27 protein-coding genes are annotated in these 47,636 nt (G+C 37.2%); 5 read left to right on the plus strand and 22 right to left on the minus strand.

Annotated elements, in window-relative coordinates; genetic code table 11:
* Positions 1 to 265: 265 nt before the first annotated feature.
* The 16 genes from OM074_RS17010 to OM074_RS17085 all read right to left on the minus strand — a co-directional run bounded on the left by OM074_RS17010 (position 266) and on the right by OM074_RS17085 (position 26,522).
* Entirely contained in the window at positions 266 to 658 is a 393-nt protein-coding gene (locus OM074_RS17010) for a hypothetical protein (protein WP_301201656.1), read from the minus strand.
* Between the two features lie 100 nt (positions 659 to 758).
* Positions 759 to 2,462: a GH35 family beta-galactosidase gene (locus tag OM074_RS17015; protein ID WP_301201658.1), complete on the minus strand. Its 1,704-nt coding sequence runs from the start codon at positions 2,460 to 2,462 to the stop codon at positions 759 to 761.
* A 21-nt stretch (positions 2,463 to 2,483) separates the two neighbouring features.
* A complete protein-coding gene (locus OM074_RS17020) occupies positions 2,484 to 3,047 on the minus strand; it encodes a sugar O-acetyltransferase (RefSeq protein ID WP_301201660.1) in 564 nt (187 codons plus the stop codon).
* 141 nt (positions 3,048 to 3,188) lie between these two features.
* Positions 3,189 to 4,901, minus strand: coding sequence for a family 43 glycosylhydrolase (locus OM074_RS17025; RefSeq protein ID WP_301201663.1), 1,713 nt, complete (start codon positions 4,899 to 4,901; stop codon positions 3,189 to 3,191).
* Between the two features lie 132 nt (positions 4,902 to 5,033).
* Entirely contained in the window at positions 5,034 to 6,020 is a 987-nt protein-coding gene (locus tag OM074_RS17030) for a substrate-binding domain-containing protein (protein WP_301201665.1), read from the minus strand.
* Between the two features lie 30 nt (positions 6,021 to 6,050).
* A complete protein-coding gene (locus tag OM074_RS17035) occupies positions 6,051 to 6,854 on the minus strand; it encodes an SDR family NAD(P)-dependent oxidoreductase (RefSeq protein ID WP_301201668.1) in 804 nt (267 codons plus the stop codon).
* A gap of 28 nt (positions 6,855 to 6,882) precedes the next feature.
* Positions 6,883 to 9,345, minus strand: coding sequence for a glycoside hydrolase family 2 TIM barrel-domain containing protein (locus OM074_RS17040; protein WP_301201670.1), 2,463 nt, complete (start codon positions 9,343 to 9,345; stop codon positions 6,883 to 6,885).
* Between the two features lie 182 nt (positions 9,346 to 9,527).
* A complete protein-coding gene (locus tag OM074_RS17045) occupies positions 9,528 to 10,556 on the minus strand; it encodes a sugar phosphate isomerase/epimerase family protein (RefSeq protein WP_301201673.1) in 1,029 nt (342 codons plus the stop codon).
* A 1-nt stretch (position 10,557) separates the two neighbouring features.
* The gene (locus OM074_RS17050) at positions 10,558 to 13,728 is read right to left on the minus strand and encodes an alpha-L-rhamnosidase (protein WP_301201675.1); all 3,171 of its coding nucleotides are present in this window, start codon (positions 13,726 to 13,728) and stop codon (positions 10,558 to 10,560) included.
* Between the two features lie 96 nt (positions 13,729 to 13,824).
* Positions 13,825 to 16,077, minus strand: coding sequence for a beta-glucosidase BglX (gene bglX / locus OM074_RS17055; protein WP_301201677.1), 2,253 nt, complete (start codon positions 16,075 to 16,077; stop codon positions 13,825 to 13,827).
* A gap of 34 nt (positions 16,078 to 16,111) precedes the next feature.
* Positions 16,112 to 17,965, minus strand: a complete 1,854-nt coding sequence (locus OM074_RS17060) for a glycoside hydrolase family 2 TIM barrel-domain containing protein (protein WP_301201679.1) — start codon at positions 17,963 to 17,965, stop codon at positions 16,112 to 16,114.
* 7 nt (positions 17,966 to 17,972) lie between these two features.
* Positions 17,973 to 19,853: a beta-glucuronidase gene (gene uidA / locus OM074_RS17065; RefSeq protein ID WP_301201681.1), complete on the minus strand. Its 1,881-nt coding sequence runs from the start codon at positions 19,851 to 19,853 to the stop codon at positions 17,973 to 17,975.
* A 49-nt stretch (positions 19,854 to 19,902) separates the two neighbouring features.
* Positions 19,903 to 21,621, minus strand: a complete 1,719-nt coding sequence (locus OM074_RS17070) for a family 43 glycosylhydrolase (RefSeq protein ID WP_301201683.1) — start codon at positions 21,619 to 21,621, stop codon at positions 19,903 to 19,905.
* A gap of 246 nt (positions 21,622 to 21,867) precedes the next feature.
* Positions 21,868 to 22,251 carry a hypothetical protein gene (locus OM074_RS17075; RefSeq protein WP_301201685.1) on the minus strand — a complete coding sequence of 128 codons (384 nt, stop codon included), beginning with the start codon at positions 22,249 to 22,251 and terminating at the stop codon, positions 21,868 to 21,870.
* 79 nt (positions 22,252 to 22,330) lie between these two features.
* The gene (locus tag OM074_RS17080; RefSeq protein ID WP_301201687.1) at positions 22,331 to 24,703 is read right to left on the minus strand and encodes a TonB-dependent receptor; all 2,373 of its coding nucleotides are present in this window, start codon (positions 24,701 to 24,703) and stop codon (positions 22,331 to 22,333) included.
* 697 nt (positions 24,704 to 25,400) lie between these two features.
* Positions 25,401 to 26,522 (minus strand): helix-turn-helix domain-containing protein, encoded by a 1,122-nt coding sequence (locus tag OM074_RS17085; protein WP_301201689.1) that lies wholly within the window; start codon positions 26,520 to 26,522, stop codon positions 25,401 to 25,403.
* A 472-nt stretch (positions 26,523 to 26,994) separates the two neighbouring features.
* Here OM074_RS17085 and OM074_RS17090 point away from each other — a divergent pair, with 472 nt between their 5' ends.
* From OM074_RS17090 to OM074_RS17110, 5 genes are all read left to right on the plus strand, one after another.
* Complete coding sequence (locus tag OM074_RS17090) at positions 26,995 to 28,326, plus strand: TolC family protein (protein WP_301201691.1); 1,332 nt, start codon at positions 26,995 to 26,997, stop codon at positions 28,324 to 28,326.
* Between the two features lie 57 nt (positions 28,327 to 28,383).
* Positions 28,384 to 29,451 (plus strand): efflux RND transporter periplasmic adaptor subunit, encoded by a 1,068-nt coding sequence (locus tag OM074_RS17095; RefSeq protein WP_301201693.1) that lies wholly within the window; start codon positions 28,384 to 28,386, stop codon positions 29,449 to 29,451.
* A 164-nt stretch (positions 29,452 to 29,615) separates the two neighbouring features.
* On the plus strand, positions 29,616 to 32,726 hold the full coding sequence (locus tag OM074_RS17100; protein WP_301201695.1) for an efflux RND transporter permease subunit: 3,111 nt from the start codon (positions 29,616 to 29,618) through the stop codon (positions 32,724 to 32,726).
* 206 nt (positions 32,727 to 32,932) lie between these two features.
* Positions 32,933 to 33,442 (plus strand): Xre family toxin-antitoxin system antitoxin, encoded by a 510-nt coding sequence (locus tag OM074_RS17105; RefSeq protein WP_301201698.1) that lies wholly within the window; start codon positions 32,933 to 32,935, stop codon positions 33,440 to 33,442.
* The gene (locus OM074_RS17110) at positions 33,442 to 33,912 is read left to right on the plus strand and encodes an RES family NAD+ phosphorylase (protein WP_301201700.1); all 471 of its coding nucleotides are present in this window, start codon (positions 33,442 to 33,444) and stop codon (positions 33,910 to 33,912) included. Before OM074_RS17105 ends, OM074_RS17110 begins: the two co-directional genes overlap by 1 nt.
* 60 nt (positions 33,913 to 33,972) lie before the next feature.
* Here OM074_RS17110 and OM074_RS17115 read toward each other — a convergent pair whose 3' ends face one another.
* From OM074_RS17115 to OM074_RS17140, 6 genes are all read right to left on the minus strand, one after another.
* Positions 33,973 to 35,157: an MFS transporter gene (locus OM074_RS17115; protein ID WP_301201702.1), complete on the minus strand. Its 1,185-nt coding sequence runs from the start codon at positions 35,155 to 35,157 to the stop codon at positions 33,973 to 33,975.
* A gap of 105 nt (positions 35,158 to 35,262) precedes the next feature.
* Complete coding sequence (locus tag OM074_RS17120; protein ID WP_301201705.1) at positions 35,263 to 38,145, minus strand: glycoside hydrolase family 97 N-terminal domain-containing protein; 2,883 nt, start codon at positions 38,143 to 38,145, stop codon at positions 35,263 to 35,265.
* Positions 38,146 to 38,197: 52 nt separating this feature from the next.
* Positions 38,198 to 39,289, minus strand: coding sequence for a glycoside hydrolase family protein (locus tag OM074_RS17125; protein WP_301201707.1), 1,092 nt, complete (start codon positions 39,287 to 39,289; stop codon positions 38,198 to 38,200).
* Between the two features lie 66 nt (positions 39,290 to 39,355).
* Complete coding sequence (locus tag OM074_RS17130) at positions 39,356 to 41,179, minus strand: alpha-L-rhamnosidase-related protein (RefSeq protein ID WP_301201709.1); 1,824 nt, start codon at positions 41,177 to 41,179, stop codon at positions 39,356 to 39,358.
* Positions 41,180 to 41,319: 140 nt separating this feature from the next.
* The gene (locus tag OM074_RS17135) at positions 41,320 to 43,389 is read right to left on the minus strand and encodes a RagB/SusD family nutrient uptake outer membrane protein (protein ID WP_301201711.1); all 2,070 of its coding nucleotides are present in this window, start codon (positions 43,387 to 43,389) and stop codon (positions 41,320 to 41,322) included.
* A 28-nt stretch (positions 43,390 to 43,417) separates the two neighbouring features.
* Positions 43,418 to 46,564 (minus strand): SusC/RagA family TonB-linked outer membrane protein, encoded by a 3,147-nt coding sequence (locus tag OM074_RS17140; RefSeq protein WP_301201713.1) that lies wholly within the window; start codon positions 46,562 to 46,564, stop codon positions 43,418 to 43,420.
* Positions 46,565 to 47,636 lie beyond the last annotated feature (1,072 nt).

Raw genomic sequence — 47,636 nt, forward strand, 5'->3', positions numbered from 1 at the left:
ATTAGTAGCTAACATTTAAGCTAAAGCGCAGCGTCCTAAAGGCGTAGCCGTCCTATTAGCTAATAGCTATTTCTAAGGATCCGATCTTATTTACAGGGCGCTTATAAAGAACGGATCCAGGAATGTTGTTCCCATGCAAAAGTTGTATTAGTAGCTAACATTTAAGCTAAAGCGCAGCGTCCTAAAGGCGTAGCCGTCCTATCAGCTAACTGTTTTTTCTCCTGATCCCTTATTTACATTACTAATGTCGCAAGCCGACATGCTTTTACTTTCTCATTCCTTCAATATCAAAAAACCTCATAAAACTACCTTCGAGTTCATTGATATTGTTTTCTTTCAGTTTAACCCTAAAACCTACATTATGTCCTCCCCATTCATATTTTGTATTTAAATACTCATCATCCAGTTCAATTTTATTAAAAAATACGGTATCACCATTCAGCTCTACAAAATACCCGCTATAAACGGAGTCGTTTTTCAGAATACTCATTTCAAAACTAACATCCCCCACTTTAGGCATTTCCTTTATCCTTATATTCCAAACCCCTACATAATTACTGTTTATTTCACGGGTTGTTTTGTTACCCGTGCAACCTATAACCATATAAAAACTCACTAGCAGGATTAATGTTGATAAAAATTTAGTTGGTTGTTTCATATACTCTATAATTTGATTTTTATGGTCGCATGAAACTCGCCAAAAAAATAATCATTCTCGTATGTGATACATTATTTTCATGGCTCATTTCATTATATGTTTAATACGTATACATCTTAATCTTAAAGGCCTTTACTTCTCCCGGCCTAATTATAGCTCCACCCAAAGCCGTTTCGTCTCCGTTAAGGCGATGCAATTTCATCTTTCCTTTATCATCAAAAGTAATCTCATCAACCGAGGCATAACCGGCATTAACAGCCTTATTTGATTTAGATACCCCTACTGAAATTTGAATACCTCCAACTCCTCCGGCTACAATAAACTCATCGTTACTAAGCTTAATAATAATTAGCCCTGCAGGACTGCGGTCTTCTTCTCCTTCAATACCAAAACGCCCTCCGGTTTGCTTAAACAGGCCAGCCGATGAAAACCTTGACATATAAACAATATAGTCTCCCATATCCACATCAGTAGCCTTTTCTCCTTCTCCAATATAAAGGGCAGTCATATTATCAGTATTCCTGTTTTCGTTGATATATTTTTTAATATCATTTAAACAGCCATATACCTTTTTCAATGATTCATCATTTACATCAGCAGTATTAAATAACCCATATCCATCAATCCCAAAAGGAGCATAACAAAGTGCATCATATTTTCCAAAAGCATACAATGCCCGGGCAGCACCTCCTACAGTAGGGGTTGTTTCCGGGATAAAAACCGGGTTTTCAGATCTTGAGAATTCCTCACATACCCAGTCAAACTCTTCAACAGCATATATATCACATGCTATAAAATCAATGGCAGGAGCAGCAGCCCTCCATATATCAATTACATGGGGTAATGGACCTCCAGAAGGATATTTTCCAGGATTGACAGCCCTTGGTTGCTTAATCCATGCGTTGGCAAACATAGGCAATGCATATTCATCCTTTCCTTTTTGGGTTACCTCTCCAATATATTTTGCCAGGTTCCAGGCCATAAACAACTCTTCAGTGTAATAGCCAAAATTTGTTTTCCATTCTTCACCCCTGTACTTTTCTCCTTTACCAAAAACTTCTTCCCATGTACCGGTAGTTTTAAAACCATTGGTTTTCCATGCCGTTAGCAAAGCCGGATACAAGCTTTCTTTGTTATTTTGCAAATATGTCATTAATTCGGCAGGAACCGGACCATTAAAGGCTTCTGTTGCCTGCTCACTATAATCTCTTGGTGATCCCAGGATGCCGACTTCGTTTTGAACCTGAACCATAACCACAGTCTGCTCTTTGCTGTCTATTTTTTTGATATGGTTCATTAGTTTACCAAAAGCTTTTTTATCTGCTTCCAGTGAATTGTTGCCAAAGGTGTTTAAAGTATTAAGCGTCCTTCGGCTTTTAGAAACCATCAAAGGATATTTGTCGGTATTCGTTTTCACCCATTCCGGCACGTAGGTAGATTTACCATTTTTCCAGCTGCCAAACCACAATATTACCAGTTTCAAATCCTGCTCACGGGCACCAATAACCATGCTATCAACCAGTGAAAAATCAAATTTACCCTCTACAGGTTCTATTAACTCCCAGCAAACTGGTGCAATAACCGTATTAAGATTATTTTCCTTCATCCGCTTCCATATCGGCCTCATATAATGCGCACTTCCGGCACTTGAATTATGAAGTTCTCCGGAAAACATCAGGAATGGTTCTTTATTGACTATTAATTCTGTTTTACCATTTACATTTTCAAGATATGGTAATACTTGTTTTTGCCCAGCAACATTAAGGACAACAATACAACACAATATAACTAGTAAACTCTTCATTTAAATATGATTTAATTTTTATTAATCTTGATTTATTTCCCTGATTACCCTGCAAGGATTACCCCCTGCAAAAACATCAGAAGGTATATCCTTTGTGACTACACTTCCCGCTCCTATTACGGTTCTATCTCCAATAGAAACACCAGGGCATATAACTACACTTCCTCCTATCCAAACATCTTCACCAATTGTAATAGGTTTTGCCGATTCCAGACCGGATGATCTTTCTTTATAATGTAAAGGATGGGTGGCCGTATAAATCTGAACATTAGGCCCGAATAAAGTCCTGTCGCCAATTTCAACAGGCATTACATCCAACACTACACAATTGAAATTAAAAAATACATTTTCACCTGTTTTTATATTTGACCCATAATCGCAATAAAATGGGGGTTGAACAGATAAATTATCACCTGCATTGGGGATTAATTTCTTTAATATGCTTTGTCTGTTTTCAAGTTCATCCTCTCTGGAATCATTTAACTCTTTCAGAAGTAACCTGGCATTTGTTCTTTCTTTTGTTAGTTCACAATCTGAAGCGTTATATAATTCGCCCGACAGCATTTTTTGTTTTTCAGTTTTCATATGCCTATTATTTATCTCAATACCAATTTATCATCCTACAAATATCCTTTAAACAAATAACTGACTAAAATTTCAAATGATCAATTTCGTAGAACTTGACGGGTTATGTTCTTGCTTAGTAGTCAATCAGAAAATTATTTCTTATTCTACCTTAATAATATTCGAACCCTTGGTTATGCCTGTCTCACTAAATGCATCAATGCTGAAATAATAGGTAACCCCTTTATTTAATCCTGTAAGTTCTACAGAATCCTGACCATAAAGCATTACTGACGTATATAATTTATTGCTCTCTGTTCCATAATTAATAACAAAGCCAGTTGCAGAACCATCATTAGTCCATGTTACCGATGCTTTCCTGGAGTCCGTTGCGTTCCGCATCACTTTGAATTCATTAACTCTATTGGGCTTTTTACCTTTTTGAGTTCCAAAAATCCTTAAATCGAAAATTGAGAATTTGCCACCACCTGGCACTTCGTTCATATTTTCTATTTTGACGTATTTTGCTTTTACGGGTTTTTCAAGTTCAATATAATCATGACAAGCATCCTTAGTATTGTTACTTCTGTCAGCCACTATATTCCATGTCTCCCCATCAAGCGATCCCCAAACCCGATAATCGTATATATTGGCAGTATCTGCGTTTAACAATGCATCCTGATCGGCAAAATTGAATTGTATGGCATGGATCGCTTTTACATTGTCATCCAATTCTACACTAAGCCATTCCCCTTTATTTCCGGTTTGGGCCGACCACCAAGTCTTTACATTCTCATCGAAAGCATTTTGTACAGGATATTGATCCAACACCGAAGATGCAGTTGCTTTTTTATTATAGGATAACAGCATCCATCCTGCAAAAAGGCTTTCCTGTTTGGCTTTCATCTTAGAAAGCGGCATCCTCATCGGATAATCTCCAAAACCAGTGTACGTTCGCAAAACACCATCGTTGTCGAAACTGGCTGGAAATAAACCTAAACGCCGTTCAAAATTACCGCGTTCACCAATATGTAAACTGGTCACATGCCAATAATTTCCATACTCATCCTCAAATGTGGAGCTATGTCCCGCTCCTCCAATAAAACCTCCCGGTTTATACGAGAATGGACTGTAATTTTCATATACAAAGGGACCCGTGGGTGAGGATGAAGTATAGACTCCATCTGCATAGGTCTTAAACTCCGTTCCATTAGATGCATATTGAAGATAATATTTCCCCTTGTATTTTGTCATCCATGCCCCTTCATTAAAACCATTTTCGCCTGTCTCATTCTGTGCTCCCAGCACTTCCCACCCATGTTCATCGGGTTTGTGCGTAATACATACGATTGGCTCAGTTTTAGGCTGCATATTTTCGTCTAATTCCACCACCCGTATTGGCTCTGTCTCCAGATTGGAACAACCCCAATACAAATAAACCTTACCGTCATCGTCTTGAAAAAATTGAGGATCCCATACAGCCATAGGCAGTTTTTTATCCATTCGCTTCCAATCATCTTTAAATGGATTAGTTGAATAATAGATGTAATCTTTCATACGAGATGAAGCCATATAATATACTGTATCGCCAATAGCAATAACTCCCGGAGCAAATTTTCGAATCGCCGGAAAACTTTTAACTGGCAAAAAAGTCCAGTCCATTAAATCATCAGAATACCAATATCCTCCACTATGAGAAGCAAATAACAGGTATTTATCATGATAGCGGATTATAGCCGGGTCGGCTGCCTCCCGGTAACTTGACTGAAACCGGTAGTTCAGATTCATCGGGTTACTGAATGTACTGCCCTTTTGCGCAGTACATGATAAGCAGACTAAAACAATCAAGACTGTTATCATTAATATTTTATTCATATCTCTATTTTTTTAAGTTAATGAAACAATACGATTATAGTTATTACTAAACTCTTCATCTTTATCACATTATATAGTATACCTATCCTTTATTATGAAGAATACCCATTGCCTATTGGCAATAACAACATTCTACTCTTTTAAACTTTTCTCAGAATAAATACCCTTTGACACAAGTACTTCTACCAGATTTTCCTTTGTAATCAACTCTGGTTCCTCAAAAATTGCCGGCACTTGCATAAACTGTGTATTGGCTTCCTCGTTAAATTCTAAAATGTTTCCTTTTAACATATTTAAAATAGCATCTACCGAAGCATATGCTAATTTTTTATTAGACTTATACACTGTCATTAAAACATCATCTTTTAAAATGCTCTTACAAACTTCAATTGTAGCATCCTGACCCGTAAGTAATACTTTACCTAAGTATCCTTTTTCTTCTACTGCCAGTAAAGCTCCCTTTGTCAGATCATCTGATGCGCATATTATAGCATCCGGAAAACTGCCATTTTCATCAAAATAGTTTTGCACTTCAATAAATGCACTTATTTCACTCCAATCTGTAGCATGTTTTATACTTAACTTATAGTTATTTCTTTTGTCTTTCAGCGAAGAAACCACCCCTTTTCTGACCAAAGTACTGTTAAAATCACTCTTAGGCCCACCTAAGAAGAATATCTCTCCAGATTCTAATTTTGACATAACTTGCTCAGCCATCATCTCCCCTACCTTTACACTATTAAATGAAATACATAGCTTTACATCAGAATCAAACAGAAACCTATCGTAAGTCACCAGCGGAATATTGGCATTTTTTGCTATTGATACAACTTGCTTATCGTGAGAATCAATAGGTACTAGAACAATACAATCAACACCTATATTCGCAAGTTTAATTGCTGCTTCCTTCTGCTTTTCTATTTGATCGTAACAATCAATAAAAGTTACTTTTACACCCTTTTCTAATGCCCGTTCTTTAAAAAATATCATATCATTATACCAGCGTGCGCTATACAAATCCGAAAGGATAAATCCTATATGAATAGAATCTTGCTGACTAAATACTAAATTGTTTCCTACAACCAAACCTATTAACAATGCAATAATTCTCTTTTTCATAAGCTTATATCTCTAATTTTACCCCAAATTTTACTCAAGTAACTTTTTCATTTGTTTGCCAACTAAATTGGATGCAAAGCCGGAACTAATCCGGTATAGACAATCCATAATTTTCGAGTCCTTCCCTACAAAATTCCGGGCCTTGTTCTTTTCTATTCCTTTGATTATTTGTGCTGCTGCTCTGTGAGGGGACAAAACCATTGAAGCTTTTCCTGAATTTTCCATTTTTGGCGCATTGTCAATACCTGAGTTTTTCATAATATTGGTACCTACAGCACCAGGAAAAACCACACTCACCTTTACGTTTGTATCTTTAAGCTCCTGCGCCAGTCCTTCGGTCATTAATTTAACTGAGGCTTTAGCTGCTCCATAAATAGTTTGACCCGGAACGGGTAAAAATCCTCCCATACTTGAAACGTTGACCAAATGAGCTTCTTCTTGCTTTACCAGATCAGGAAGAAATGCCTTTGTGATATTGAGGCAACCCCAGAAGTTAACATTCATAACCTTTTCAATCACCTCGTAACTAAGTTCATTTAACTTGACAAAAGGTTGAATGATTCCGGCATTATTTATCACTCCATCAACAGACTGGAACTTTTGTATTATTTTATTGCGGGTTTGCCCGATAGCTTCCCTGTCTGTAATATCAACCACATAGGTGGTTAAATTACTTCCTTTCTCTGCTGCGACATCAACCAGTTCATCAAGAGCTTTCATGCTTATATCTAATGCTATTACATGTGCACCCTTATTTAGTAATTGCAAGGTTATTTCACGACCAATTCCGTTTGCTGCTCCTGTTACTATTATTTTCTTATCATATACTTTCATGTGTCTGATTTTTTCTATTAGCTAAGTTTTATTGCACTTGTATAGTAATTGAGTCACTTCCTAGTTCTTCTGCACTAGCCTCAAGAATCATTCTTCCCTTCTTGCTATTGGAACGTAAAATAACAAGGCCTTTTCCTTGGTAAACTTTTTTCTTTAGCTGCTGAAAACTTGATATATCTGTTGGATTTCCATTTCCAACTCCAGCCAAAACTCCTTCTCCTTTTATACTATAATTAACCTCAATATCATTCACGTAAGGAACAACGTTACCTTCCTCATCAACAATTTCAACAGCCACATAAAATAATTCATTACCATTTGCTTTAACATTACTCTTATCTGCTTTTAGCCTTATTGCAACAGGTTTTCCAACCGTTTTAATGGTTGTACTGGCTACTTCTTTTCCATTAATATAACCTTTAGCTACCAATGTACCCGGCACATACGGCAATTGAAAACCAGCGGTAATCGAACTATCCGGTATTTCCTGTGCATCAATCACTTTCCCATTAAGCTCAAGCTTTACATTCTCAACTTTGGAATATACCCTAACCAACAAAGTATCTCCTTCCGATCCTGGCCAACTCCAGCTTCTTTGTTCATCAGGCCATCCCCAATCGCTCACATAATATTTCATACCTTCAGGAATGGAAAGTTTCTGTACCATCATCTCCATAGGACTATTGTCCCATACAACATCACGGTAATATGATTGTGGTTTTTTATTGCCAATAAAATCCAAATCACCACAAAAGGCATTAAACCAAGGCCATTTTACAAATATCTTTTTTTGCTTACCTGAGATAAATGAAGTAACACCTATTCCTGCTTCTCCCCTATAATCCATTGCTGTCCAAACAAAATCACCAATAATATATGGATTCTCTTCTACTGCTGTCCAATTCTCATATGACTTTGCAGGATATGACTCTGTTCCCAGCATTATACGATTAGGATATTTTTTATGATCAGATTCATATTTTTTAAACATATAGTTATAGCCACCAATATCTAATAAATCAAAAATTGCAGGAGTATGTTCTTCCCAGTTATAAGTTCTACGAGCATCCCAAAAATCACAGACAGCTTCTGTAACAAAACGAGTACTATCCAATTTCTTAACTTTTTTAGCAAGCATATCTGTTATTTCAAGACCTCTTTCCGACGCACGTTCTCGTATCTCATTTCCTATACTCCATAAAATTACAGACGGGTGATTTCGATCTCTTAAAATCATAGATGTAAGATCCCGCTCCCAACAATCTTTAAAGTACAAGTGATAATCATCTATAAATTTGGTTTTTTCCCATGCGTCAAATGCTTCATCAACAACATACATTCCTAAACGGTCACAAACCTCAAGTAATATCTCAGAAGGGGGATTATGACTAATTCTTATTGCATTGAATCCATTTTCTTTTAATAGACGGACTTTTCTTTCTTCTGCTTGTTTAATTGAAATCGCTCCTAAAGGTCCATTATCATGATGAATACAACCTCCTTTCAACAAAACGGATTTTCCATTTACCAACAATCCATTTTGCGCATCTATCTTAATCTTTCTAACTCCAAATGGAATCGACACATTATCAACCTCTTCTGTTTTACGTATGATGTTTAATTTTGCAGTATACAAATTTGGAGTTTCTGCCGACCATAATAAAGGACTCTTGATTGTAATCTCTTGTCTAATTTCCATTTTCCCATAAGTGCTGGTGTTTACTTTACTTTTACTTTTTCCAACTACTTTACCTTTTGCATCTAGAATTTCGGTATGTAAAACAAAGCCTGCCGCATTAACATAACCATTTGTAATTGTAGTCGTCAAATGTACATTTGCTAAGGATTCATTCACTTCAGGAGTGGTAATATTAACGCCCCAAATATCTATGTGTAAAGGATCTACTGCAGTTAACTTAACATGCCTGTAAATTCCGGATCCCGCATACCAACGACTATTTTTGCCTGTATTTTCAACTCTAACAGTTATTACATTTTTGGTTCCATCAGTATTCAAATATGGTGTCAACTCATAATTGAATGGAGTATAACCATATGGGTGAACTCCTAGATAGTGACCATTAATCCACACTTTTGAATTCATGTATACTCCATCAAACTGGATAAATAATTTTTTCCCTACATCCTCACTTCTTAAATCAAAAGACTTTCGATACCAACCTATACCTCCATAAGTAAATCCATCAAATATAGTTCCGGAAGAATTTCTAAAAAAAGGTCCTACAATAGAATCCTCTTTTTGAATAGATACATCTTCAACACTCCAATCATGGGGTAAATCAACAATTCTCCAATCTGATACATCATAATTTAATTGCTCAGGCCCTGTTGAAATTGTATCAAGTTTAAACCTCCAATCAGAATCAAATGATCGGGTACGAGCATCTAGATTACTCTGAGCCATCAACACTATATTCGATAGCATAATAAATATAAAGACTACACTTCCTTTTTTCAATTTAGTTTTCATAATTTTTCATTTTTTTGTATAGCATAACGCCTGTCGTATATATTTCTATAGCTTAACTTACACCCTATTAAAATTTACAATTATATTAACCATGTAGTATTTATTTAAGACAATGAAATTACAACCTACTATAACCAACACAGACCTTTATACATATCCCTAATAACCAATAGAATAACTTATTAAATATGCTTTTTAAGATATTCGGAACTTATTTGAAATGACTTTACAGGAGAATCGTCAATCCAGTTTTTATGCGTTTCTAATATGATGGCTTTTACGCCATGCTTTTTGGCAGTGGAAATCAAACCTTCAAGGTTCATGTTTCCCATGCCCAATTCCATACCATCAGACTCAATAATAGAGCCCATATTCCCTTTTTCTCTATTTCCTCTGTCGTTGATATGGTATAGCTTCATCCGGGAACCCAATTTTTCCATCCATTCAATAGCATCACAACCAGCCTCAGCTGCCCAAAAAGAATCAAACTCAAAATTGACATAATCCGGATTTGTTTTCTCCAGCAACAAATCAAAGGCTGTTTCTCCTGTTTCAACCCTACGGAATTCACAGTTATGGTTATGGTATAAAAAGTTTATGCCGCCTTGTTTCAATAATTTCCCGGCTTTATTTAAATCCTCCGCCAATTGCAATACCGCTTGCCTATCAGAATAATCATACCGAAACATGCCAGTTACAACAATATAATTTGTTCCAAAGGCTTTTGCCTCATTAATAATTTCTTCCGTGTTTTTAAGAATACTTCCCAGGTCTTCATGGATACTCACTACCTTAAGGCCTGATTCCTTTATTAAATCGAGCCAGTTTAGTTTGCCACTGTTTCCGGTTGGCATACCAGCCATCCAGGTTAAAACAGGAACAATAAAAGGCACTTTTTTAATCATAAAACCATTTAACTCAATCCCCTCATATCCTGAGGCTTTTACTAACTGCAAAGCCAACCTGGCATCTTCCTCTGTTTGGATAATCTTACGCAGTTGGAATTGCTGTATGGCCTGAATTGGCTTATCTTCTGCCATTGAAGCAGGCTGCGATGAAGATTTCAAGATACTGTCGATCTCAGCATCTGTAATCTTAAACCCATTGGCTCCATACACATTCTGGTAAACTACAGCTACCAGTACAAATAACACTCCCAACAGGATAGCCAATATTTTAAATCGTTTTGGTTTTTTAATTTTCCCTGACATACTAAAATTCTATTTTAAATTCATGCATACCCGAACCCACTTCAATTTTCTCAGCATCTACCACCTTATTATCCTTTACAAAGTTTTTAGCCATCTGAGGCTTTATTATTGTTGCGGTTGTATTAGCAGGGATGTTTACTTTTAATGTCACTGTATTATCAGCATTCAATTGCCATTCTGAAACTATCTCTCCATATACAGAATTATAACTTCCCTTGGCATGGGATACTTTTCCTGACAGATCAAATTCCGGTGAAATAACGATCTTCTTAAATCCTGATGAATTAGTATCCACATTAATTCCTAACATTGCACGGTAAACCCACTCTACCACAGAACCAAATGCATAGTGGTTAAAAGAATTCATTTTAGCATCACCTTTATTGCTATCCCAATGTTCCCACCAGGTTGTCGCACCATTTTTAATCATATATCCCCATGAAGGGAATGTTTCATTTAGTAACAGTCGATAGGCCACATCAGACCTGCCATTGTCAGACAATGCAAAAAGCAAATATGGCGTACCTAAAAATCCGGTTGACACGTGCCAATCCCTTTCTTTAATGGCATTTACCAGATTGTTTACTACCATATCTTTTAATGACTCAGGAATCATTTGAGCTTTTAAAGCCATTACATATGAAGTCTGGCTTCCAGAACCAACAACGCCTTCAGGGCTAATAAATTTTTCTTGAAAGGCAGCTTTAATTTTCTTTTGTAGCTGGACGAATTTTTCAGCTTCTTCATGGTTGCCAATAGCTTCAGCCATTTCTGCCATCATTTGGGCAGTCATTGCAAAATAACATGTGCTGATTAAATTGTTAGGAGTTGAAGTATCCGGCGCCAACCAATCGCCTAAGAATCCTCCCGGTCGAATATAGTTCTGACTATTATTCTCCACATATTTCATATACCGAACCATAGCCTGCCAGTTTTCGAGGATTATCCCTTTATCACCATATTGTTTCCATGATGACCAAGGCACAATTACACCAGCATCTTCCCATCCGGGAGCCCCACTTTTACGGTTACTTTTAGGTACCGCAGGGGCAGTATTGGTAAAACCACCTTCTTCTGTTTGTTCGTCAACAATATCGTATAACCATTTATGTGTAAAAGCAGCAATATCAAAGTTATAGGTTCCTGTCCGCCAAAAAACCTGACCGTCTCCTGTATAACCTAGGCGTTCATCCCTTTGCGGACAATCAGTTGGCACACTAATAAAATTACTTCTTTGTCCCCAAATGCCCAACGAGTACATTTTATTCACTAAATCACTTGATGTTTCAATTACTCCTGTAGGTGTTTCAACAGAACTAATCACCTCTACAACCACATCATCCTGAGTCAGTTCGCCAGGATAACCGGATATCTCAACATAACGGAAGCCATGGAAAGTAAAATAAGGAGCATACTCTTCTTGTCCGTTACCCTTTAATACATAGCTATTAGTTGCCGTAGCACCCCTTAAGTTTTCAACATAAATACTATCCTTTGATTTTAGAATCTCAGCATAACGCATTTTAACTACCTGTCCGGCATTTCCGCTTACCTTAATTTTTAACCATCCCACAAGGTTCTGCCCCATGTCTAAGAGCCATTTTTGCTCCCCTATTTTTCGTATTTCTATGGGCTTAACACGTTGGGTTATTTTAACAGCTTCTGTTACCTGCGGAAATAAGCGACCATATCCTGTCCGGGTATGTTTAACACTTTCCCAATTGGTATCATCAAATTTTACTGTATTCCAGCCTTCTTGTTCCAACCGCGCATCATAAAACTCACCAGAGTAAATTTCTGATTTTAGAATTTGAGAGCGACTGGATTTCCAATTTTCATTAGTGACAATTTTTTCAACAGAGCCATCTTTATACTCAACGCATACTTCTGCTAACAATTGATTAGGCACATTTCCATATACATCGTGTTCGCCATTCCAGCCCAGGGGACTTCCATGCCATCCATCTGCCAACATAGCACCTACCACATTTTTACCTTTTTTAAGCAGAGAGGTAACATCATAGATTTGATAGGTAATTCTTTTATTATAATTGGTAAACTCGGGAGTTAAGATATCCTTCCCTACTCTGCTACCATTAAAAAACAACCTGTAACTTCCTAAAGCTGTAACATATAAACGGGCAGATTTAACACCTTTTTTTAATTTAAACTGGTTACGCAACAAAGAAACAGGCTCTGACAATGGCCCCGGATCCAAACCAAAGTCAGGTTCATTTAATTCTCCAACCACTTTAGCCGTGTTCCATTCATTATCATTTTGAGATTTGGCCATCCATTCACCACAAGAAGTTGGAAACTTCTGAATTTTTCCATCTTGTTCTTCTATAGTTAGTATACCTGCAAAAGTGCCATACCTTCCGGACAGGGCTCGGCCGTCACTTTGTTTAAAAGAAGCAGTCCTTTGAACAGCTACAACAACCTCAACTTCATTTTCTCCCGGCACCAAATAACCAATGATATCCTGACGTTCAAAACACTGCCATGCTTTTTCTTTTCTGTCTACAAACTTACCATTCACATATAAATCATAATCACCACGAGCTACGGTTTGCATAGAAGCCACCTTGGGAAGATCTTTAACATTGAATTTTAGTTTGAAAGAAGCCACCGTATTTCTTGGGACTTTTTTGGCATCCTGATTTGGCAACCAAATCCATTTTATGTTATCCAAATCTTCCTGATTGGAGTGAGCTGGTGAAATCCATCTTGCAGTCCATTCATTTTTATTAAGGATAGCTGTTTCCCAGTATGCTACATCCGACCATTCTGAAACTTGCCCACCATTACCCCAAACTCTAACTTTCCAGTAGTAACGTTTTCTACTTTCCAATGCAGGACCTTTATAAAGTACACTAACTGACTCTCCTCTTTCAATCTTTTTACTATTCCAGATATCACAATCACTTTCTGTCAGCAATTCGGGAGTTGAGGCAACCACAATCTGATAGGCTGACTGCAACCAGTTATTTTTTTCTGTGTGTATTTGCCATGACAACTGAGGTTGCATTGAACCCACACTTATTGGGTTAACCCTGTATTCGCACTTTAACCCAACCGGCTTACTTTTAATTTCATTTGCATAGGCAAATACATGGCCTAAAACAAACAAAACAAACACACATAATCTAATGTTACTTTTTCTAATCATCATGGCTTTGTATTTTGATATTCTGATAACTGAGGCTGTCCTAAAAGTTAATATCTAATTTTTAAAGGATATCTTCTGTTTTTGAACAGCCTCAACTATTTACTTTTTCCAAACAAAATCAGCTCCTTTTACATCTGCCGAATTTGTTCCAACATACACATTAAACTTTCCCGACTCCCAATCCCACTGAAGATCATTATTATAGAATTTCAAGTCTTCGTGAGATAATGAAAATGCTACTTTTTGAGATTCCCCTGGCTGTAAGAATACTTTTTTAAATTTCTTCAATTCTTTAACAGGGCGAGCGATTGAAGCTACCGGATCATTTAAATATAACTGAACTGTTTCCTCCCCGGCGTAAGATCCTGAATTGGTTATGTTGATACTTACACTTAATCTTTTATCTGCTCCAATTAACAAAGTGTCACTCAATTCAACATCTCCATATTTAAATGTGGTATAACTTAAGCCATATCCAAATGGGAAAAGTGGCGCATTGGTTTCATCCAGATAACGTGATTTAAAAGCTCCACGCTCTCCATCTTTAAATGGTCGTCCGGTATTTTTATAGTTATAATAAATAGGCACCTGACCTAAAGATCTTGGGAAAGTCATTGTCAGCTTTCCTGAAGGATTATAGTTTCCAAACAAGACATCAGCAATACCTGCTCCAGCCATTGTTCCCGGACGCCAGGCTACCAATGCAGCATCTGTATAATCCAGGTTGTCTTCTAAAGTAAGCGGACGCCCATTTAGCAATACCAACACAACAGGTTTGCCTGTTGCCTTTAGTTTCTTTAATAACTGCAGCTGACAATTCGGTAAAGTGATATCACTCATTGATTTGGCTTCGCCAGATATATTCCGCGATTCTCCTAAAACTGCTACAATTACATCTGCATTTTTAGAAATCTTTAGTGCTTTATCCACTAACTGCGCCTGTTTTTCCTCATCAAACTTTCCAAAGTTCTTCAAATAACCCGGGTTATCAGTTACCTGCGTTCCTTCAGTAAACTCCACATTGGGATTGATGTTTTTTATACCCTCTAAAATACTAACCACACTATCTTTTTGACCATCCGGCGACCACATACTCATCATTTCATATTGATCTTCTACCAAAGGGCCAACCAAAGCAATTTTGCTATCTTTTTTTAAGGGCAACACCTGATTGTCATTCTTTAACAGAACAATTGATTTACTCACAGCCAGTTTGGCAACCTCTTTATTCTCCTGAGTCAGAATTACCTTCTTATACCTATCCGGATCGTAATTTCTATAAGGATCAGCAAAAAGTCCCAGGTCATATTTTCCTTCCAAAACCCTGCGACAAGCTTTGTCAACCTGTTGCATACTTACTTTACCCTCATCAACCAATTCTTTTAGGTAAGTAGCATATCCTTCACTGGCCATGTCCATATCCAATCCGGCATCAATGGATTTTTGCACAGCTTCTTTATAATCTTCAGCCACCCCATGAGGTATCAATTCCGATACACAACTGTAATCACTAACCACAATACCATTAAATCCCCAGTCATCTCTCAGTAAATCAGTTAACAACCATTTATTTGCTGTAGCAGGAATACCTTCAATATCGTTAAAGGATGTCATAATACTTCCAGCCCCGGCATCTACCGCGGCTTTATATGGAGGCAGATAATTTTGATATAAAGTAATCCTGCTCATATCTGTAGTATTATAATCCCTACCGGCCTCAGCAGCACCATATGCCGCAAAGTGTTTAATACAGGCCATTAATGAGGTTGGGTCACTCAAATCATCTCCCTGATACCCTTTGACCATGGCTCTTGCAATCAAACTGCCCAAATACGCATCTTCACCAGATCCTTCCATAACCCTTCCCCATCTGGGATCACGAGTGATATCAACCATTGGCGAATAAGTTTGATGATATCCCATTGAAGTAGCCTCAACAGCTGCAATACGAGCTGTTTTTTCAATAAGAACGGTATCCCAGGTACAAGATAAACCCAAAGGAATAGGGAAAATAGTACGATACCCATGTATAATATCTAAAGCATTTAATATAGGAATGCGTAATCGGGTACTATCCGCAAAAGCTAACTTATCATGAATTCTCTTGGGCGTTCCCCTTAACGACAATACATTACCTGCATCCCCTTCCTGCAGTTTTACAATAGCTCTTTTGGTTTTAAAAGGCCCGGTTCCTGCTGTGGGAGTAATCAAATTCAATTGGGCAATTTTCTCCTCCAGTGTCATTTTTTGCATCAAATCAGAAATAAACTGATCCTTCTTGATATCTTTTTTATCTCTTTGAATACAACTTGCCATTAAACAAGTTATTACAAACACATAAAATATCTTCATTATTCCGTCTTTTATTTTCATGATCTAATTATTACTAATACTTTGTTTTATCAAGGTTCCATCTTTCACGAATAATCTGGGCTGCAGCTTTAGGTCTCCGGTCCCTGGTAAAAACACCTTTTGTATTGTATCCTCTTAACCTGATAATGCTTTGGGGTGTTTTATAATCGGCAAAATTTGAAATGATCATACCTGAAATATAATCTTTGGTATTGGCCATATCCAAATATGCCTTGATCAGACTCTTTTGATACTCCTCTGAATACATCTCAGGTTGCAGAGCATGTTCGCCTGCTATAGAGCTCGCCCCAAATTGGGTTAGCAAACATGGTTTATTAAATGTTTTATGCAAGTTATCCAATTCTTTGCAAACATTTTTAACTCCTTCTGCAATCTGACCATTGCTTTTGCTCCATCCCTCAAACCTATTGATACAGATAACATCTGATAAACCAAACCAATCTGTAAAACCATCTTCATCACCCATAAACATTACCAAACGGGTAGGATCTATTTCTTTTGCTTTGTTGATATATTTTGCAAACAAGTCATAAGCAATTTCTTGTCCCTGACCTTCCGCATTATTTAATATCGTGTTTTTTGGTCCATTGGCCAAACTCCACATAATAACTGAAGGATGGTTTTTATCTCTCAATATCATTTCAGTAAGATATTGATAAGATATATTCTCAATTTTCTTTAGCGCTGTAGTATCAATCGTACTAAACAACCCTATTGCAGGCGTTTCATCAATAATTAAAATACCTTCTTTGTCTGCAATATGATAGTTCATCTCGTCATGAGGGTAGTCTGATGTCCTGAATGTATTAGCTCCCATCCATTTTAATAATTCAATATCCTTTACCATTGCAGGCAAAGTGCTGCCCCTGCCATATATCGGAAAATCCTGCTGCTTGCCAAACCCTCTCAATTTAATCGGCTTGCCGTTTAAAAGGATGTTTTTATTATCCGTTGTAATGGTGCGAATACCGGTTTCTAAAGAATAAACATCTATAGTTTTCTTCTTTCCACCAATACGAACCGCTACAGTATATAAAAATGGATTATCCGGAGACCACAATTTTGCATTCGGAATTTTAATGGAAACTTGGGCATGGCCATCTTCAAACTTTATGTTTTTTTCAATCTGTTTGCCATCGCCTGAAACAACTAGTTGACCACCAATATTATTATTCCGGCTCAACTCAACCATAATATTTAATATACCGTCCTTTTCTTTAATATCAGGTCTTATGGTAATATCTTTAATTGAGACTTCGGAAGGGACTGAATACAGCCACACATCCCTGTTTAAACCTGCATAAGGGAAAATATCATATTCGCTAACCGCAATATTATTGACCCCATCACCAGGCAAGCGGTTGGGTTTAATTGAGTTTTCAACCTGAATAGATATCCGGTTACTCCCATCCCAATTGACAAAAGGAGTAACATCGAAAGCAAAAGGCACAAAGCCTCCTTCGTGCATACCAACCGGATGTCCGTTTACCCATACTTTTGCAGCGTAAGAAGCCTCTCCAATTCGTAAATAAACCTGTTCCCCTTTCCATGATCCGGGAATATTGTATTCAGTTTCGTACCATACCCAATCCCTGTAATCGCGCATATCTGTAAATTGATCATTCCAACTTCCAGGTACGGCAATGCTTTTAAATCCGGTTAATCCATTATACCATTTCTCGGAGATTCCTATATTGTTTTCGTCTTTCTTAAACTTCCATATACCTGATAATTTTCTCATATCTCTGGTTTCATTCCTTTGCGGAAACAAAGCCATATCCTTTGGGTTTGCATATTTAAACTCCTGTGCCTGTGCATTTATAACAAAGCAAATGAGTAGCAGAAAGATTATATATTTAGTTTTCATTGGTAGTCTATTTTTTGTTCCCTTTATTATTAAACCATCTCTCCCTTAGGTAATGGGCTGCCATTTTAGGCTTTCTTTCGCGTGTAAAAACCCCCTTTAAATTATAACCCCCAAGGCGTATAATCGATTGGCTTGTTTTAAAATCAGCAAAATTCCAAATGTGCATTCCTACTACATAATCCTTTGATTCTGCTACATCCAAATAGGCTTTAATAAAATCTACCTGATACTCTTCAGTAAACATTTCAGGCTCCTCGGCATGCATACCGGCGTAAGTATCGCACCCAAACTCTGTAACCATACATGGTTTTTTATGCTTTCGATGCAAACGGTCGAGCTCACTGCTCAATACTGAAGATCCATTTTCGATACTCCCCGGCGATGTGTACCATCCCCAATACCGGTTAATTGCAATAACATCGGTTAATTCAAACCAATACCTGGGTCCCATCATGGGGCCTACATAAATTACCAATCGCGTAGGGTCTAGTTCCTTAGTCAGGTCAAAATGCTCTTTAAACAAAGAATATGCTCTTTCTTTTGTAGCTTTTGAGGTAGGACCTGCCATGCCCAATTGAGCTTTGTCGTTGGGTTCATTGGCCACACACCACATAATTACAGAAGGATGGTTCTTGTCCCTGTAGATAACCTCGTGTAAGTATTGTTTACATACCCTTTGCCTTTCGGCTAGTTGTAATGAATCACCTCCCATGATTAACCCAACACTTGGCGTTTCGGCAATAACCATAAAACCATGCTGATCTGCCATATCATAAAAACCTTCATCATAAGGATAATGGGTAGTCCGGAATGAATTGGCACCTGTCCATTTCATCAATTCAAAATCCTTCACCATCACCGGATCTGCAGTTCCCCTTCCTATTACCGGAAAGTCGATGTGTTTTCCGAAACCATTTAAAAATATTTCCTCACCATTGAGGTATATATGTTTTTCGTCCACAGAAACTATCCTGACTCCTGTTTTTAGGGAATATTTATCCACATTGGCTCCCTTTTCTTCCAACACCACTTCAACCTCATATAAATTTGGAGAATCAGGGCTCCATAATTTTGCTTCAGGGATCTGGATGCTTGTTGTTGCATAATGGTTACTAAACCTTATGTCTTTGGCTATCTGTTGTCCGTGCCCTTTAACAATTACTTTTCCGGACTGAATACTTCCGTTTTTTTCTACCTCAACATTTAATATTCCGGTAGTATTATTAATATCGGGTCGAACCGTAATATCTTTAATATGTCCTTTTGCCGGCAGACTATATAATACCACATTCCTGTTTAAACCCGAATAAGGGAAAAAATCGTAGTTGGCATTGGGGTAATTTCCAAACGAACTTCCCTCCACTGCTCCTGTTGGAACTCTGGATGGAGACTGAATATTTTCAACCTGAATAGAAATTTTGTTTTCTTTTCCCCATTGTAAATACTCATTCAGTTTAAATGCAAATGGCACATGACAACCTTCATGTTGCCCTACGGCTTTACCGTTTACCCATACTTTGGCAAAATAAGTAGCATCATTTATCCTGATATAGATATCTTCACCTTGCCACGAGGCAGGAATATAAAAATCTTTCTCATACCAACACCAATTCAGATAGTCTCTTAGATCTGTATATTGCTCATTCCAGCTGCCCGGCACAGCAATCTGCCGGCATTCAGTCACTCCGTTATACCACTCTTTTTGAATCCCTTCATTTAAGGAGTCTACTTTAAACTTCCATATTCCTGAAAGATCAATACTATTCCTGAATTGGTTTTGGATAGGCACCAAAGCAATATCTTTTGGGATAGCCTCTTTAAACTTTTGGGAATGTAATCCCAAACTAATTATTAAGAGTAAATATATTATTGCATATTTCTTTTTCATAAATAAAACTAACTTTCACTGTTACCATACATTATTAAATTGTTCCTGCTTATTCTATATTCTTTGCTGATTTAAGCACATCCTCTCCCATTGTTATCCCATTTTCGTTGAAAGCATCAATTGTAAAATAATAGTCTTGCTTACTATTTAAACTTCTGATAGATAAGGAATCACAATCATATACCTGATAATTTAAATACAGCTTCTCTGGATTAGTTCCATAACGAATATTGTATCCTATGGCCTTTGGATTCTTATTCCATTTTAAATCCACAACACAACCGTCATCCGGATTTCTTTTTACGGTCAACTGATCCACAATGCCCGGTTTCTTTCCATTTCCAAAACCAAATACACGGAACCCTGAAATCGCAAATTTTCCATCAGGAACCTTATAATTAGTAATTCGTATGTATCTTCCATTTACAGATGAATCCAGTTCGATATAATCATGTGGAGCATCTTGAATGTTATTTGTTTTATCAATTAGAACAGTCCAGTTCTTTTTATCATTAGAGTATTCAATTAAATACTGATAATAAATATCTTGAGGCCGACCCAAAATCTTTGTATCAACATCGGCAAAATTTATTTGCAAGGCATGAACATCTTTCTCTTCCTCAAGATCTATCATTAGCCACTCTCCTTTTCTACCTGATAATGCACTCCATGAGGTTTTTATATTTTCATCTACACAGTTCTCTTTTTGATGGTCGTTAAATGATGAAGAAACTTCAACAGGCTTATTATAGGAAAGCAACATATATTGAGGCTGGTAATCCTTATAGCTATTCATTTTACCCTGAGGTTTAGCATGCGGATAATCTCCAAAACCAGTATAGGCGTAAAAACATCCATCTTCATCAAAAAAGGCAGGAAACATCCCTATTCTTCGTTCCAACCTGTGTTTTACGGCAACAGTCATGGTACCTGCATACCAGTAATTACCAAATTCATCGTTAAATACAGAACCATGGCCGGCTCCGGCAATAAAACCTTCCGGCTTATACGAAAACGGGTTGATTTCGGCAAGGTTAAATGGCCCTAGTGGGTTTTCGCTCACATACATCCCATCTCCATAGCTTTTAAATTGGGTTCCTGGTACTGAATAATGTAAATAATATTTGTTGTTATGCTTTGTTACAAAAGCACCTTCCACCCAGGCTCTTTTTTTTGTATCAGTGTTATAATCCCCGCGTCTCTCCCAACCATAATACTTCCTGTTCGATACAAGAAGATCTGCCTCTTCTCCTATTGGCTGTAACGATTCTCGATCCAACTCAATTCCTTTAATTGGGGTACGCGCAGACAAGCCATGATATAAGTACATTCGGCCATCTTCATCCCTGAAAATAGTTGGATCAAACGTTCTGGCATATATTGAATCGTTTTTAATATCCCATTTACCACTTATGGGATTAGAACTTTGATATATCTTTTGATTTAAGGCCATAAAATAAACAGTGTCGTTTATATTGATAGCCGTAGGGGCATATTCCTCAACAGGGAGGTCTTTTGTTTCGATCAATTCCCAATCGATCATATTATTTGAATGATAATATCCTCCTGATTTGGATAAGAACATAAAATAGTCGCCATTGTAGCAAACAACAGAAGGATCGGCGGCTTCACGCCTGGAGGGTTCATCTAGTTGAAAGCGATAGCTTAAATTAACCGGATTACAAAAAGTTTCATTTTTAAAGGAAGTAAACTTACATCCACTTAAAACCAATACAATAAATAATATTGAAGGCAAAAATATTTTCATAAGATAACAAGATTATAACAAAGAGATTTTTAAGGAAGGTAAAAGAGGTTGTCTCAAAAGATATTTTATGAATATAGCAACTAACAAATCGGTTATAACTGAGGCTTGATCCCCATCCCCACACCGGAGGTGTAGTACTTCCCCTTTTGCTTAGGCAAAAGGGGAAGAGTTATTCCCAAAACCCCTACAATTTGCAGGGTGCCAGATTAATATTATAATCTTTGAGACACCAAATTTAGTACAGTACTATTCTTCAACAACCCTTGATCCGGATGCATCGAACATATCCATCAAAGAACCCTCAACGCTATTGTCGTCTATTTTTTCAAGGAAAATATAAACATCATAACCTTGAGCTACCCAATAAGCAGTTACTGAATCATCTGTAACTTCAACACGGTTAAATTTTACTGCCGGAGTTTCTCCCGCTGCATCGCCCGAAGTTCCAATCATTTCGCCTTTTTCGTTTCTCTCAAAAGTTACCAGCATTTCACTATCTCCGTTCGGAGTACCTTCCACTAACAACTTCCATTTTCCAACAAAATAATCACCTTCCTTTTCGCCTGCCTGAGCTGTAAGTACAAACACAAACATGGTAATAATTGTAACTAAAATGCTAACTCTTTTCATAACCTGATTTTTTTAATTTGTTATTCTTGTTTTTAATAGATCGTTAGATAAAACTAATCGATGTACTATTGCTTAATTTCTAAAATTTAAAATTAACTGTCAACTCAAAAGTTCTTGGACGCAAAGCACTTGCCACAATCGGATGCCCAACATAATTCTGTGCAACTTCTTCCTTGGTAGTTTGTGCTGCCCCCTGTACTTCTCCTTTTATCCCTCTTTGATTCAAGAAATTCACAACCTGTAGTTTAATTGCAACATTGCGACTCATTGTATAATCCAATCCACCAAAGTTTTCCCACCAACCATTGTATTCAAATGCGTTGGTACGATTTCCATACTGCTTACCGAAGTAACGTAAGCTAAACCATGCTTTCATTTTTCTTTTCATGAAAGAATAGCTCGGATCAATTTCCATCAACACTTTAGATAATCCTGGATAAATCTTACCGTTGTAATCGTAACTTTCCACATCTTCTTCTCCACTAGTCGGATCAGAGAAACGTGTTGTAAATGCATAATCTTTATATTCCGGACTTTGAAGCGTCAAGAGAAAATGTATATTAAAATTCTTAAATGGAGAGGAAACAATATCAGTTGACCAACCAGTTGTTGACAGACCATAGAATAAAGGTCCCACATCCTGTTTTTGTGTTGGATCCTTTTTATAAGTAATCAACGAACCAGAGTCGTAAATCCCATTTTTCTCGATATGTGTAAGCTTTGAAACAATGTTCAACTTTTCACCCAAATTCAGGAAAATACCACCATCATAGTAAATAACATCTTGTCTGTATGACTTTGATTCGGTTGTTCTTGGATAAGGTTCGCCAGGTGCTGCAACAGGCACATTGTTTTCGTCTTTATATGCATAATCCCAGTAAGTGTCCATCCATGAGTTATAAGTAAAGCTACCTAACAATCCGAAATTCTTTGTCAATTTAACTACGGCATTTCCAAGACCCACATAATTCCAGTCATTCAATTCGCCATCCACATATCCACCTGCAGTAACTACTTCATTTCCTGAAACTGCAGTATAATGCCTGTCCTTTTTACTCAATCTTTCGATACGTCCGCCTAAACCTAAATCCAACCACGGTGCCGGGCTGAAATCGTCGGAAACATATAACGCTGTCTTATTGAACGAATCATCAGTCAGGCCGCCATAACCTCCTGCACCAGCCAGCAGACCGTTTTCTGAACTGGTAAGATCAAACGGATAGCCATAATAACTTCCCTGAACATAAAGTACACTCGGATTTGGTTCAACAGAGATAACATAAAGTCCTCCTAAAGATTCGTATTCTCTTTTATTATATTGGTTAGTAAGTCCCAGGCGCAAAGCATGGCCATTCGCTTTCTTTGTTAACTCTGCCCTGGTCATCCAGGTTGTAATGTCACTTTGAGGAATAAGCTGATTCGTAACCAACTGAGCATATTCTCCTTCATACTCCCTGTTTGAACCTAAATAATAGGCAGTGGTAGTTTGACCTAAGATTGATTGTTTATTATATATATTCGCACTGATTGGATAAGTAAGTCCTATAGGAGTATTCATTTTTTGGAACATTGTGCTATAGGTTAATTTCATTCCATTTTTGAACTTATGGTTCCCCGACAAATATAAATTGTGTGATTCTGAATGCCTGAACTTATCACTTCCTAAATCTGCATATCCGACTTCACCTGTGCGAGGATCTGTATAAGGTACAATCCCGCTGCCTACGATATACGAATCTGTTCCCGGATCAAAATTATCAAGGGCTTCTGTTTCCCCATCACCTAAATACATCAATGGAGCGTTGTTATTAAAAACGCTTTTTGAATCTACCATCTTATACATCAAGCGTACCGAACCTTTGGAGTATTTCTTTTCAATCAATGCTTTAAGCTGCGAAGTTTTTGATCCCCATGATGTAAACTGGTAATTAGTTCCATTGGTTTTGTTGTTGTGCTGGTATGCATTCAACATATAGCCCCAGCCCTTTTTACCAAGTGGACCAGTCAAAGTCACATCAAATTTTGATGATCCAAAATTGTCTGTAAATACAGAAGCATATCCACGAAACTTCCTGGACGCGCCCCTATCTTCAGACTTAACCGCAAAACCAACCTTACCCCAGGTAAGTGCACCCTCAGAGAAAGAAAGTAAGCCCATTGCTCCAAAACTATTACTCATACGCCAGGCATAAGTTGGAATGGTAGGCCAAAAATAAGCCACTACGGGTACATCATTTTCCAAAATAACAATATCTCCTCTGTAAGGCAGTCCAATATTCACTTCCCTCGGGCCGGTGTTGCTTTCAGCATTCAACATGACATTTCTATTGCCTTCTTCTTTAGAAGAAAACTTCTTCACTTTAATGCTATCATTCTCCTCCTGCCCAAATGAAGGTGCTGATATTAGTGTTGCAAACACAATACCCAATACAATAATTAGATTTTTTTTCATACTTACTACATTTTTTAAATCGCATTTCCCACTTGGAAATACAATCGTTTTTTGTTTAGTTTTTTTCACACTTTTTAAATTGTTATAGCAAAACTACATTGGGCAAATTCAAAAAGCTTTCTGCTCGCTAATTATGTATTAGATAGACCTCCCGGTAATGTATAAAGCACCGTCCACCTTTTCTATTTAATTACAGTACTGCTACTTATACCACTCGTAATATAAAAACAAAAAACGAAAAATACCCTTATCACCAAAGCAAAAAAATGTATACCAAACGCAAATCAGAAGAAAAACACCATGTGTGTATTTTTATTTTTTTAACTATTTAAAGGGGAAACACATCACTTTCCATAAAATCTGCATGATGAAAAACAAACAGGTTTATCCTCTTATCTCAGTAGGAAAACCTGGAGTTATTATGAAAAGACAAAATTGAAGAAAGCGTAAAGCATGAACGGCATTAAAAGTTTACTAACGAGATAAAAAGAGGGGAGTATTGTAGCTCTTGTAATGATAAAACTTTTGTTTTAAGAGCAGAAACCTTTAATATATATGTGTGTTTTTTACCAACACTTACCATATCACACCCCTCTTCTGGATAAACCGGAAGAGAATTAATATATAAGTATCGATATTATTAACTTCTTTTTTTTATCCCATATTCTGCTAATAAAAATTCTTGTTTAGTTACTAATCAGGCATTTTTATATTCTGTAGGAGTCATGCCTGTATGCTTTTTAAAAAAATTATAAAATGCAGACTTTGAATTAAAGCCACTTTCGTAGGCTATTGCCACAAATGACCAGGCCTGATGTTCTGGTGACTTAATTAAATTCTTTGCACACTCAACCCTGTACTCATTAATAAAGTTGTAAAAATTCTTTTGGATATTTTCGTTGAGTACCTGGGTAATATAATGTTTAGGTATACCTGTTTGTGAAGACAGTTTAGATACAGTCAATTCATTATCCTTCCAAATTTGCGAATGGTTCATAAAATCAATTAACTTATCCATATAATCTTTTGCCTGATTTTCTTTTAAGGACGAAGTCTGGTACTTTCCTGATGCACTATCATTTGTACCCGCAGATTTATTTAACCGGATAGGTTCAATATCCACATTCAATTGATTTTGCCTGTACCCCCAAACACTAATAACATAAACCAAAGTTAATAAAGCACCGCTTCTAAACAATTCTATATGTGCAATAAAGGAAGATGTATGAAATGCACTAATTAATATTATAAAATTATATATTACCAGTGTAATCACAATCACAGCTAACAGCCAGGTGAGGCTAATTTTATCTGATTCATAAGAGTAGGTACTGGAAATCTGCTTTTGATATCGAAATATGATATTTAACGATAAAACTGCATATATCCACAAACTGAAAATAAAAGACCAACCTATAATCTTCCTCAATTGTAGATGTGAATAAAAATAATCTGTCAATGATTCTAAGTCTTTATACTCACTATTATAGTAGTGAAATAATACAATAAAAAATACGATAACTGCTGGACTAAACAAAAACAAATCTGATTTTGAGAAGCGCTCATATTCTTTTATAACATATTTCGAATATAGATAAAACAATGGATGCCATGTTAAGGAAATCATGATGGAAACAGGCCAAAGATCAATCTCTATTGAATAATGCTGCTTAAAAACATTAAGTGCAAACATACTTGCCATTACAAACAACCATGCGCTCAATATTTTATCTGAAATACTTGAAGGCCGTTTTAGTAATACGATTAATCCTGCAAATAAGGAGTGCGCCAATCCAATATGTATAAATGCCAGTTCCATACTAAATAAAATATAGGTCTAATAATCATGTCCTTGAAATATGCTTTTACAAAAGCTTCAAGGAACAATAAAAATTTAGCTAATTGAGTTCAAACTAAACCACTACGGATAATATTAACATTCATAAACACTTTTTGATGTAAACTATCCATATAATTTATTGAACAAATATATCACTTTTTTGCTATGTTGGCTCTTTCGTGCTAAAGCTAAATATTCACAACCATCACAACCAACAAACCTACAACACTCTTTTTCTGCCCCTTACACAATCAGGAATATTGCCAATACATTAAAAGGATGTCCTTTTAAACTTCTAATAATTAGATAAACACTTTTAATATTCTACATACATAAATTTACACAGTTTATACATTATAGATCATTTAATAATACATTTTAACATATAGGTACAATAACTAAAACAAAAGAAATGACCATACGAAGCACGTATTTATTATCGATTCTTTTTATGATCAATATATTTTCCACTAATGCACAGGAAAAATATATTATGAATCTAAAGCAAATGTTGGAATTTGCCGAGCAAAACAATTATGAAATCAGAAGCGCCGAAATTGAAAAGCTGAAAAGTGAGCAATTGATAAAGGATGTCAGGGGGAACGGACTTCCAAAAATAGAATCTTCTTTAGAATATAAAGATTACGTTAAAAAGGCCACTATGATCCTACCAGGTGCTCTTACCGGTGTACCCGGGGCTCCTGATATTGTTGCGCAATTTGGAAAAAAATACAATCTGGATGCAGGGGTTCAGGCATCGCAGCTACTTTTTTCACTCGGATATATCAGGGGGGTACAAATTGCTAAAAAAGCAAGCGAAATTAAAAGCCTGCAAAAGGACAAAGCTAAAATTGAGGTCATTCAATTGTTGGCGACAGAATATTATAATTTAATGGCTATCTATAAAAACCTTGAAATTATAGATAACAATTTAAAATCACTGGAACAAACCCGAAAGAGAACTAAAAACCTGGTAGACGGAGGATTAGCTTTACATACTGATTTAAACCGGATTGAGGTAAATTATGCCAGTCTTCAATCTCAAAGGGAACAGATAATAGCAGGCATTGATGTGCAGACCAACAACCTAAAATACATTATTGGATTAGATACACAAACGGAATTACTTGTTGATACAAGCAACATTTCAAATTTGTTTTCATACCAACCATCAAATCTTCCAATACGAAAAAAGGAAGAATTAAATTTTGAAAACCTAAATGAAATTAAACTTATCAATCAAAATATTGAATTAAATAAACTACAAATAAAACAAGCCAAATCTCAGGTAACTCCAACATTAGCAGCATTTGCCAGTCATACCTATCAGGCACAACGCGATGAATTTAACTTTACAAACCCCGATAAAGACTGGTTTAAAGTATCTGTAGTAGGATTTAACGCTACGATACCAATACTGTCAGGTTTTTCGAACCGGGCTAAAATAAAAACTGCTAAACTCGAATTGCAAAACTCACAAATATTGAAAGATCAGTCTTATTCCGGACTCGAAATTCAATACCTGAATGCCTTGATGCAATATAATACATGCATTAAAAACTGCCTTGTACAACAAAAAAGCATTGAACTCGCTAAAGATGTTAAAAACCAGACAGAGCTGAAATATAACCAGGGACTATCAACCTTAACTGACCTTTTAATAGCAGAACAGGAATTAAGAAGTGCTGAAGTAAACTACGTAAAAAACTGTATTTCTATGAATCAGGCAGAAGTTGACCTGTTAAAATCACAAGGAACTCTGGAGTTCCACGATTTTAAATAAGAGGGAGCGATACTTGAACTACATACCATCTATATATGAATTTTAAAAACAATAGTAATGAAAAAAATAATTAGGACCTCTACTTCCATTACAATCATAGCTGTAATTTGTTTGCTTATATTTTTGCAACTAAAAGGGAATAAGGAAAACAATCAAAACATCACCGAGTTAGCAAACATCAAAGGGCAACACTACCCTGTAAAAATCATTACAGCAAAACCTTCAATGTTTGCCTCATCAATAAACACGAATGGTTTTCTGCAATCTTATACTGATTTAAATCTGGTGGCCGAAACCAACGGTAGAATTGTTAAGATTTACAAGAGAAAAGGGGAACATATTCAAGTTGGCGATACCATAGCCAAAGTTGACGATGAAATGCTTAGAGCGCAACTAAATGCCACCAAGGCAAGCTACGACCAATTACACAAGGAGGTTGAACGCTTTACAAAATTAGCAAATCAAAATGCTGTTACCAGTCAACAGTTAGATGAAATCAAGCTCAATTACGAAACCACAAAAGCACAATATATTTCAGCTAAAAAACAATTGAACAACACCTGTATTACATCTCCTGTAGATGGATATATTGAACAGGATTTTATTGAAATCGGTCAGTTTGTTGGCAACGGAAGTGTTGTGTGTAATATTATCGATTCAAAAAACTTAAAACTGCAGATTGAGATAGCTGAAGAGAATTATAAAAATATAGGGAAAGGTATGGAAGTAGAAATAAGCACCTCTACATTTCCGGACAGGGACTTTACCGGAACCATTTCTTACATTGGTAAAAAGGCAGGTTATGGAAATAGCTTTAATGCTGAAGTTAAAATCAATAACAACAACGAGGGATTGCTAAAAGCAGGTATGTATGTAACTGCAAAAATTGAGATAACCGGCAACACAGAGGAATACTACATCCCAAGAAAAGCAATATCCGGTTCTCTAAAAGATGCTTCTATTTATTTGATAGTGGATAACAAAGCTGTTTTATCAAATGTTACAACCGGTAAAGTAATTAACGACCAGGTTCAAATCATCAATGGCTTAAAATCTGGCGATAAAGTGGTTATTGAGGGTAATTATAGCATTTACAACAATGCCAATGTGAAAATTCTGAACTAGTATCACTTTGACTATAAACTCACCTAAAAAAACAGATAAAACTATCATGATTAAGTATTAAACACACAGGAGGATGATTAAAAAGAAAAACTCTGCGTCTCAGCATCTCGGTGTTCGTAGTCTATCATCTCTTATCCATCAGACTCTTGTATAATTTTAAACACATGAAAATTGTAAGCACATCCATAAAACGAGGCACAGTACCTATTGTACTGTTTACCATCCTGATTTTGCTGGGATTGTTTTCTGCCTCAAAAATTAAATACGCACTTATACCGGAAATATCTTCTCCTACTGTAATGGTCTCGACTATTTACCCGGGAGCTAGCCCTAAAGAAGTTGAGCAATCGGTCACTGTTCCCATTGAGGATGCAGTTTCCTCTCTTGAAGGGATTGAAGAAATGACATCTTCTTCCATCGAAAATCTTTCCGTTGTTACCTTATCGTTAGATTTTGATGCCGACGTAAATATCGCAGTGCAGGAAGTAACCCAAAAAGTGAATAGCATTGTCAGCACATTGCCAAAAGAAATTAAGGCTCCTTCGGTTGAAAAGTTTGATTTAAGCTCATTGCCCATCTTTATTGCCGGGGTAAACTCTTCTCTTTCCGACAGTAAGTTTTTTCAGTTTGTTGACGACAGAATCAAACCTGATTTAGCCAGTATACAAGGAGTAGCTACTGTAAACCTGGTGGGAGGTGTAGAAAGGGAAATCAAAATCATGATTGATCCTTTAAAACTTAAGGCCAATAAGCTCAACCTGCTTAATGTGACTCAAATGATTCAATATGCAAACCTTGAGCTACCAACTGGGAAATTACAAACCCCAACAAATGAAATGACCGTACGTCTCTCGGGTAAAATCAGGACTATTGATCAGCTTAAGAATATTATTGTAGGAGCCAATAAAACCGGTTCGATACTACGTTTAGGTGATATTGCAGATATTTATGATGGTATTGCCGACCAGGAAAAAATAACGCGTTTAAATGGCCTTGAAACAATTGGTATTGAAATCAGTAAGCAAAAAGATGCCAACTCGGTAGAAGTAATACGACTGATCCGTCAGAAATTTAAAGAACTGGAGGCTCAATACACCGAAGAAAACATCAAATTCACAATAGCTGAAGACCAATCTCAATTTACCATCCAGGCTGCAACTGCAGTAGAACATGATTTAATCATGGCCATTATCCTGGTATCCGTAATTATGGTGTTGTTTTTACATAGTCTGCGGAATTCTATCTTCGTTCTTGTTGCCATACCAACCTCGCTAATCTCGACATTTACCGCCATGTATTTGCTTGATTTTTCTTTCGACCTCATCAGTTTAACTTCATTATCGCTGGTTGTGGGTTCGCTGGTTGATGATGCCATTGTTGTGATTGAAAATATTTACAGGCATATGGAAATGGGCAAAAATAAAGTCCAGGCATCATACGATGGTCTTAAAGAATTAGGGATGACCGTAACTGCTATTACTCTTGTACTGGTAGCGGTATTCCTGCCTATTGCATTTGTAACCGGAGTGGTTGGAGATATACTTAGGGAGTATGCTGTTACAATCGTTATTTCAATGTTGTTCAGTTTACTGGTTTCCTTTACTTTAGTTCCCTGGATGACCTCAAAGTGGGCCAAATTATCCACTCCTAAAAACAAAGCAATCAGTAGTTTCCTAAATGGGTTCGAAAAATCGATCAATGCAGTAAATAAAAACATTGTTTCAGCAATGCACTGGTCGTTAAAGCACAAAACGGTCACTTTGCTGGCTACTGCCATACTGTTTTTTGGTACTTTTATGTTATTCCCTGCTGGTTTTATCGGAGGTGAATTCGCTTCTTCCGGAGACCGTGGTGTATTTATGTTACGACTTGAGTATGCGCACGACGTAAGCCTGCAGGAGAACAATAACAAAACAAGGGAAATTGAGCAATATTTACTTAATCAACCTGAGATAGACATGGTATATGCTACCGTGGGAAAAAGATCAGGTATGATTAGTACAACTTCAACTCCATATTATAGTGATATCAACGTTTATCTGGTTCCCAAAGACAAACGTGCACAATCAACTAATGTGTATGCAAGGAAGATAAAGGCACATCTGGAAGAAACCACTATAGGTGCAAAAATAAAAGCCGTTTCTGTAAATATTATGGGTAGTGAGGATGTTCCGTTAAGTTATTTTATTGTAGGGTATAATATGGACAGTGTAATGCACTATGCTCACCAGGTAAAAGATTGCCTATCTTCTGTAGAAGGAACTTTGGAAACAGAACTCAGTGTTGACAAAAACAATCCTGAATATGTGATTGATGTTGACAGGGACAAGATGACAAAACTAGGCCTGGATCTTGCTTCTGTTGCCGGAATACTCAGAACTTCCTTTGCAGGCAACACCGACAACAAATTTAGGGATGCTACCAAAGAATATGATATCAATATCCAGTTGAACGAGGCAGATAGAAGAACAAAGGAGGATTTAGCTGATATCTCCTTCCCTTCGATGGCAACTAACGAATTGATCAAACTGTCACAGTTCGCTCAGATACACGAGGGGGTTGCTCCTTCAAATTTAGAGAGATACAACAGAAGCCCTTCAACTAAGTTGACAAGCCAGATTATTGGTGCATCACAGGCTTCGGTTCAAACTTCTTTTGAAGAGAAATTAAAAGAAATAAAAGCACCTGCAGGAACAAAGGTGACAACATCCAAGCAAACAAGAATGATGGCAGAGTCTTTTATTTCATTAGGATTAGCATTGTTGGCTGCTATTATTTCTGTTTATCTGATTATGGTCGTTTTATACGATAGCTGGGCAGACCCTTTTGTAGTGATGTTTTCCATTCCTTTGTCGATTATAGGTGCCATATGGGCATTGGCTCTTGCTAACCAAAATTTAAATATATTCTCTATCCTGGGTATAGTTATGTTGGTTGGCCTCGTTGCTAAAAACGCTATTCTTATTGTGGATTTTGCAAACGAACTGCTTAATGAAGGTAAATCATTAGTTCAGGCAATTGAAACCGCGGTAGAACTTCGCTTTCGCCCAATTTTGATGACGAATATTTCCATGATCATCGGACTTTTCCCATTGGCCTTTTCTCAAAGTGAAGGTGCAGAATGGAAAAATGGTATTGGTTGGACATTAATAGGAGGATTAACGGTTTCCATGTTCCTATCCATGATTATAGTACCCATCGTATTTTATTTAATCAAAAGAGTACAGCAAAAATGGGGACTTAGCTCTCATAGTAAAATAGATTTTAAAGAATAACTTTCGTAATATTAATCCAAATAATAAAGAGGGCTGCAAACAATGGTTTCAGCCCTCTTTTTGTACCTGTTCCTATTTATCTAATTCTTCATTTCCCTTTTATAAACTTTTCAATTAGAAGATGTATGGAGTTACCAGATAAAATCTATTGCTGAAATAAAATAATAATTGTAATTTTACAACTATAGAATTATATAATTACATTTATGGGTGCAAAAATAATTTCTAATGATTCTAACAAATTAGTTTCTAATCAATCACGCAAGGCAAATATTTCAAAGAGGGTGCAACAAGATTATACTATATCAAAATTTTCGCCTGCATGGGTTGTTCTTCATGCCAAAGACGCTCCTGGCTTCAAATTAGAACTTATTGATCGTATTCGAGATGGAGTTAAGAAAGCTGATTGGAAACAGTTAATAAAAAAAATAGGAGCCACAGAAAAAGAATTTGAAAATATCTTACCAACCTCTATAAGCAGTATGCAAAAAAAGTCCGTATACGGTAAAGAAACTTCTGAAAGGATTTATGAATTGGCCAGGTTATTCGGACTTGGATATAAAGTATTCGACTCTCATACTGATTTCAGAAATTGGCTTATGACACCATCCAGAGCATTAGGCAAAAAAAAACCTTTTGAACTACTCGATAGTAGTTTTGGATTTGAATTAGTAGAAAATGAAATCATTAGAATTCAATATAACGTATATGGCTAATGTTTGTTTATAGAGTTGCGAATACGAAATATCGAGAATTTACATTAATTGGTATTGGAGCTGAAAAAGTTGGAGGACGATGGAATGAGATTGGCACACGGGCGGTATATTGTTCTGAAAATATATCATTAGCATTACTGGAATACTATGTTCACTCTGAAAATATTGCTTACTTACCAAAAGAGATTCTAGTTGCAAAAATTGAATTTCCGGATAACTTTATTATTGAGGAAATTAAAGAACTGCCTGAGAGATGGAATCAGTACCCTTATTCATCAAAAACAACGATGCTTTTCACTCAATTGGCAAAAAATAGAGATTTTTTTGCACTGAAGGTTCCTTCAACAATTGTAAGTTTAGAATCTAACTATATATTAAATCCCCTGTATAAGGAATTTGGCAAAGTTGAGATTATCGATTTTATAAAATTACCTATTGATGAGCGTTTAAAATCAAGCACCCACGAATAAAATTCTATTAACTTAAAAAGGAGGCATTCACCTCCTTCTATGTTTAGTTATTTGCGTCATTTAATGTTTTCCTGTTTCCACCTTTATCGCAAAGGAAGCAAACGCCAAATACAGTGCTCCAACCAGGATAATGATGATGCCACCTAGCTGCGACCCCATCAGGTCCGACAATATCCCCATCAAAAATGGCAGAACGGCACCTCCAAACACGCCCGTGATCATCAGTCCCGAAATCTCATTCCCTTTATCCGGGCGGGCCTGTATGCCCATACTGTATATGATGGAAAAGATGTTGGCTATGGTAAAGCCGATAACCCCATAGAGTATAAAAATTGGGAGCTTCCCGTTTGTAAAGGTGAGCAATACCAATGCCACGACTGCAATAATGATATTAATCCGGAAAAACTTCTTAGAGGAGTATTTTGCAAGGATAATGGCTCCTAAAAAGGCACCAAGGGTACGCAAGGCAAAATATACGCTTGGCCCATAACCTGCCTGTATGGAACCCAGGCCACAGCGCTCCATCAAAATCTTGGGCGCCGCGGTATTCATCCCCACATCTACCCCAACAACAAACACGATACCCAGGAATAACAAGAATATGGTTTTATCTTTTAATATCCCGAACACGCTTGCAAAAGTCCCTGAATTTCCTTTTACTGGTTCTTCTTCAATTTTTGTAACCATTAACCAAAGTGTGGAAACCAGGGTTATTACTGCATAAATGGGGAAAATATATTGCCAGTTGTTTAGCTGGGCAGCGGCAAATGCAGCAATAAAAGGCGCACTAAACGATGAAATAGCCTTTACAAACTGCCCTGCCGTCAGGCTGCTGGTGAGCTTATCGCCTTGTACCACATTGGTAAGCAACGGGTTTAGGGATACCTGCAGGATCGTGTTGGCGATCCCCAATAAAGCAAAGGCTACCAACGACATAATAAAGGAATACTCTATCAAGGGAATAAACATAGCTATTATGGTAATCACATTGCTTAACACCACCGTTTTCTTCCTTCCTATTTTGTTCATCAACATCCCGGTGGGGACAGAGAATATCAGAAACATGGAGAACAGTGCAACCGGGATCAGGTTGGACAATGTATCCCTGAAATCAGGACTATAACTTCCCAATAAATCTTCTTTTACATGTGATGCCGTAATCCCTACCACATCACAAAATCCCATTACAAAGAAACCGAACAATACGGGCAATACCTTTGTAATACTTGTGTTATTGTTTTGCATATAAAATACTATTATTTTTTACAAAAGTATGTAGCAATGAAGACTATTTAACCTGTGCCTTTAAACTGCCATTCATTTACTACATACTACTTTATAAACCCCGTTTTATTTTACTGGCTCAATTTTAATCGCAACACCTCCTGAGGGCTGCAGACTATACTTCAACTCCTTTTTAGAATCCACCTTATGTGTCTCTATACCAACATTGGTCCGGGTATCCAACTTTGGATCGTCATAATATATGGTTGCCTGATATTTTCGTCCCCCATCCAAAAATGATAAGGGAACAACAACCTCACGAGCATCATTATTTGTAATAGCCCCAACAAACCACGCGTCTCCCGATTTACGGGCAACGGTTATATGTTCGCCTATTTCCCCACTTATTACTTTTGTATCGTCCCAAACCGTGGGTACAGCGTCGAAAAAGGCGATTTCTTTTTCGCCACGGTAAAATGAAGGTTTATCATACCAATAAAGGAACTGGATTGGGCTGTAATATACTACCGACAAGGCCAGCTGGTGTGCATGTGTGGTTTTGATACGGTTGTTATAATAGCAAATGGTGTAATCACCTGCCCCTGCCAAAAAACGTGTAAACGGCAAGGTCGTGTTATGGGTGGCGTCCGGCATTTCCTCATTGCCCCTGATGCCTTCCTGAGTCATCAGGTTGGGATAGGTACGGCTAAACCCCGTTGGGCGGTATTCGTCATGGATATCCACCAGCAACTGGTATTCAGCGGCTTTTTTCACTGCCTCATGCATCCAGGTTGTCCAGCGGTTGGAACCGATCTGAACAAAACCGAACTTAACCCCTTTTATCCCCCACTTCCGGCACTGGGAAAACACTTTATCCAGATTGCCATAAAGTGCACGTTGGTTGATATACACAAAGATACCTATCCCCTTTGAGGCACCATAGTTTACGATTTGCTGCATGTCAATATCCCGATCTCCAGAAATAGTGGTTGCATCACTTGCCACCTTCATCTCCGGACCGTACCAGCCGGCATCCAGGTGCACATACTGAAGGTTTCTTTCTGCGGCAAAATCAATGCATTCCCTGGCATCTTTTGTTGTCAGGTTCGACCGGATCACCTTTCCCGGCTTTATCCATGAGACATCCTCAATTTGGTTCGGGGCATTAAGGTTTAAAACCATATCATTGTTTTCCAATAAGCCACCGGGTGTTTCTGCCACCATTATTACGCGCCATGGGGTTGAATAAGGTGTAATCACATCCACTTTGTCATACATGGATAAATCGATGGTATTGGCCTTGTTATCATTCAACTTAAACTTACCCCGGCTATAGTCTACCATTTGTGCTTCCAGCAAAGCCACCCTTAACCCATTCTCCAGGTTCAAGGTCAGGGGACGTTCACATTCGTCGGGCCAGTTTTTCAAGGGCAGGTAATGGTATTCGCCCTGCGCCCACCTTTCGTAGAATGCCATGGTGCCTTCGGGCATGGTAAACTGGGTTTGTTCTCCTTCTATGTGCAGGAACAGACCGTTTGATGTTTCAGGGAAATGGTAACGGAACGCTACCCCCTGGTTATAAACCCTCACTACCAAATCCATCTGGTAGCTGCGGCGCTTATCGTAGCTGGTACCGGCATGTCCTTCAACCATCATTCCGGCGTCGTCAAACTTTGAAAAATGGAGTACCAGCTCATTGTATTTGTTTTGAACCTGGTTGCGTTCACCATATATGGGTTTCCAGGTTTTATCCATAGAGTTTCTGTCAACCGATTTCAGTTGCAGGTTTTCGCACCACTGATGGCTTGGGTCGTTTTCGATACCCAGAGCCGATTCAAAAAGGTTGTTCTCGATCAACACCCCAAGCTCTGACTCCAGCACAACAGGCTTTCCCTTAAAATCGAGGTGGTAGTACATCTGTGTTTTACCCTTGCCTGTTTCTTTTTGGTAAAACTGGAAAGCCATTTTGCCATCTGGAGAAAAGACTGTATGCCCAGTTCCTTTAATTGTTTTACCTGCCGATTCGCTTCCACAACTAATGCCGGCATGTCCTTTTAATAGTGCATTATAGCGTACAATAATGTTTTTTGCAGGTTTGTTCACCCGAATACCATCATAAGAACGACCGGACTTGATGGCGATACAGTCATCCCCCACACGCACCGTGTTGTATTCAATTAAAACCTCTTCGCTGGAACTGGGGTCAATACCATCACTTCGGGGAACATCAAGTGCTGTGATATTGCAACCCCGAATAACTACATTGTGGCAATATATGGGTACGATATTCCAAAAAATGGTGTGATTTAAGGTTAATCCTTCAATAAATACATTCTGGCAATTGATAGGGGAAATAAACATTGGCGGTAAAACCTGATTATTTTCCCTTCCTTTTAGATATCTATCAGAGACAGGTTGCTCCTGATTAAGTTCATTTTCTACAATAATTGAAGGGTCAATATTCTTCTTAATGCTTCCATCATATGGGCCAATGAGTGTCCCTTTTCCGGTAAGGGCGATATTTTTTGCTCCATTGGCATAAATACAAGCTCCATTACCCATTATTTCGATTCCCTCAAAACGTGTAAAAACGGCGGGATGGAAATCTTCATATTCTCCACTGAATTTTAAAATGGCACCGTCTTCAAAATGCAGGTTAATGTTGCTTTTTAATTCAATCCTTCCAGTAAACCATTTACCTTCCGGAACAACAATTACACCACCTCCTTTTAAGCTAAGTGTATTAATCGTCTCTTGAATAATAGGGGTATTCTTCTCATTTGGATTTAAATAAAGAGAAATAGTATCTGCAGGAAATGCAGGTCTCGAAAATTGAATAGTCTTAAAAGGCGCATTGACTTTTGCTATCTCATCAGGCATTACATCTGCTCCAACTTCATCTTTAGTGGGAATATGTATTTCTTTATTCTGAGAAGTATCTTTAATTGGCGTACATGAAATTGCAGCAACTAATAACGATGAAAGAAAAATATAATATCTATAAAACATCTTGTAAATAAGTCTAAAATCTATTATCTAAAATCTAACGATCTATTTTGAGTTATTTCTCCCATGCTATTACACATTTACCTATGGCATAAAAGTTATTACCCTCTTTTTTCATCATAGCAGTATAAAGAACAGTAAAAGTGCCATCCTCTTCTTCAATAGCGCAAAGAGGAGTTCGCATCGCATGGTCGCCATCTTTAGCCCATATCTGATCATTTGATTGTGCCTTTATTCGTTTCTCTTTGCTCCAATGAACTCCATCCATAGAAATACTATAAGCAATTTCCTGATCTCCAAACGAATCAAAAACAGCAAGATAACGACCATCTTTCAACTCAGTAACCTGAGCGTTTTCAAGAAATTCAAGGGCTATTGGTAGTGGATTTATTCCAACAGGTAAACGTTCCCATGGCCCTGATAATTGGGGAGCTTTAGCCAAACCTACCGGCCAACCGCCTTTGGGCTTATGATTATGCCCATCGTAAAATGCATACCATTGTTTTCCTACTTTATAAGGATTAAAAGTAGCAACTGCTTGTTGTCCTTCCCAATATTGCGAATGTTCATCAGGTTCCATAACAATTCCCATATCTGCATAAGGTCCGGCAATACCATCAACTCCTGGTTTTACAGATTTGGCACGCCAGATACGACCTTCATAATCAAAATTTGCAATCTCTCCTTTTGACTTGTCACCGGCCCGGTAGGCTACGTAAAATATATTCCAGGCATTCTCTTCCTCATTAAATTCCACTCCTGTAACCCAAACTTCTGATCTTGGGTTGGTTGCTGAACGACCGGGAATGCTCTCCACTATAGTGGATTGACGTTGCCATGCTTCTGTATCTGTGCTGGTCCAATAAGCAATCCGTAAATCACGATGAGAACGCTCAAACATTTCATTAACAAACATGTGATACACCCCATTAACTTTAACAACTTGTCCTGTTTCAAAACCTGAGCGATTATTACTTTGAATTACATCCGTATGATCAAATGAAACCACAGGTTTTGGAGTTTCAGATACAGGCACTAACGTTTCTTGCGCATTAGCACTGCTAACTAAAATAAAAATCAAATTCAGACAGATATACAGAACCCATTTTTTGGCTAAAATAAAATTATTCATAATCAAATTTCTCATTTGTGTTTATTAATACTACGTCAAGTTCAAAGTCCTTTATCCTTGTTCCCTGTTCCTTGTGACATTTTATTTAACATCCACCTCAACACCTTCCGGAACTTTAAACTCTGTTTTTATTCTACCATTTTCACCTTTTGTATGTTTTACATAGATAACACCTTGCGGAGTTGGGAAAGTACCTTCTACCCAATTTAAATCACCTAAATGAGGTTCAATTTTTATCTTTTTACATCCAGGCTCCAGTACTTGTATACCAAGAACATGCTCACTTAACCAGGCTGTTGGTCCTGATGCCCATCCGTGACAAAGACTCCTTCTCAATCCGATATAACAGGATGTACCTGTTGAACGATGATAATCCAGTTTACCCTCCGGAATAAATGAATCGATGGGAGCAGCATTTTGAGCTTCTTCAAGATTAAATTCCTCCCAAAAGGTAGTAGCTCCTAAATCCAACATTGCACCCCAAAATTCACGAATATTATTTAAGGCTCCTGTATAGTTACCTGCCTCAGCTTGTGCGAGTAACATATAATATCCCATGTAAGCTGAGAAATCCTTAGCTCCATCTTTGGAAATAATTTCTGAATCAGCATCTGTAGCATCCATCATACCTGAAAGAGAAAGAAGTGAAGCAGCTTGTTTTGTATCAACATCTTTAATTTCCTCTTTTCGCATTTTATTTGCCAGGTTATGATAGGTAACAGACTTCTCTCCTTCACCTAAAACATCACATAGTTTTGCTCCCTTTTCAAAAGCCATAACCATTAGTGCTTGCAAACCGGCGTGTGTAGTTTTACTATTACGATAAGTTGGCCAATCGATAAAACGCATTCCTACCTTATAAAGGTTTTCATTGCCTTCCGGTGTCACATATTCACTTAGAGTATCTAATAATTTTACCAGATAATCCTTTTGTTCCTTTAAGTAATCTAATTTTCCATGGTATTTATACCAATCGTATTGCATTAAGATCCACCACAATGAATAGGATGGAATTTTGTTTATGAACTTAGGAAGAGGTGTTGTTTCTTTTAGAAAATCAAGAGATTTAGGAACAACCTCATTAAATCCAAATACAGAGTTAATGGTCATCATTTCAGGGTGCATATCACCCGACCACACCATACGGTCACGTTTAATGCCATCCAATAAATAATCCTGCATACATAAATGAACGGTGTAAGCTCCAGTCTCCCATATTTTATTCAATTTATCATCATCCGATTTAAATGAACCCAAATAAGGAAGGTCTCTGACAACCGAAACGGCACGTATTGATTTTAACACCAATGAAGCATTTTTACCTAACAAATCTATACGAACAAAACGGAATCCTGTATTACCAACAGTAATTGCCCCATATCCAGGCAGTGTCAAATTAAGATCACGCATAGCATGATGATTGGTCGCCTTTCCTCCACCATATCCTGATTTTCCGGTATGTAATTCACCACAAGCCTCACTCACTGACTCTCCAAAACGCAATCTGATTTCAGGGCTTACATTGTTACTCTGCGAAGTTATTATTTCAATTCCTCCATGCGTTTCAACACCAAAATCAAGAATAATTGAAGAAGTATCTTTTCCTGCATTTTTTATTTTACACAAATTTTGTTTTCCAAAAAATGGCTGTGTTCCATTGTTTTTCAGAAGCACCTCTGGTTGCACAAACAAAGAATCTGAGGAAATCCACACAATTCGTTGTGGGATAATATAAAACCGTGATAATTGATCCTTTATTATACGGGCATTCAGTTCATTGGGAAAGTTATTTGCACACCGGGATAACCCGTCTGATGTAATAGCACTTCTCCTATTTACAGGTGTAGTGCAAGACAATAGTAAACAAAATGAAACAATCAGTAGTGTATATATCTTCTTAATCATATAAATATTTTATAGCTTAACAATTTTAATCTACTAGCACAACAACTCTGTAAAACTAAAAATGAATAAATTTAATGCAGAAAACATGAGGCTGTCAGATACCCGGACAACCTCATGCAAATAACTATATTATAAAAAATTTAGTATCCATAATTCTGCATTTCTGATTTCTCTTCGTCGGATAGTGATTTTCCGTTAGCGTTTGTAATCCCATCAAGAAATGACTGAGGAATTGGACGTCTGATGTGTTGCTTCGCATCGAAACTGGTTTGCTGAAGCGAACCATCATTAAATGCATTCCATCGTGATCCTAAAAGATTTGTTCTGGCTAAGTCCTCCCATCGATACATCTCACCACAAAGTTCTCTCGTGCGCTCATTCATTAAAAACGCCATGTATAAATCATCACCTGACACTCCAAGTTCATCGTAAATAGGTTTATCTATCTCTGAATTTATGATGTCGTCAATACCACTTAAAGTTATGTTTGTTGCTGCGGTTGTTTCTGCTATATTATTTGACTCATAATAAGTATTGTAATCCCAATATGCTGCACCATCCAAATAGCCGGCCTTATGACCACCCATACCATCTGTAATATTCGAATTAGTTCTATATGCCACACCCCCGTCAATATTCACACTTCTATCTTCTCCATCTTTGTATGCAGCTCTGGTTCTCAATGCATTAAAATAAGGAATAGCGTTTACAACCTCTCCTTTTCTAATATATGCCTCTGCAATCATCAGATAATCTTCAGCAGACCGGGCAAGTGTCAGGTCGCGGGTTCCTTTCTCATCGTTATAGGTTTCTCTTGAACCGTCTCTGAATTTAGACAATCCTATAAACTTTCTAAATGAAGACATACTTCCTGAGTTTCCAATCTCTCCGATCCATAAATGACTCTCGCCTGCAAAATAGCGCACATAGGTCCAGGGAGCTTCCAGTTTTCCATCTTTAAGCGTATTTCCAAGATCATCCCTATATTGTGTATAAGTGTCATCTCCAGCATCGTTTACTATAAACTTCATTCCCAGTTCACCGCCAACAAATCTTTTTTCTCCAACAGTATATCCATCGGCAAGAACCATATCGTCAAATTGGTCACTAGTCCATGTCGGAGCATACCTTGAGTAATTACATCCAAATGTAGTCGTAAATGATTTCCAGAATCTGGAGTCGTTTACACGATCAAATACCTCAATGGTGTAGTTTGAAGGCCTAAGGGAAGCAAGGCCTCTACCCCCGGAAATATCCCTTTTAAGACCCGCATAACCTGTTCCTCCATCATATTGGGTAGTATATGCGGTATGAAATCTATTTCCAAATCGTCCGGCTGTTGTACGATCGTCTGAAAACTGTGCTGATAATATAATTTCACTCTCTAATTCATTAGGACCATCAGGCGTAGTAAAGTTCCACAAATCAACATAGTTATTTGCTAATGGGTGTTGTGCAATTACTTCATTAGCATATTTAATCACGTCATCAAGGTCTGTGCTAACATATTCACTGTTCCAGTCATCATTTATTTCACTTGCTCTAAACAACTTTGCTTTAGCTAAAAAGTGAGCTGATACAGATTGAGTAATACGTCCTAATTCATCCGTAATTGTTGGTAACAGATCGTATGCCTCCTCAAAATCAGAAATAATTTGAGCGTAACACTCCTCTGCTGAATTTCTTGTAAAATAAGTTTCAACTGAATTGGAAGGATACAATTTAAGTGGTACACCTCCAAATTGGCGAACTAATGCGAAATAATAATAGGCCCTAAAGAAATAGCCTTCCCCAAGTCGGGTATTGTAATTCGAATTGGTATTATCATAGTATACTGGTACATTTTTAATCATCACATTACATGACTCAATAACACCATACATGGCATCCCACAATTCATCTTCTGGTCCATCAGTAGAATTTAAAGATGAATTATAATCATTGTAAGGTGTAACCCCTCCATCTTTTCCCCGGGTAAACTCATCTGTACCAATATTGTATAGTCTTGCGGCCCAACTGTAGCCAACCGGCCACTGAAGCATGGTGTAAATACCAATCGACATTTCATCCAGACCTTCCTGCGTTTTAAAATGATCTGTATCTAACGCTGTTGTTTTAACCTCATCCAGAAAACTATCAGAACAGGAAAACATGATTCCTATTGTTAATAAAAGAATACTTGTTTTAAAAAAAATATTTGAGATTTTCATATCTGTTTCAATTATATTTTTGTTCAAATTAAAAAGAAGCTTTAACTCCAAATACATAACTACGAATAGTTACTGAAGAACCAGATCTGGCACTACCTCCTGTATAATCTCTTAAATCCGGATCTAACCAATCAATTGCACTATAAACAGTACATGGGTTAACGCATTGCATATAAACATTTAAAGAGCCGATACCTATCTTTTTTAATTGTCTATTATTAAAAGTATATCCCAAATTAATATTTCTAAGCTTTATAAAAGAACCATCCTGATAACCTTGTGAAGATTTGTATGTATCTACAATACCAGGCTTATAATATTCAGCATCTTCATTTACTCCTTCCACCCAATAGTCTATCTTTCTGGATGCATACCTACCGTTTAAGCTAACTGAACCAACAGGCAATGTTTGTCCCCATCTGGAGAACAAGAAGAATGATAAGTCCCAGTTTTTATATTTGAAGGAGTTGGTCATACCTGCTGTCCAATCCGGACGACCATTTCCTATAATCTTTTTATCATTAGTTGCATCGATTGCATCATCTTCATTTAAATCTTTTACACGTATTTGTCCAGGCTCTCTATCATATTTAGCAGCTTCTGCAGCTTCTTCTGTTTTCCAAACTCCATCATAAACATAATCGTAATACACGCTAATCTCTTCTCCTACAAACCAGCCATTATCAAGCATCTCTTCTCTTCCATTAGCCAGTTTTACAATTTCACTTTTATCCTTTGACCAGGTTAAATTTGTACTCCATTCAAAATTGCTGCTTTTAATATTGGAGGTGTTTATTTGCAGATCAATACCCCATCCTTTTGTTTCTCCCACATTTGCATAAGTTGAAGTATAACCAGTAAGAGATGGAATTGACATTACCATTAACAGATCATTTGTGTTTGTAGTGTAATAATCGACAGAACCACTTACTCTGCGTAAAAATGAATAGTCAATACCGAAGTTAACCTGTGTTGTTCTTTCCCAGCCCAAGTCCTTGTTTGCCATTTTAGGAGGATTGCTTGATGTAGGATCAGAAGGAAGGTATCCTTGAATCGTATTACCATTCCAATTATAATAAGTGGTAGAAATGTTACCTTTAGTTGCGTATGCGCTAATTGCAGCATTTCCTGTAACTCCGTAACCAACACGTAGTTTTAACTGATCAATAGCGTCTATACTTTGCATGAAACGTTCCTGATCAAGTCTCCATCCTAAAGCCAACGAAGGGAAAGTTGCCCATTTATGACCTTCTGCAAGCTGAGAGGCTCCGTCCATACGAACAGATGCAGTCAGCAGGTATCTATCCTTAAGACCATAGTTAGCTCTGACCATATACGATTCCATCTGTTTTTCGGTTAATGATGTACCATAGCCCTGTATATCCGCAGCTGAACCTATGCTATTCCATAATTCTTCTGAAGTTGCAACATTTGCCATTACATCTGTACCATCAGACTTATATTTTTGAGTTGATTGCATAAGGGTTAAACCTATTTTATGCATATCACTGACCGTTTTATTATAACTAACAATGTTATCAAGAGTCCAGGCAATATTGCGGGTTGTAATTTTACGAGCAACATTTAAACCAGCACCTATCTGACCTCTTGCATCATTAAATTTCCCATTCAAATAATCTTTGTATTCAGGACCAAACTGAATTCTGTAGCTAAGTCCATCCAAAGGCTTCCAAATATTTCCAAAATTGATTTGGGAATAAATGCTCCCTGTAAATCTAAAAGTCTGACGAGAATTGGTGTTATATATCAATTCTTCAATAGGATTTATGATGTTTGAATCAGCATTAGGTTCTCGTATAAGTTCTCCTGTACTATCATAAGGAACAGTCCATGGTAACATACCTCTCAATGCTCCATAATAATCTCCTGCTCCACCAGACCCACTCCCTGTGTAGCCATAATTCTGATCCTGAAATGAAATATTAGCCGTGGCACCCATGGTAAACCAATCAACAGGGTTAGCTTCAAAAGACAACTTAGATGAATACCTGTCATAATCTTGTCCTTTAACTGTTCCTGTTTGAGTATAGTACCCCATTGAGGCATACCCCTTGAATTTTTCATTACCTCCGGAAACACTAATTGTATGATCCTGTGTTATCCCAACTTGTTTTCCCAGAGAAGTCCAATCGTAATTTCCTACTAAAGAAGGATCAAAAACGGTATGATCACTATTCCACGCTTGTTCAACATTAGCCCAGGATTCTGCAACTCCACCAAATAAAGCAAGATCATTACTATACGTAGCAACATCAGCGCCATATGAACCTGCATTAATATAAGCCTGACGAGAATATTCAATCCATTCACTTCCGTCCATCATTTCAGTTACGTCATGCATAGTACTCACAGTGTAGCTACCATTATAATTTACGGTTACTTTACCATCTTTACCCTGCTTGGTTGTCACCAATACTACACCATTGGCACCTCTTGACCCATAAACTGCTGTAGCTGATGCGTCTTTAAGAATATCAATAGACTCTATGTCACTGGGATTAATATTCTCAATACCACCGCTCTGCTGAATCATACCATCTACTACAAACAATGGCGAATTACTGGCTGAAAGCGAACGTACACCTCGAATAGTAATACTACCGGTTTCACCAGGGCGTTGATTATTTACAATATCAACTCCGGATGCCTTACCTTGCATACCTTGTAAGGCATCTTTAACAGGCATTTCCTGTAAATCATCTGCACTTACCCGTGTAAGAGCTCCCGTTACATCAGACTTCTTTTGGATACCATACCCAACGGCAACAACCTCATCCAATCCAATAGAACCTGATGATAAAACAACATCAATTTTAGTTTTATTCTCTACCTGTATTTCTTGAGTTTCCATACCAATGAATGAAAACACTAAAATATCTGTGGACTTTATACCTGCAATTGAGAATTTACCATCAATATCAGTAATAGTTCCTGATGTACTTCCCTTTTTGAAAACGGTAACGCCAGGCAAAGCTTCACCAATATCATCCTTAACAGTACCTTGAACAGTCACTCCATTTGTTTGAGCAAATACATCAGTTGAACATATTAGCAAGACTGCAATAAATAGTGTAGAAAAACATCTTCTAAAGTGTTGCGCCATTAAAAATCGTTTTAGTGATCCAAAATCGGCCTTTTGTGATTTTTTTTTCATGAAATTTGTATTATTATAATTTGACTATCAAGTGAAAAAGGCTATACATTTTTTAGACAACCTTATTATTTGAAATTCTTTTTTGTAAAAGTATTCCCTAATGATCAATCCCAGACTATCACGTCAAGCCATTTACTATCTCCAAAAGACGTTGCTTTAGTTTTTACCTTATTCAACGTCAGATGCGAAGTCTCAGCTCATATTTCTGCTCATTATTATCCGGTACAATCAACAACAGAAGTCTTAAGTCTGGAACTTTAAAATCATAAAAGAAGATATCCACAGAAAGGAATCGTACTAAAGGAAAGTTTGTAGAGGTAAAAGAAAATATGGATTCTTAATAAAAAAAGTAATGATTGTTTAATCGCTGAATATGCCTGTAAATACAATCTAAAAATATTACATTCAGATAGAGACTTTGATTTAATCACACAAAACTATTAGTATGGGAATCTAATATCTGAATAGATAAACACACATCTTAACAAACCTCAGCAGGCCCAACTCCCAGAAAGAGTCGGGACAGATGCAGGTTAACTATGGATTGGTTTTGGCCATTATTCGGATACCCTGTCCGAAGCCTATCCGAACAAAACCCGAACAAACCCGAGCGCTACCCGAACAATTCCCGAAGCCGTATCGAAAAAGTCTCAAAAACGCCATTTTTTTGAATAATTTTTGCCGATTTCGGCCATTTTCTGAATAATTTTCGCCGTTTTTGGGCTTTTTTTGAATAATGGATGCTTTTTTAAGATTTTTTAGAATGATGGCAATACTGACTGAATTATTAATCAACTATTAAACAAAGGATTACTAACTAAAATAGTCACGATAATATTATCATGACTTTTGAACCTAAAACCATACAAAATAAATGGACTACAATAATTACTTCACATCTAAATTAGATAATCCTTTGCGTATAAAAATGCTCCTTTTCTTTAAATAATTTCATACTCTCTACTGATCCATTATCTTAATTCAGAACGAGAAGATATACACCGGTTTGTTGAAAATACATAGTCAGTTGTTCACGTAAACTGTTCATAACACATTTACCTGTCATTGAGAA

The sequence above is a fragment of the Plebeiibacterium marinum genome, from assembly GCF_026013615.1.
Taxonomy (GTDB): domain Bacteria; phylum Bacteroidota; class Bacteroidia; order Bacteroidales; family Marinilabiliaceae; genus Saccharicrinis; species Saccharicrinis marinus_A.

Excerpts from the sequence above, each read along its gene's own strand:
- OM074_RS17010 (WP_301201656.1), bottom strand. The coding sequence starts at position 658 with ATGAAACAACCAACTAAATTTTTATCAACATTAATCCTGCTAGTGAGT.
- OM074_RS17015 (WP_301201658.1), bottom strand. The coding sequence starts at position 2,462 with ATGAAGAGTTTACTAGTTATATTGTGTTGTATTGTTGTCCTTAATGTT.
- OM074_RS17020 (WP_301201660.1), bottom strand. The coding sequence starts at position 3,047 with ATGAAAACTGAAAAACAAAAAATGCTGTCGGGCGAATTATATAACGCT.
- OM074_RS17025 (WP_301201663.1), bottom strand. The coding sequence starts at position 4,901 with ATGAATAAAATATTAATGATAACAGTCTTGATTGTTTTAGTCTGCTTA.
- OM074_RS17030 (WP_301201665.1), bottom strand. The coding sequence starts at position 6,020 with ATGAAAAAGAGAATTATTGCATTGTTAATAGGTTTGGTTGTAGGAAAC.
- OM074_RS17035 (WP_301201668.1), bottom strand. The coding sequence starts at position 6,854 with ATGAAAGTATATGATAAGAAAATAATAGTAACAGGAGCAGCAAACGGA.
- OM074_RS17040 (WP_301201670.1), bottom strand. The coding sequence starts at position 9,345 with ATGAAAACTAAATTGAAAAAAGGAAGTGTAGTCTTTATATTTATTATG.
- OM074_RS17045 (WP_301201673.1), bottom strand. The coding sequence starts at position 10,556 with ATGTCAGGGAAAATTAAAAAACCAAAACGATTTAAAATATTGGCTATC.
- OM074_RS17050 (WP_301201675.1), bottom strand. The coding sequence starts at position 13,728 with ATGATGATTAGAAAAAGTAACATTAGATTATGTGTGTTTGTTTTGTTT.
- bglX (WP_301201677.1), bottom strand. The coding sequence starts at position 16,077 with ATGAAGATATTTTATGTGTTTGTAATAACTTGTTTAATGGCAAGTTGT.
- OM074_RS17060 (WP_301201679.1), bottom strand. The coding sequence starts at position 17,965 with ATGAAAACTAAATATATAATCTTTCTGCTACTCATTTGCTTTGTTATA.
- uidA (WP_301201681.1), bottom strand. The coding sequence starts at position 19,853 with ATGAAAAAGAAATATGCAATAATATATTTACTCTTAATAATTAGTTTG.
- OM074_RS17070 (WP_301201683.1), bottom strand. The coding sequence starts at position 21,621 with ATGAAAATATTTTTGCCTTCAATATTATTTATTGTATTGGTTTTAAGT.
- OM074_RS17075 (WP_301201685.1), bottom strand. The coding sequence starts at position 22,251 with ATGAAAAGAGTTAGCATTTTAGTTACAATTATTACCATGTTTGTGTTT.
- OM074_RS17080 (WP_301201687.1), bottom strand. The coding sequence starts at position 24,703 with ATGAAAAAAAATCTAATTATTGTATTGGGTATTGTGTTTGCAACACTA.
- OM074_RS17085 (WP_301201689.1), bottom strand. The coding sequence starts at position 26,522 with ATGGAACTGGCATTTATACATATTGGATTGGCGCACTCCTTATTTGCA.
- OM074_RS17090 (WP_301201691.1), top strand. The coding sequence starts at position 26,995 with ATGATCAATATATTTTCCACTAATGCACAGGAAAAATATATTATGAAT.
- OM074_RS17095 (WP_301201693.1), top strand. The coding sequence starts at position 28,384 with ATGAAAAAAATAATTAGGACCTCTACTTCCATTACAATCATAGCTGTA.
- OM074_RS17100 (WP_301201695.1), top strand. The coding sequence starts at position 29,616 with ATGAAAATTGTAAGCACATCCATAAAACGAGGCACAGTACCTATTGTA.
- OM074_RS17105 (WP_301201698.1), top strand. The coding sequence starts at position 32,933 with ATGGGTGCAAAAATAATTTCTAATGATTCTAACAAATTAGTTTCTAAT.
- OM074_RS17110 (WP_301201700.1), top strand. The coding sequence starts at position 33,442 with ATGTTTGTTTATAGAGTTGCGAATACGAAATATCGAGAATTTACATTA.
- OM074_RS17115 (WP_301201702.1), bottom strand. The coding sequence starts at position 35,157 with ATGCAAAACAATAACACAAGTATTACAAAGGTATTGCCCGTATTGTTC.
- OM074_RS17120 (WP_301201705.1), bottom strand. The coding sequence starts at position 38,145 with ATGTTTTATAGATATTATATTTTTCTTTCATCGTTATTAGTTGCTGCA.
- OM074_RS17125 (WP_301201707.1), bottom strand. The coding sequence starts at position 39,289 with ATGAGAAATTTGATTATGAATAATTTTATTTTAGCCAAAAAATGGGTT.
- OM074_RS17130 (WP_301201709.1), bottom strand. The coding sequence starts at position 41,179 with ATGATTAAGAAGATATATACACTACTGATTGTTTCATTTTGTTTACTA.
- OM074_RS17135 (WP_301201711.1), bottom strand. The coding sequence starts at position 43,389 with ATGAAAATCTCAAATATTTTTTTTAAAACAAGTATTCTTTTATTAACA.
- OM074_RS17140 (WP_301201713.1), bottom strand. The coding sequence starts at position 46,564 with ATGAAAAAAAAATCACAAAAGGCCGATTTTGGATCACTAAAACGATTT.